This window comes from Streptomyces sp. NBC_01233 (assembly GCF_035989305.1).
Lineage (GTDB): Bacteria > Actinomycetota > Actinomycetes > Streptomycetales > Streptomycetaceae > Streptomyces.
This window is the reverse complement of record NZ_CP108514.1, coordinates 1,727,501-1,783,930: the sequence shown is the minus strand read 5'-3', so window position 1 is coordinate 1,783,930 and position 56,430 is coordinate 1,727,501. Positions and strand designations below refer to the sequence as shown.

Annotated in this window: 50 protein-coding genes and 1 rRNA gene (1 of these 51 running past the window's edge); 25 read left to right on the top strand and 26 right to left on the bottom strand. The window is 73.2% G+C overall.

All coding sequences use genetic code 11. The annotated features are described in order from the left end of the window. Nucleotides 1-126: 126 nt before the first annotated feature. Together OG332_RS08105 and OG332_RS08100 are read right to left on the bottom strand one after the other, a co-directional pair. Nucleotides 127-2,043, bottom strand: coding sequence for an AAA family ATPase (locus tag OG332_RS08105; RefSeq protein ID WP_327412808.1), 1,917 nt, complete (start codon nucleotides 2,041-2,043; stop codon nucleotides 127-129). A gap of 387 nt (nucleotides 2,044-2,430) precedes the next feature. Next, nucleotides 2,431-3,066 (bottom strand): uridine kinase family protein, encoded by a 636-nt coding sequence (locus OG332_RS08100; protein WP_327412807.1) that lies wholly within the window; start codon nucleotides 3,064-3,066, stop codon nucleotides 2,431-2,433. A gap of 109 nt (nucleotides 3,067-3,175) precedes the next feature. Here OG332_RS08100 and OG332_RS08095 point away from each other — a divergent pair, with 109 nt between their 5' ends. The 3 genes from OG332_RS08095 (at nucleotide 3,176) to OG332_RS08085 (ending at nucleotide 5,439) form a co-directional block, all read left to right on the top strand. After that, nucleotides 3,176-4,543 (top strand): peptidase C39 family protein, encoded by a 1,368-nt coding sequence (locus OG332_RS08095; protein ID WP_327412806.1) that lies wholly within the window; start codon nucleotides 3,176-3,178, stop codon nucleotides 4,541-4,543. 117 nt (nucleotides 4,544-4,660) lie between these two features. After that, nucleotides 4,661-5,095: an SPW repeat protein gene (locus OG332_RS08090; RefSeq protein ID WP_327412805.1), complete on the top strand. Its 435-nt coding sequence runs from the start codon at nucleotides 4,661-4,663 to the stop codon at nucleotides 5,093-5,095. A gap of 191 nt (nucleotides 5,096-5,286) precedes the next feature. Next, nucleotides 5,287-5,439 (top strand): SCO1431 family membrane protein, encoded by a 153-nt coding sequence (locus OG332_RS08085; RefSeq protein WP_327412804.1) that lies wholly within the window; start codon nucleotides 5,287-5,289, stop codon nucleotides 5,437-5,439. A gap of 18 nt (nucleotides 5,440-5,457) precedes the next feature. Here the strand turns inward: OG332_RS08085 and OG332_RS08080 are convergent, their stop codons facing one another. Next, the gene (locus OG332_RS08080) at nucleotides 5,458-5,676 is read right to left on the bottom strand and encodes a hypothetical protein (protein ID WP_327412803.1); all 219 of its coding nucleotides are present in this window, start codon (nucleotides 5,674-5,676) and stop codon (nucleotides 5,458-5,460) included. Between the two features lie 29 nt (nucleotides 5,677-5,705). Here OG332_RS08080 and OG332_RS08075 point away from each other — a divergent pair, with 29 nt between their 5' ends. Beyond that, complete coding sequence (locus tag OG332_RS08075) at nucleotides 5,706-6,404, top strand: TetR/AcrR family transcriptional regulator (RefSeq protein ID WP_327412802.1); 699 nt, start codon at nucleotides 5,706-5,708, stop codon at nucleotides 6,402-6,404. Nucleotides 6,405-6,551: 147 nt separating this feature from the next. After that, nucleotides 6,552-7,724 (top strand): acyl-CoA dehydrogenase family protein, encoded by a 1,173-nt coding sequence (locus tag OG332_RS08070; RefSeq protein WP_327412801.1) that lies wholly within the window; start codon nucleotides 6,552-6,554, stop codon nucleotides 7,722-7,724. A 46-nt stretch (nucleotides 7,725-7,770) separates the two neighbouring features. On the opposite strand, the gene OG332_RS08065 is transcribed toward OG332_RS08070, so the two are convergent. Beyond that, a complete protein-coding gene (locus OG332_RS08065; RefSeq protein ID WP_327412800.1) occupies nucleotides 7,771-7,986 on the bottom strand; it encodes a hypothetical protein in 216 nt (71 codons plus the stop codon). Between the two features lie 989 nt (nucleotides 7,987-8,975). On the opposite strand from OG332_RS08065, the gene OG332_RS08060 reads away from it, so the two are divergent. Together OG332_RS08060 and OG332_RS08055 are read left to right on the top strand one after the other, a co-directional pair. Continuing rightward, nucleotides 8,976-10,109: a hypothetical protein gene (locus OG332_RS08060; protein ID WP_327412799.1), complete on the top strand. Its 1,134-nt coding sequence runs from the start codon at nucleotides 8,976-8,978 to the stop codon at nucleotides 10,107-10,109. 17 nt (nucleotides 10,110-10,126) lie between these two features. After that, complete coding sequence (locus tag OG332_RS08055; protein WP_327412798.1) at nucleotides 10,127-11,218, top strand: phosphotransferase family protein; 1,092 nt, start codon at nucleotides 10,127-10,129, stop codon at nucleotides 11,216-11,218. 34 nt (nucleotides 11,219-11,252) lie between these two features. On the opposite strand, the gene OG332_RS08050 is transcribed toward OG332_RS08055, so the two are convergent. Continuing rightward, entirely contained in the window at nucleotides 11,253-11,732 is a 480-nt protein-coding gene (locus tag OG332_RS08050; protein WP_327412797.1) for a hypothetical protein, read from the bottom strand. 217 nt (nucleotides 11,733-11,949) lie between these two features. On the opposite strand from OG332_RS08050, the gene OG332_RS08045 reads away from it, so the two are divergent. The 4 genes from OG332_RS08045 (at nucleotide 11,950) to fxsA (ending at nucleotide 15,947) form a co-directional block, all read left to right on the top strand. After that, a complete protein-coding gene (locus OG332_RS08045; protein WP_030011705.1) occupies nucleotides 11,950-12,390 on the top strand; it encodes an Lrp/AsnC family transcriptional regulator in 441 nt (146 codons plus the stop codon). A 126-nt stretch (nucleotides 12,391-12,516) separates the two neighbouring features. Beyond that, nucleotides 12,517-14,136: an amidohydrolase gene (locus tag OG332_RS08040; protein ID WP_327412796.1), complete on the top strand. Its 1,620-nt coding sequence runs from the start codon at nucleotides 12,517-12,519 to the stop codon at nucleotides 14,134-14,136. A gap of 328 nt (nucleotides 14,137-14,464) precedes the next feature. Beyond that, a complete protein-coding gene (locus tag OG332_RS08035) occupies nucleotides 14,465-15,286 on the top strand; it encodes a polyprenol monophosphomannose synthase (RefSeq protein WP_327412795.1) in 822 nt (273 codons plus the stop codon). A gap of 67 nt (nucleotides 15,287-15,353) precedes the next feature. Beyond that, nucleotides 15,354-15,947: an FxsA family membrane protein gene (fxsA, locus tag OG332_RS08030; RefSeq protein ID WP_327412794.1), complete on the top strand. Its 594-nt coding sequence runs from the start codon at nucleotides 15,354-15,356 to the stop codon at nucleotides 15,945-15,947. Nucleotides 15,948-16,076: 129 nt separating this feature from the next. Here fxsA and OG332_RS08025 read toward each other — a convergent pair whose 3' ends face one another. The 3 genes from OG332_RS08025 to OG332_RS08015 form a co-directional block, all read right to left on the bottom strand. Next, on the bottom strand, nucleotides 16,077-16,451 hold the full coding sequence (locus OG332_RS08025; RefSeq protein ID WP_007262928.1) for an RNA polymerase-binding protein RbpA: 375 nt from the start codon (nucleotides 16,449-16,451) through the stop codon (nucleotides 16,077-16,079). A 314-nt stretch (nucleotides 16,452-16,765) separates the two neighbouring features. Next, nucleotides 16,766-18,160, bottom strand: a complete 1,395-nt coding sequence (locus OG332_RS08020; protein ID WP_327412793.1) for an MFS transporter — start codon at nucleotides 18,158-18,160, stop codon at nucleotides 16,766-16,768. 68 nt (nucleotides 18,161-18,228) lie between these two features. Next, entirely contained in the window at nucleotides 18,229-18,999 is a 771-nt protein-coding gene (locus tag OG332_RS08015; RefSeq protein WP_327412792.1) for a glycerophosphodiester phosphodiesterase family protein, read from the bottom strand. A gap of 292 nt (nucleotides 19,000-19,291) precedes the next feature. On the opposite strand from OG332_RS08015, the gene OG332_RS08010 reads away from it, so the two are divergent. Beyond that, nucleotides 19,292-20,794 (top strand): SCO1417 family MocR-like transcription factor, encoded by a 1,503-nt coding sequence (locus OG332_RS08010; protein ID WP_327412791.1) that lies wholly within the window; start codon nucleotides 19,292-19,294, stop codon nucleotides 20,792-20,794. Between the two features lie 76 nt (nucleotides 20,795-20,870). Here OG332_RS08010 and OG332_RS08005 read toward each other — a convergent pair whose 3' ends face one another. Together OG332_RS08005 and OG332_RS08000 are read right to left on the bottom strand one after the other, a co-directional pair. Beyond that, nucleotides 20,871-22,484 (bottom strand): ATP-binding protein, encoded by a 1,614-nt coding sequence (locus OG332_RS08005; protein WP_327412790.1) that lies wholly within the window; start codon nucleotides 22,482-22,484, stop codon nucleotides 20,871-20,873. A 70-nt stretch (nucleotides 22,485-22,554) separates the two neighbouring features. Beyond that, nucleotides 22,555-22,749 (bottom strand): hypothetical protein, encoded by a 195-nt coding sequence (locus OG332_RS08000; RefSeq protein ID WP_007262923.1) that lies wholly within the window; start codon nucleotides 22,747-22,749, stop codon nucleotides 22,555-22,557. 317 nt (nucleotides 22,750-23,066) lie between these two features. Between OG332_RS08000 and OG332_RS07995 the strand changes: the two genes are divergently transcribed. Both OG332_RS07995 and OG332_RS07990 read left to right on the top strand, forming a co-directional pair. Further along, entirely contained in the window at nucleotides 23,067-23,489 is a 423-nt protein-coding gene (locus tag OG332_RS07995; protein ID WP_327412789.1) for an ankyrin repeat domain-containing protein, read from the top strand. A gap of 332 nt (nucleotides 23,490-23,821) precedes the next feature. Then, nucleotides 23,822-25,219, top strand: a complete 1,398-nt coding sequence (locus OG332_RS07990) for a HEAT repeat domain-containing protein (protein ID WP_327412788.1) — start codon at nucleotides 23,822-23,824, stop codon at nucleotides 25,217-25,219. A gap of 285 nt (nucleotides 25,220-25,504) precedes the next feature. Here OG332_RS07990 and OG332_RS07985 read toward each other — a convergent pair whose 3' ends face one another. The 5 genes from OG332_RS07985 to OG332_RS07965 all read right to left on the bottom strand — a co-directional run bounded on the left by OG332_RS07985 (nucleotide 25,505) and on the right by OG332_RS07965 (nucleotide 29,401). Next, the gene (locus tag OG332_RS07985) at nucleotides 25,505-26,509 is read right to left on the bottom strand and encodes a hypothetical protein (RefSeq protein ID WP_327412787.1); all 1,005 of its coding nucleotides are present in this window, start codon (nucleotides 26,507-26,509) and stop codon (nucleotides 25,505-25,507) included. Next, nucleotides 26,506-27,084, bottom strand: coding sequence for an RNA polymerase sigma factor (locus OG332_RS07980; protein WP_327412786.1), 579 nt, complete (start codon nucleotides 27,082-27,084; stop codon nucleotides 26,506-26,508). Before OG332_RS07980 ends, OG332_RS07985 begins: the two co-directional genes overlap by 4 nt. Before the next feature lie 73 nt (nucleotides 27,085-27,157). Then, nucleotides 27,158-28,024, bottom strand: a complete 867-nt coding sequence (locus OG332_RS07975; RefSeq protein WP_327412785.1) for a biotin-dependent carboxyltransferase family protein — start codon at nucleotides 28,022-28,024, stop codon at nucleotides 27,158-27,160. Next, nucleotides 28,017-28,637: a 5-oxoprolinase subunit B family protein gene (locus tag OG332_RS07970; RefSeq protein WP_327412784.1), complete on the bottom strand. Its 621-nt coding sequence runs from the start codon at nucleotides 28,635-28,637 to the stop codon at nucleotides 28,017-28,019. Before OG332_RS07970 ends, OG332_RS07975 begins: the two co-directional genes overlap by 8 nt. Continuing rightward, nucleotides 28,634-29,401, bottom strand: coding sequence for a LamB/YcsF family protein (locus OG332_RS07965; RefSeq protein ID WP_327419142.1), 768 nt, complete (start codon nucleotides 29,399-29,401; stop codon nucleotides 28,634-28,636). The genes OG332_RS07970 and OG332_RS07965 overlap by 4 nt, the downstream gene beginning before the upstream one ends. A gap of 127 nt (nucleotides 29,402-29,528) precedes the next feature. Here OG332_RS07965 and OG332_RS07960 point away from each other — a divergent pair, with 127 nt between their 5' ends. The 3 genes from OG332_RS07960 to OG332_RS07950 all read left to right on the top strand — a co-directional run bounded on the left by OG332_RS07960 (nucleotide 29,529) and on the right by OG332_RS07950 (nucleotide 36,894). Next, complete coding sequence (locus OG332_RS07960; protein ID WP_327412783.1) at nucleotides 29,529-31,034, top strand: hypothetical protein; 1,506 nt, start codon at nucleotides 29,529-29,531, stop codon at nucleotides 31,032-31,034. A 229-nt stretch (nucleotides 31,035-31,263) separates the two neighbouring features. Further along, on the top strand, nucleotides 31,264-32,163 hold the full coding sequence (locus OG332_RS07955; RefSeq protein ID WP_327412782.1) for a hypothetical protein: 900 nt from the start codon (nucleotides 31,264-31,266) through the stop codon (nucleotides 32,161-32,163). 54 nt (nucleotides 32,164-32,217) lie between these two features. Beyond that, nucleotides 32,218-36,894 (top strand): hypothetical protein, encoded by a 4,677-nt coding sequence (locus tag OG332_RS07950; RefSeq protein ID WP_327412781.1) that lies wholly within the window; start codon nucleotides 32,218-32,220, stop codon nucleotides 36,892-36,894. Nucleotides 36,895-37,087: 193 nt separating this feature from the next. On the opposite strand, the gene OG332_RS07945 is transcribed toward OG332_RS07950, so the two are convergent. Then, the gene (locus tag OG332_RS07945) at nucleotides 37,088-37,537 is read right to left on the bottom strand and encodes a hypothetical protein (protein ID WP_327412780.1); all 450 of its coding nucleotides are present in this window, start codon (nucleotides 37,535-37,537) and stop codon (nucleotides 37,088-37,090) included. Nucleotides 37,538-37,923: 386 nt separating this feature from the next. Here OG332_RS07945 and OG332_RS07940 point away from each other — a divergent pair, with 386 nt between their 5' ends. From OG332_RS07940 to OG332_RS07925, 4 genes are all read left to right on the top strand, one after another. Beyond that, nucleotides 37,924-40,740: a sensor histidine kinase gene (locus OG332_RS07940; protein WP_327412779.1), complete on the top strand. Its 2,817-nt coding sequence runs from the start codon at nucleotides 37,924-37,926 to the stop codon at nucleotides 40,738-40,740. Further along, the gene (locus tag OG332_RS07935; protein ID WP_030016314.1) at nucleotides 40,737-41,174 is read left to right on the top strand and encodes a roadblock/LC7 domain-containing protein; all 438 of its coding nucleotides are present in this window, start codon (nucleotides 40,737-40,739) and stop codon (nucleotides 41,172-41,174) included. The genes OG332_RS07940 and OG332_RS07935 overlap by 4 nt, the downstream gene beginning before the upstream one ends. Nucleotides 41,175-41,253: 79 nt before the next feature. Further along, nucleotides 41,254-41,649: a DUF742 domain-containing protein gene (locus OG332_RS07930; protein WP_327419141.1), complete on the top strand. Its 396-nt coding sequence runs from the start codon at nucleotides 41,254-41,256 to the stop codon at nucleotides 41,647-41,649. Next, nucleotides 41,630-42,256, top strand: coding sequence for a GTP-binding protein (locus tag OG332_RS07925; RefSeq protein WP_327412778.1), 627 nt, complete (start codon nucleotides 41,630-41,632; stop codon nucleotides 42,254-42,256). Before OG332_RS07930 ends, OG332_RS07925 begins: the two co-directional genes overlap by 20 nt. Before the next feature lie 218 nt (nucleotides 42,257-42,474). On the opposite strand, the gene OG332_RS07920 is transcribed toward OG332_RS07925, so the two are convergent. From OG332_RS07920 to OG332_RS07905, 4 genes are read right to left on the bottom strand one after another with little or no spacing between them, the layout of a single operon-like run. Then, nucleotides 42,475-43,665: a lipid-transfer protein gene (locus OG332_RS07920; RefSeq protein ID WP_327412777.1), complete on the bottom strand. Its 1,191-nt coding sequence runs from the start codon at nucleotides 43,663-43,665 to the stop codon at nucleotides 42,475-42,477. After that, nucleotides 43,662-44,117 (bottom strand): Zn-ribbon domain-containing OB-fold protein, encoded by a 456-nt coding sequence (locus OG332_RS07915; protein ID WP_327412776.1) that lies wholly within the window; start codon nucleotides 44,115-44,117, stop codon nucleotides 43,662-43,664. The genes OG332_RS07920 and OG332_RS07915 overlap by 4 nt, the downstream gene beginning before the upstream one ends. Nucleotides 44,118-44,149: 32 nt before the next feature. Further along, the gene (locus OG332_RS07910) at nucleotides 44,150-44,518 is read right to left on the bottom strand and encodes a DUF962 domain-containing protein (protein WP_327412775.1); all 369 of its coding nucleotides are present in this window, start codon (nucleotides 44,516-44,518) and stop codon (nucleotides 44,150-44,152) included. 13 nt (nucleotides 44,519-44,531) lie between these two features. Then, nucleotides 44,532-45,224, bottom strand: a complete 693-nt coding sequence (locus OG332_RS07905) for a M15 family metallopeptidase (protein ID WP_327412774.1) — start codon at nucleotides 45,222-45,224, stop codon at nucleotides 44,532-44,534. 29 nt (nucleotides 45,225-45,253) lie between these two features. Here OG332_RS07905 and OG332_RS07900 point away from each other — a divergent pair, with 29 nt between their 5' ends. Beyond that, nucleotides 45,254-45,763 (top strand): NUDIX domain-containing protein, encoded by a 510-nt coding sequence (locus tag OG332_RS07900; RefSeq protein ID WP_327412773.1) that lies wholly within the window; start codon nucleotides 45,254-45,256, stop codon nucleotides 45,761-45,763. Nucleotides 45,764-45,855: 92 nt separating this feature from the next. Here OG332_RS07900 and OG332_RS07895 read toward each other — a convergent pair whose 3' ends face one another. The 4 genes from OG332_RS07895 to OG332_RS07880 form a co-directional block, all read right to left on the bottom strand. Continuing rightward, the gene (locus OG332_RS07895) at nucleotides 45,856-46,293 is read right to left on the bottom strand and encodes an SRPBCC family protein (protein WP_327412772.1); all 438 of its coding nucleotides are present in this window, start codon (nucleotides 46,291-46,293) and stop codon (nucleotides 45,856-45,858) included. 10 nt (nucleotides 46,294-46,303) lie between these two features. Next, nucleotides 46,304-46,648: an ArsR/SmtB family transcription factor gene (locus OG332_RS07890; RefSeq protein ID WP_327412771.1), complete on the bottom strand. Its 345-nt coding sequence runs from the start codon at nucleotides 46,646-46,648 to the stop codon at nucleotides 46,304-46,306. Next, complete coding sequence (locus OG332_RS07885) at nucleotides 46,645-47,121, bottom strand: SRPBCC domain-containing protein (RefSeq protein ID WP_327412770.1); 477 nt, start codon at nucleotides 47,119-47,121, stop codon at nucleotides 46,645-46,647. Before OG332_RS07885 ends, OG332_RS07890 begins: the two co-directional genes overlap by 4 nt. A 136-nt stretch (nucleotides 47,122-47,257) precedes the next feature. Then, entirely contained in the window at nucleotides 47,258-50,032 is a 2,775-nt protein-coding gene (locus OG332_RS07880; protein ID WP_327412769.1) for a glycoside hydrolase family 31 protein, read from the bottom strand. A 221-nt stretch (nucleotides 50,033-50,253) separates the two neighbouring features. Here OG332_RS07880 and OG332_RS07875 point away from each other — a divergent pair, with 221 nt between their 5' ends. Further along, a complete protein-coding gene (locus tag OG332_RS07875; protein ID WP_327412768.1) occupies nucleotides 50,254-52,230 on the top strand; it encodes an acetoacetate--CoA ligase in 1,977 nt (658 codons plus the stop codon). 69 nt (nucleotides 52,231-52,299) lie between these two features. Next, a complete protein-coding gene (locus OG332_RS07870; protein WP_327412767.1) occupies nucleotides 52,300-53,202 on the top strand; it encodes a hypothetical protein in 903 nt (300 codons plus the stop codon). 70 nt (nucleotides 53,203-53,272) lie between these two features. Here OG332_RS07870 and ptsP read toward each other — a convergent pair whose 3' ends face one another. Then, nucleotides 53,273-54,943, bottom strand: coding sequence for a phosphoenolpyruvate--protein phosphotransferase (gene ptsP, locus OG332_RS07865; protein WP_327412766.1), 1,671 nt, complete (start codon nucleotides 54,941-54,943; stop codon nucleotides 53,273-53,275). 79 nt (nucleotides 54,944-55,022) lie between these two features. Continuing rightward, nucleotides 55,023-55,472 carry a PTS sugar transporter subunit IIA gene (locus tag OG332_RS07860; RefSeq protein WP_327412765.1) on the bottom strand — a complete coding sequence of 150 codons (450 nt, stop codon included), beginning with the start codon at nucleotides 55,470-55,472 and terminating at the stop codon, nucleotides 55,023-55,025. A gap of 732 nt (nucleotides 55,473-56,204) precedes the next feature. On the opposite strand from OG332_RS07860, the gene OG332_RS07855 reads away from it, so the two are divergent. Continuing rightward, nucleotides 56,205-56,430 (top strand): 16S ribosomal RNA (locus OG332_RS07855); it runs 1,299 nt beyond the window's last position.

Below are 56,430 nucleotides of genomic sequence, written 5' to 3'. Positions count from 1 at the left end.
CCCGCCCGGCGTTTGAGGGCACGGGCGCGGAGCGCACGTACGGGTCCGGGGCGGAGCCCCGGGCAACGGTGAAAGGGCGGGGCGGGGAGACGGCTCCGCGCAGCGGCACCCGGCATTCCGCCGGGGTCACAACGGCGGCTCCGGCCGTTCCTGGGGCCCGCGGCCCGACAGGACCTCCCCGTACGCCTGCATCAGGTCCGGCAGCCGCAGCGTGGCCAGGTCGTCCCGCGACGGCTCACCCGCGAAGCCCGCCAGCCGCAGATCCCGGTACGCGCAGCTCTTCTCGTACAGCGTCCGCAGGAACCGCCCGTTGCCGAGCTCGTCGATCCAGCCCTGCTCCACCACGTGCCCGCTGATGCTGCGCAGCTCCTCCAGCGACTCCTCGTCCCAGTGGTCCCCGTTCGCGTCCGCCAGCACCCCGCCGATCGCGGTCAGCTCCAGCGGCCGGTAGCTGGGGAAGTCCACCCGGGTGGTGAACCGCGAGGACAGCCCGGGATTGGCGGCCAGCAGCCGGTCCATCCCCGCCGGATAGCCCGCCAGGATCACCACCAGGTGGTCCCGGTTGTCCTCGGCCCGCTTGAGCAGCACCTGCAGGGCCTCGTCGCCGTACGCGTCGCCCTTGCTGTAGCCCGAGTTCGACAGCGAGTACGCCTCGTCCACGAACAGCACCCCGCCGATCGCCGAATCGATCAGCTCGTTCGCCTTCACCGCGGTCTGGCCCAGGAACTCGCCCACCAGGTCCGCCCGCTGGGCCTCCACCAGATGGTCCCCGCCCAGCAGCCCCAGCGCGTAGAAGACCCGCCCCAGGATCCGGGCCACCGTCGTCTTCCCCGTCCCCGACGGCCCCGAGAAGACGAAGTGGCGCTTCGGCGGCTGTACCGGAAGCCCCTGCCCCGCTCTCAGCCGCGCCATGTGCAGCTGCGCCGAGAGCGCCTTCACCTGCCGTTTGACCGGTTCCAGGCCCACCATCCGCTCCAGCTCCGCCAGCGCCTCGGCGAGCGCCGCCGGGTCGGCCGGACCGGCCGGCAGCCCCTCGGGCGCGCCCTGCGGCGGGACGGGCACCTTGCGCCGGGCGCCCTCCACCCGGCCCGCCGGGGGAGTCGGCGGAGCCAGTGGGTCCGGCTCGGCCTGGTTGTCGGCCGCGATGTCCTGGACGGGCCCGCCGCCCAGCGCGACCGCCGCGAAGTCCCCGCCGGCGGGGGAGGGGCCGTGCCCGGCGTAGGCCCCGTAGCCGGCGTACCCCGCCAGACCCGCCAGATCCGCCATGCCGTCGGTGTCGTCGCCGTCCTCGATGGCCGTCAGCCGGGCCGCGGTGTCCATGAACGAGGGATCCACCCGGTGCACCGCCCGGTACAGTGGCAGCGCCGCCGCGCTGCGCCCGGTGCCCTCGTGCGCCCGCGCCAGCCAGTACCGCAGCTCCTTGCGCTGCGGCTGCTCGCTGCGACATCGCATCAGCGCCGCCGACAGCATCGGCTCCGCCTGCCCGTACATCTCCAGCCGGACCCGGGCCATCCCGCCGAACAGCCCCGCCTCGATCCCCAGCAGCGGATCGTTCACCAGCGGCTCGGTGTGCCGGACCAGTTGCTCCCAGTCCTTGACCAGATAGGCCCGGCAGGCGTGCAGGAACCGTACCTGGGAGTCGGTGTCCACCGGCGGCAGCGCCGCGAGGGCCTGGTCCAGCTCGGGCACGTGCCGGCCGTCCAGCCAGTGCGAGGCGTGGGCGAGCAGCAGGTCCCGCCGGCTCTCCAGCACCGGCTGTACCCACCAGCCCAGCCAGTACCAGGAGTTCAGCGTCCGCCGGTGCCGGGCCCGCTGCTCGCCGAAGCGGTCCCGGTGCGCGTACATCCGGAGTAACGCGTTGCCGGTGTCCACCCGGAGCGCGTGTAATCCCAGCCAGGCGTCGGCCATCGAGGGATCGAGTCGTACGGCCGCCCGGAACTCCTCCTCGGCCTGCGGATACGCGCCCATGGTGCAGGCGTCGACTCCGCGCAGCCAGGCTAGTTCGGCCGGGGCGTGCATGCTGCCCGGCGTGCCGAAATCCATCACGTCCCCCACAAGCCTGCCCCCGTGGTGCGCGGCAACCCCCGCTTCGAGCGCGCGAGTTGACCGGTGCCCCCGGCTGGCGTCGCTGAAATCAGGGCTGCATCGTACCTGCGGTTTCGCACCTTACGTAGGGCGCGACGGGCCGGGTTCGGGCGTGCGCCCCAGGGGCACCCGGTGACTCAGGGTGAAGATCCGGGGCGGATCCGCCTCGCGCGACACCCGTGGGAAGGGAGTTCGCGGGCAGAACGAAGCCCCCGATCACGGGGGAACAATCGGGGGCTTCGTTCTGCGGCAGCCGTGAGGCCGCGCATTGAGAACGTAAGGCCGGTGCGGGCCCCAGGTCAAGCAGGTCGGTGGAGGCCTGGCGGAGGGGATTTTCCGGGCTGCTCAGGCCCGGGGGAGTTCGTCACCCTCGGTGACGGAAGCGGCGGTTCCCGCCGTCGCACCGGTCCCGGAAGACCACTCGTATCCCGTACCGCACTGGCGCACCAGGGTGTCGGCGAAGGGGCGCGAAGGGTCATTGGAGAAGTGCGCGTGCTCCGCGCGCTCCCATCCGTCCCAGAAGTCGGAAAGTTCACGCCCGTCCCGGTTTCGCCCCCGCAGCCAGGACTGCGCACGAGGCGTCTCCATCCACAGCAGCCCCGCCAGATGCGGCCGCAGCGCCCGCCGGCCGGCCCCGACCCCCTCGATCAGCAGCACCGGCGCCGGCTCCAGCACCCGCTGCGGCCCGAAGCGGCGCTCCACCCAGTCGTACGGGGCCCAGTGCGCGGACCGTCCCTCGGTGAGCGGCTCCAGCACCTGCGCGCGCAGCCGCTCCTCCCAGCCGAACAGCTCCTCGTGGCTGGCCACGTCGTCCAGGTGCAGTACGGGCGCCCCGCCCAGCGCTTCGGCGAGCCGCCCCGCGAAGGTGCTCTTCCCGGATCCGGCGTGACCGTCGATCCCGATCAGACGCACCGGGCCGAGGGAGACCGGCAACGCGGCAAGCTCCCGGGCGAGTGACTCAAGTGACTGCTGTGGCTCCACCCGACCAGCGTAGACAAGCCCGACACGACCCGTGGCTTCGGCGTACGGCCGCCGGGAACTGGAAGGGTGAAGCCACCGAAGCGCCGACCCACCCCGGGGGAACCTCGCGATGACAGCATCCACGCCACGCAGGGCCGTACTCGTCGCCGCACTCGCGGTCGCCACCGCGGCGACCGCCGCCGGTGTCCCCGGCGGCAGCGCCTCGGCCGCCGCCCGGCCGACCCCACGGGCAGCGGGCCGCACCGTCGACAACCGCTTCTGGTACTCCTTCGCCCACTGGCTGGCCGGGACCCACAAGGGCACCACCGCCGTCGGCGGCGCCCGTCCCGGCCTGGAGATCAAGACCGCCGCCGGCCGTACCGAGTACGCCGATCCGCACACCGGGAGGAAGAGCGTATGGGAGTACTCCACCTGGACCTCCCCGGTGCACCGCTCCACCGTGCCCGCCACCGAGGCCATCGCCTCCTGGAACGCCCGCACCCCGGGCGGCACCTGGATCCAGATCGAACTGCGCGGCACCTACACCGACGGCACCGCGACCCCCTGGTACGTGATGGGGCGGTGGGCCTCCGGGGACCGGGACATCCGCCGCACGTCGGTGGACGGCCAGACCGACGGGAAGTCCACCGTCTGGACCGACACCCTGGCCGTCGACGCCCCGGCCGCGGCCGCCGGGCTGCGGATCACGGACTGGCAGCTGCGCCTGACCCTGCACCGCAAGCCGGGCGCGGACCGCGGCCCCACCGTGTGGCTGGCGGGCGCGATGGTCTCCGACGTCCCGGACCGGTTCACGGTCCCCGCCTCCGCCCCCTCCGGCCGCGCCCACGAGCTGACGGTCCCGCGCTACTCGCAGGAGACCCACGCCGGGCAGTACCCCGAGTACGACAACGGCGGCGAAGCCTGGTGCAGCCCCACCTCGTCGCAGATGATCATCGAGTACTGGGGCGGAAAGGCCAGTGCCACCGCCCTGACCTGGGTGAACCCGAGGTACGCCGACCCGCAGATCTGCCACGCGGCCCGCTCCACCTACGACGCCGCCTACAAGGGCTGCGGCAACTGGCCCTTCAACCCCGCGTACGCGGCCACCTACCGCGGGCTCGCCGGCGTCGTCACCCGCCTCACCGCACTGTCCGAGCTGGAGACCCTGGTCCGGGCCGGGATCCCGGCCATCACCTCGCAGTCCTTCCGCACGGAGGAGCTCACCGGCGCGGGCTACGGCACCGCCGGCCACCTGATGACCGTCATCGGCTTCACGGCCGCCGGGGACGTGATCGCCAACGACCCCAACTCGCCCGACAACCCCGCCGTCCGCCGCGTCTACAAGCGAGCCGAATGGGAGACCATCTGGCTGCGCACCAAGCGCCACGGCGCCTCCGGCAAGGTCGCCTCGGGTACCGGCGGCATCTGCTACCTCTACTTCCCGGCGGCCCTCGGCGCGGCGCACGCGGCCGCGCTGACGGCGGTCGGCGTGCTCTGAGGAAGCGCCGAGAGAGGTCTCGGAAAGCTTCGAGAAAGCTCCGCTGGTTTGGATGGCTTAACGGGCGAAATATGGGCATAAAGGGCATATAAGGCTCCTTGTAGGAGGCAGTCCGCCATGACCACTCATCCCAGCAGCATCGAGCACCACCCGGACCTTGCCGAGATGCGCACTCGGTTCGAGCGGGTGACCAGCACCCCTGCCGCGCAAGCCGTTGAAGCACTGGCCCTGGTCACGGGCCTGTACCTGGCGGCTTCGCCGTGGATAGCCGGGTTCAGCGTCCTGACCCCGTTGGCCATCAACAACCTGATCGCCGGCCTGGCGTTCTGCCTGTGCATGGGCGGTCTGGGGTCCGCTTACGAACGCACCCATGCGATGGCCTGGACCGCCGTCGCACTCGGCGCGTGGACGATCATCGCCCCGTGGGCCATCGCCGGAGAGATGGACACGACTCGTTCGGTGGTCAGCAACGTGATCACCGGAGCCGTCGCACTCTGCCTCGGCCTCGCGATGGCGGGCATGGCGGGGCGCAACCGCGATTCCCGCATCTGACGATCCCCGCGTCTGGCGAAGGCGGCCGACCAGCCGCCGGGCCCCTGCCGCACCCTTCGTTTTCGGGGGCGGCGGGGGCCCGGCGGTGTGATGTCCGATGTGATGCCGATGCGATGTCCGGTGTGATGCGTGCCACCAGGTGACCATCGTCATCTACCGCGAAGGCCGCGAACGCTGGCACATTGGACATCATGACTGCCGACAGCGCCGCCCCGACCGCCCCCGCCCTGGACCTCGTTCGCACCGGAGGCCCCAAGGACGACTCCTCCTGGCTGGAGCACGTCCTCGGCTGGACCCTCGTGGTCGTCGTCGCCATGTTCGTCACCCAGGTCGGCTGGCTGTAGCCGCGTCCGCCCTCGCTCTCACAGCCGCCTCCACGGCCGCCTCCACAGCGCCTGCTCGGCGCTGACCCGGGTCATGAAGACGAACGGTGGGATGCGGTAGTCGCGCAGCGAGGCCGCTTGCCGGCATCTCTGTTCCGGTTCCGGTTCCTGCCGCCGCCGTCCGGGCTCGTCCGGTACGGACCCTCCAGAGGTCGAGGCGTCCCGGCCGATCGGGAAGTGCTGCCATACTTCGGGCACGTTGTGGCGGTTCGAGGCTAGGGCTGAATTTGAATAATAGTCAACAGCGCGGCACGACCGAGCGTTCACAGGCTCGCAAGGCAGAACTCATAGCAACCGGGCGCAAGTTGTTCGCCGACACCTCGTACGACGCGCTCTCCATGGACGACATCGCCAGGCATGCGGGCGTCGCCAAGGGCTTGATCTACTACTACTTCAAGAGCAAGCGCGGCTACTACCTCGCCATCGTCGAGGACTCGGTCGCCGAGCTCGTCGCCCGCGCCGGCGGCGACGCGGACCTCCCCGACGCGGAGCGCGTCCGCCGCACCATCGACGGCTACCTCCACTACGCCGAGCACCACCGCGCCGCGTACCGCACCATCGTCACCGGCGGCGTCGGCTGCGACGCCGAGGTGCTCGCCGTCCGCGACGCCGTCCGCGAGGAGCTGGTCGCCACCATCGCCGAGGGCGCGTACGGGCACCGTGCACTTCCGCCGGTCGCCCGGCTCGCCCTCGTCGGCTGGCTCTCCTCGGTCGAGGGGATCACTCTGGAATGGATCGGTGGGCTGGGTGGGATCGAGGCGGTGGGGCAGCCCGATCGCGCCGAGCTCGGGGCCCTGCTCGTGCGCCAGCTGCGCGCGACACTGACGGTGATCGAGGAATTCGTCCCGGAGTGTCCGGCACCTCCCGCTACCGAAGGACCGTTCGGTCAGCGTGACGATCTTGCCCCGGTGACGGGAAGCCCGTGATCGGGCATACTCAAGCCGCCGCAGCCGCTGAACAGCCCATTCCGTGATCCGGGAGGGCACCATCGGCTGTGAGAGCACCGAGACCCGGCGGCGCGTCCCACACCTCACGCGTCGCCGCCGTGCCCGACCAGGGAGGAGAGCGCCGCCATGACAGACCGCGCCCCGCAGCCGGTGGACCGTCAGCTGCCCACCGAGGAGTCCCGCGACCTCCTCGCCCTCGTACGCGAGATCGCCCAGCGGGAGATCCGCCCGAAGGCCGCCGAGGAAGAGGACTCGGGGACGTTCCCCCGCGAGGTCTTCACGCTGCTCTCCGAGGCGGGGCTGCTCGGCCTCCCGTACCCCGGCGAGTACGGCGGTGGCGAGCAGCCGTACGAGGTCTACCTCCAGGTCCTGGAGGAGCTGGCCGCGGCCCGCCTGACCGTCGGCCTCGGCGTCAGCGTGCACTCCCTGGCCTGCCACGGCCTGGCCGGCTACGGCACCAAGGAGCAGCAGGGCGCGCACCTGCCCGCGATGCTCGGCGGCGGCCTGCTGGGCGCCTACTGCCTGTCCGAGCCGGCCGCCGGCTCCGACGCCGCCTCGCTCACCACCAAGGCGGTGCGCGACGGCGACGACTGGATCATCACCGGCACCAAGGCCTGGATCACCCACGGCGGAGTCGCCGACTTCTACACCGTCCTCGCCCGCACCGGTGCCGAGGGCCCGAAGGGCATCACGGCCTTCCTGGTCCCCGGGGATGCGGCGGGCCTGACCGCGGCCGTGCCCGAGAAGAAGATGGGCATGAAGGGCTCGCCCACGGCCCAGCTGCACTTCGACGGCGTACGGGTGCCGGACGCACGCCGGATCGGCGAGGAGGGGCAGGGCTTCACCATCGCCCTGGCCGCGCTGGACGCGGGGCGTCTGGGCATCGCCGCCTGCGCCATCGGCGTCGCCCAGGCGGCGCTGGACGAGGCGCTCGCGTACGCCCTGGACCGCAAGCAGTTCGGGCACCCGATCGCCGACTTCCAGGGGCTGCGCTTCATGCTGGCCGACATGGCCACCAAGATCGAGGCGGGGCGCGCGCTGTATCTCGCGGCGGCGCGGCTGCGGGACGCGGGCAAGCCGTTCTCCCGCCAGGCGGCCATGGCGAAGCTGTTCTGCACGGACGCGGCGATGGCCGTCACCACGGACGCGGTGCAGGTCCTCGGCGGCTACGGCTACACCGCGGACTTCCCCGTCGAGCGCCTGATGCGCGAGGCGAAGGTCCTCCAGATCGTGGAGGGCACCAATCAGATCCAGCGCATGGTCATCGCCCGCCACCTGGCGGGGCCGGAGACCCGCTGACCTTGGCCCGGGGCCGGGGCAGGGGCGGGGGCCGGGGCAGGGGGGGCTAGTACAGCCCGCTGCTGGTGGTGGGCCAGACCGGGGAGGACGTGAGCCGGGACCACTCCGGGTCGCGCCGACCGGGCAGGGTGCGGCCGGCATCGGCCCACCGGGCCAGCAGGTCGCGGTAGATCGGCGGATCGGGCGTCTGCTGTTGCTGTTGTTGCTCGCGCTGGTGTTGGTGCTGATGACGCTGAACCGATTCTTCGAAACCCGGCGGCATCGGCCGACGCCTTCGGCCGGTTGAAGACTGAAGCATGGTCATGCACGGCCAACGCGGGAGTGAAGGGCCGGGTAATCGCCCCCGGGGTACGGGTATCCGTTCGAGCCCTCCCCGGGGCGGGATCCGGTGGGGCGGGATGGAGGGGGTTCGGGGGTTTCCCGTCGGTCTCATGGTCTTCCGTGGCGGGCCGGTCCCTCAAGGGCGCTCCCTTCGGTCGCGTCGCTGCGCGATGGCCTGCGGCCCCCCTTGACCGACCGTCCCGCCACGGAAGATCGAAGACAGCCGGGAACCCCCAAAGGAACGGGCCGGGCGATCAAGGCAGGGACGGCCCCGTCGGTGGCCACCGGCCTGGCCGGGGGCGCATCAGATCGCTACGCGGTTCGCATGTCTCAGCGGCTGCCGGCCGTCTGGGGTCGGGCATAGGCCGCCACTGATCGGTGCGGGCTGCTGCATGACGGCGGCCGACCGCCGTCTGTGGCTGGATGCAAGCCGTCACCGATCGCTACGCGCTTCACGTGTCTCAGTCGCCGCCGGCAGTCCTGGATTGGACGTAGGGCGGCACCGGTGGCTGCGTGCTTTGCACCTCTCAGCTGCTGCCGGCCGTCTGTGGCTGGACTAGGTCGCCATCGATCCCGCATGACGACGGCCGCCGGCCGCCCGATGCCGGTAGGCCGCCTTCCACCTCTACGGGCTCCTCCGTGACTGCGGCCGGCGGCCGCCGGGGGTTGGACCCCAGCCACACCCCGGTCCAGTTCGGCCGAGTTGAGCTTCTGCCGCTCCTCCCCCTCGATCGGCCTTCATCGTCCCCACTGGGCCCTCCCGGCCCCGGCCTGGCCTCCCGGCCCCGGCGCGGCCCAGTGGCCCAGCGGCCTGGCGTGGTGTGTCGGGGTGTCAGAGCGTGCCAGAAGGGTGGCCGTGGGTGGTGTTTCTGACGTACCGTCATATTCGCCTGAGCCGCCCCCCGAAGCCGTCCGTCCAGGAGGTCCGCCATGTCCGTCGACCGGCCCGTCGCGCTCGACGAGTACCCCATCCACCAGGCCCCCCTGTCGATGAAGCACCTCGTCAGCGGCGACCGCAACGCCTACGACCGCTGCATCTTCCACGTCTTCGACCACGCCGGCCGCGCCGTCCTCATCCTCGGCCTCGGCGTCTACCCCAACGTCGGGGTCATCGACACCTACGCCACCCTCCGCCTCGGCGACGAGCTCCTCGCCGTCCGGGCCTCCGACGCCCTGACCGACGATCGGATGAATCTGTCCGTGGGGCCCCTGTCCATCACCGTCGACGTTCCGCTCAAGCGGCTCACGCTCCGCTGCGCGGCGGACCCGGCAGACCCGGACGGGCTCTCGTACGACGTCACCTGGACCGCCGAGTTCCCCGCCGTCTGGGAGCCCCACCACGTCCAGCGGCGCGGCGACCGGCTCATGCTGGAGGGACGCCGCTTCGTCCAGGCCGGTGGCGTGAGCGGCGTCATCCGGGCGAAGGGGGAGGAGTTCGTCCTCACGCCGGGGGAGTGGACCGGTACCCGCGACCGGAGTTGGGGGGTGCGGCCGATACCCGGTGAGGAAGGTGGCCGCGCCGCCGACGAGTACCGGCCCGAGGGGTTCCACTGGCTCTGGATCCCGGTCCGCTTCGAGGACCGCTTCGTCATGGTCATCGCCCAGGAGGACGCCGACGGGCACCGCACCCTCAACGAGGCCGTGCAGGTCTTCCCCGAGGGCAGCGGCCGCCACGACGTCCAGCTAGGCTGGCCGCACACCGAGATCCGCTACCGGCCGGGCGGCCGGCACCCCGAGCGGGCCGTCGTCCATCTCACCGACCCGTCCCGCAAGCCCCTCGAACTGGGCGTGGAGATCCTCAACAGCTCCCCGCTGGCCGTCGGCGCCGGCTACCCGCCCGCCGACGACTGGCAGCACGGCACCTGGCAGGGGCGCGGCTGGACCGACCGCCGCGTCTACGACCTGTCCGACCCCGCGGCCCACCCCCTGGCCGCCTTCGGGGTCACCGACCACTCGGCCCGCTTCACCCTCGACGGGCGGACCGGTCACGGGATCTTCGAGCACGGCAGCTTCGGCCGCCACGACCCGAGCGGCTTCGCCGACTACTCCTCCGTCGCCCAGTAGCAGGAAGGGGCTCACCCATGGTCATTGCACCACGCCCGCGCACCTCCACCCGGGAGCCCGAAGAGCTCGGCCGGCGCCTCGCCGCCTGGCTGGACACGCGGCTCCCCGGAGCGAAGGTCGCCAACGTCTCGGTCCCCGGATCCAACGGGATGTCCAGCGAGACCCTGCTCTTCGACATAGAGCACCCCGACACCCCGCTCCGCGCCTGCGCACTGCGGCTCGCCGCCGACCCGGCCGCCTACACCGTCTTCCCGACGTACGACATGCCGCGCCAGCACCGGGTGATGCGCCTGGTCGCCGAGCACACCGACCTGCCCGTGCCGCGGGTGCAGTGGCTGGAGGAGGATCCGGGGCCGCTGGGGGCGCCGTTCTTCGTGATGGCCCGTGCCGAGGGCCGGGTCCCGCCCGACGTCATGCCGTACACCTACGAGGGCAACTGGCTGCACGCCGCGACCGACGCCGAGCGCGCCGGGCTCCAGGAGGCGAGCATCTCGCTGCTCGCCCGCCTGCACGACCAATTCCCGGCCAAAGAGGCCGAGTTCCTCCTGCCGGACGGCAAGGGCACCCCGCTGCGCCGACACGTGGACGCCCAACGCGCCTACTACGCCTGGGTGGTGGGCGGACTCGCCCCGTCCCCGCTCATCGAGCGGGCCTTCGCCCGCCTGGAGGAGCTGTGGCCGGCGGACGAGGGCCCCGCGGTCCTCAACTGGGGCGACGCCCGCATCGGCAACGTCATCTACGACGGCTTCACGCCGGTGGCCGTCCTGGACTGGGAGATGGCGGCCTGCGCCCCGCGCGAGGTGGACCTCGGCTGGACCGTCTACCTCCACCGGTTCTTCCAGGACCTCACCGCCGGCTTCGGACAGCCCGGGCTACCGGACTTCCTGCGCCGCGAGGACCTGGAGCGCAGGTACGCCGAACTCACCGGGCACGTCCCGCGCGACATGGAGTTCCACACCCTCTACGCCGCCCTGCGGCACGCCATCGTGATGCTGCGCATCGCCTACCGGCAGGCGCACTTCGGCGAGGTGGAGATCCCCGCGGACCCGGACAGCCTGATCCTGCACCACGCCAGTCTGGCCGCCATGGTGCAGGGAACGTACTGGTAGGGGTCGGACAGGGGGCGGGACGCCCGGGCGGCGGTCAGGCCGCCTGGGCGTGCTGCTGCCGCGTCTGCGCCTGCGGCTGCGGGAGCACCGGGCTCACCACACGGACCGGAAGCGAGCCCGGGCCGCCCATGTGCGAGAAGGGCTGTGTCCGCCAGTCCAGGCCCTGGGGCAGGGTCGACAGGACGACGGGATCGAGCTCCGGGGCCTGCACCGGCTGGATCACGCCCACGGTGGGCAGCGCGTCCGTGGCCGGCCGCCCGGTGCCCGCGCACACCGTGAGTCCGAAGGGGTTCCACGGGGTCAGGCAGAGCGCGTGCTGCGGCAGGAACTCCTCGTCCGCGACAAGGGCGATCGACTGGCCGCAGTCGGGGCAGATCGCGTGGTGGATCTCGAATCCGTCGAGGTCGTCCGGGTATTCGGCGTACGAGCCGTCCTCGGGGTACGGGCCGTCCCCGGATACGAGCGGTTCCAGGGGCTCCGGTTCGGTGCGACCGGCGCGCTTGGTGTTCAGCATGGATGTACTCCCCCTTGGGTGGGCCGGGCGGGCAGGTTCTACGGCCTCGGCCACAGCAAGCAATTCCCGTCGAGCGTCACGAGTAACCACAACAGACCGGCCTGCGCCTGCATACCCCTGTGGCCTTGGTCACATGCCTGGCGCAGATGCCTCCAGTGGGCGGACACCACTGGGCTTGGAGTGCCCTTGGGCCTTAAGTTGAGCGGCTATGAGCGCAATGGAGGAGCTGGACCGCCAGATCGTGGATCTGCTCGTACGGGACGGGCGGATGAGCTACACGGATCTGGGCAAGGCCACGGGACTGTCCACGTCGGCAGTCCATCAGCGAGTACGCCGTCTGGAACAGCGCGGGGTGATCCGCGGGTACGCGGCCGTGGTCGACCCGGAGGCCGTCGGCCTGCCGCTGACGGCGTTCATCTCGGTCAAGCCCTTCGACCCGAGCGCCCCGGACGACATCGCCGACCGGCTGGCCGGCGTCCCCGAGATCGAGGCCTGCCACAGCGTCGCGGGCGACGAGAACTACATCCTCAAGGTGCGCGTCGCCACGCCCCTGGAGCTGGAGGACCTCCTGGGCCGGCTGCGCGCCCTCGCCCACGTCTCGACGCGCACGACGGTGGTCCTGTCCACCCCCTACGAGGCCCGCCCGCCCCGCGTCTGATGCTTCACGCGGCCCTCGCGTGACCCGGCCCCGCCCGGTGGAGGGGCGGGCCGGGGAAGGCCGCCCGCAGGGCCCGCCCCGCACCCACGTCCACGCGCGCCCGGCGAACACGCGAAACTTGTCCCCATGACCGAGCGCGCGACACCCGCCCCCACCGACCCCACCCGCACCGTCCTCCTGCGCGGGGGCGAGGTCCACAGCCCCGCCGACCCCTTCGCCACCGCGATGGTCGTCGAGCGCGGCCACATCGCCTGGGTCGGCTCCGAGGGCGCGGCCGACGCCTTCGCGCAGGGCGTGGACGAGGTCGTCGATCTCGGCGGGGCGCTCGTCACGCCCGCGTTCACCGACGCCCACGTCCACACCACCTCCGCGGGCCTGGCCCTCACCGGGCTGGACCTCAGCGGAGCGCGCTCGCTGACGGCCGCGCTGGACCTCGTACGCGGGTACGCCGCGAGCCGTCCGGCCGACCGGGTGCTCCTCGGGCACGGCTGGGACGCCGCCCGCTGGCCGGAGCGCCGGGCGCCGCGCCGCGCCGAGCTGGACGAGGCCGCCGGCGGTCGCCCGCTCTACCTCAGCCGCATCGACGTCCACTCGGCGGTGGTCACCACGGCCCTGCTCGACCTCGTCCCGGCCGTGCGGCCCGAAGGGGACCAGCCGCTGACCGCCGACGACCACCACGCCGTGCGGCGGGCCGCCCTGGCCGCCGTCACCCCGGCCCAGCGCGCCGAGGCCCAGCGGGCCGCCCTCGACCGGGCCGCCTCCCTCGGCATCGGCTCCCTGCACGAGTGCGGCGGGCCCGACATCTCCTCCGCCGAGGACTTCACCGGCCTGCTCGCGCTGGCCGCCGAGCGGCCCGGGCCGCGCGTCTTCGGGTACTGGGCCGACCGGGACCTGGGACTGGCCAAGGCGCTCGGGGCCGTCGGGGCGGCCGGTGACCTCTTCGTCGACGGCGCCCTCGGCTCGCACACCGCCTGCCTGCACGCCCCCTACGCCGACGCCTCGCACACCGGCACCGGCTACCTCGACCAGCAGGCCGTCACCGAGCACGTGGCCGCCTGCACCGAGGAGGGCCTCCAGGCCGGATTCCACGCCATCGGCGACGCCGCGATCACCGCCGTCGTCGAGGGCGTCCGGGCGGCCGCCGAGAAGGTCGGCCTGGCCCGGGTCCGTGCCGCCCGGCACCGGGTCGAGCACGCCGAGATGATGACGCCCGCCGCCATCGCCGCCTTCGCGGAGCTGGGGCTCACCGCCTCCGTGCAGCCCGCCTTCGACGCGGCCTGGGGCGGCGAGGACGGCATGTACGTCGACCGGCTGGGAGCCGAGCGCGCCCGCACCCTCAACCCGTACGCGGCCATGCTCAAGGCGGGCGTGCCGCTGGCCTTCGGCTCGGACGCACCGGTCACCCCGCTCGACCCCTGGGGCACGGTCCGGGCGGCCGCCTTCCACCGGACCCCCGAGCACCGCATCTCCGTACGGGCCGCCTTCACCGCCCACACCCGGGGCGGCTGGCGGGCCCTGGGCCGCGACGACGCGGGGATCCTCGTACCCGGCGCCCCGGCCGACTACGCGGTCTGGCAGACCGGCGAACTGGTGGTCCAGGCCCCCGACGACCGGGTCGCCCGCTGGTCCACCGACCCCCGCTCGGGCACCCCCGGACTGCCCGACCTGACCCCCGGATCCGAACTCCCGGTGTGCCTCGCCACGGTCGTCGGCGGGCGGGAGGTATTCGTACGCCCACAGGGGTGATCCGGTGTGCCTCGGTTCGGTACGGGCGGTCGGACCCGGATAAGTTCGGCCGGGTCCACCACAGGACGTCCGTGCCGGACGGATCCGTCTGCTCAGCGCGCCCGCGCCTCGGGGGCGAGGGAAGGTTTCGCCGGTGGGGGCACCTCCAGTGGGAGCTGGGGGAGGGTGGCCCCGGTCGGGGCTCGGCGGTCCAGTAGACAACGGTCACGGCGGCCCGCAGCCAGCGGGCGTCTGACCGGCCCGAAGGACCGCGGGCCCCGATCACTGTTCTAAAGTCATCCTCTGCGACCAGACGTACAGGACGTGCAAGCGCACAAAAGGGGACTCAGTGAGCGACGGCGGACAGCGGACCTACGGGCCGCTCGGTACGGCCTTGGTGATCATTCCGACCTACAACGAGGCGGAGAACATCGGGCTGATCGTCGGCCGCGTCCGCGCGGCGGTGCCCGAGGCCCACATCCTGGTCGCCGACGACAACAGCCCCGACGGCACCGGCAAGCTCGCCGACGAGCTCGCGGTCGGCGACGACCACGTGCACGTGCTGCACCGCAAGGGCAAGGAGGGGCTCGGCGCGGCCTATCTGGCGGGCTTCCTCTGGGCCCTGGACGCCGGCTACGGAGTGATCGTCGAGATGGACGCCGACGGTTCCCACCAGCCGGAGGAGCTGCCCCGCCTGCTCACCGCACTGGCAGGCGCCGACCTGGTCCTGGGCTCCCGCTGGGTGCCGGGCGGCCGCGTCGTCAACTGGCCCAAGAGCCGGGAGATCCTCTCGCGCGGCGGTTCGACGTACTCGCGGCTCATGCTCAACGTCCCGATCCGTGACGTGACCGGCGGCTACCGGGCCTTCCGCCGCGAGACCCTGGAGGGCCTGGGCCTGGACGAGGTGGCCTCCGCGGGCTACTGCTTCCAGGTCGACCTGGCCCGCAGGGCGGTGCAGAAGGGTTTCCGCGTGGTGGAGGTGCCCATCACGTTCGTCGAGCGCGAGTTCGGCGACAGCAAGATGAGCAAGGACATCGTGGTCGAGGCCCTGTGGCGGGTCACCCAGTGGGGCCTCAAGGCCCAGGCGGCCAAGCTGCTGGGCAAGGACGGTGGCAAGGACGGCGGCAAGGACGGCGGCAAGGGCCCGGCCGGGCCCGACCCGAAGCGCTGACCCCTAGGGGCCGTCCGGTACCCCCGGCTGAGGACACTTTTATGCGGCCCCAGGCACACTGGTTGGTATGACGACCGGCACTGGATCCCTGCGGCCGGGGACTTCGACGGCCCCCCGGCGGCGTTCGCCCGCCCGAACCTTCCTCCCCCTGGCGATCGCCGCCTGGCTGATCCTGGAGGTCTGGCTGCTCACCGTGGTCGCGGACGTGGCCGGCGGGCTGGCCGTCGCCGCGCTGCTCGCGGGCGCCATGGTGCTGGGCGCCGTGGTCATCAAGCGGGCCGGGCGGCGTGCCTTCAAGAACCTTGCGGACACCTTCCAGCAGGCCCAGCAGGGGCAGCAGCCCGCCCCGCAGCAGCCCGGCCGGGGCAACGGCCTCACGATGCTGGCGGGCCTGCTCCTGATGATGCCGGGTCTGCTCTCCGACGTGGCGGGTCTGCTCCTCCTGCTGCCGCCGGTCCGGGCCTGGATCGGCCGCCGCGCGACCCGCTCGCTGGAGCGGAAGATGGCCTCGGCCCCGGCCGGGAGCTTCGGCGACGCCTTCCAGCAGGCCCGTATCCACTACCCCGACGGCAAGGTCGTCCAGGGCGAGGTCATCCGAGAGGACCGGCCCGGCGGCCCGGGCGGCCCGGAGACGGGCCACCGCCCGCCCCTGACCCCGTAGAACACCGGCCCTGCCGGCCCCGGCCGCCATGGCCGGCCCGGCCGGCACCGGGCAAGAGCGCAGGAGAAAGCCGAGGGGCCCCGCCACACAGTGTGGCGGGGCCCCTCGGCTTGTGTATCCGTCCGGCTGTCAGGCGGACTTGCGGCTGTCCCGCGGATGCACGGCAATGTTCATGGCGCCGGAGCGCAGGACCGCAAGCCTTTCGGCCAGCACTTCCTCCAGCTCCTCGCGGGTGCGTCGCTCCATGAGCATGTCCCAGTGCGTTCGCGCAGGCTTGCCCTTCTTCTCTTCGGGCCCGTCCCCGTCCACCAGGAGTGCCATGGCGCCGCACGCCTTGCACTCCCACTCCGGCGGAATTTCTGCCTCAACCGAGAACGGCATCTCAAATCGATGTCCGTTCTGGCATGCGTACTCCACCGCCTGGCGCGGGGCCAGATCGATGCCGCGGTCCGTCTCGTAGCTGGTAACCACGAGGCGCGTACCGCGGAGAGCTCGCTCACTCATGAATCGTGCCTCCCGGGCTTTGTCGCCCACAGGACAGGTGTCGCTGTCGTCGTCATCCGGTCAACGTCCGGTCGGCGGTATAGATTCCCGCTCCGGGTCGTGCGTCGCCCGTCGTGCCGCCCCTTGTTGTACCCACCAATGCCCGTTTTGTCACATCTGGCAGCAGATGTCACCCAACGTCCACGCTGCTTGAGCGCGCAGTAACGGTCCGCCTGGCAGGCCAAAGGCGTACACTACCGGCCCTTTGCTTCAACGTCTAAATTCGTTCGGAATTCGTTCGTGGATCCGGGCCGTGCGCACTCGCGGACCCGCTCTCAGATCCGCTCCGGTACAGGATTGCCTGCCGCTTCCACCGCGCGCCGCACCGGCACTCGCGCCAGGAGCACGAATCCCAGTGCGAAGAAGGCCACCAGCGAGATGATCGCGTCCCGGTAGCTCCCCGTGAGCTGGTAGGTCAGGCCGAAGACGAGCGGCCCCACCCAGCTCAGCCCGCGGTCGCTCATCTCGTACGCCGAGAAGTACTCGGCCTCCTTGCCCGCAGGCACCAGGTGCGAGAAGAGCGAGCGCGACAGCGCCTGGCTGCCGCCCAGCACCAGCCCGATCATCGCGGCGAGCGCGAAGAACCACACCGGGGTCCGGGCGGGCAGGAAGTACCCGACCGCGAGCGTCACGCCCCACGCGGCCAGCGAGCCCAGGATCGTCCGCTTGGCGCCGTAGATCCGCGCGAGGCGGCCCATCCCCAGCGCCCCGGCCACCGCCAGGACCTGCACCAGCAGCACCGCCCCGATGAGGGTGGACTGGTCCAGCTCCAGCTCCTCCGAGCCGTAGATGGAGGCCTGGGAGATCACCGTCTGCACGCCGTCGTTGTAGATCAGGTACGCCAGCAGGAACGACAGCGTCAGCGGGTAGCGGCGCATGTCCTTCAGGGTGGCGACGAGCTGCTTCCAGCCGCTGACCGCCGGCCCGGCCCCCGGCTCCCGGACCACGGCCCGGTCCCGCAGCCGGCGCAGCGGGATCAGGGCGAAGGCGCCCCACCACAGGCCCGCCGACGCCAGGCAGATCCGTACCGCCATGCCCTCGGTGAGGCCGAAGGAGTCGTGGCCCATGTAGAGCACCAGGTTCATCACGAGCATCACGGAGCCCGCGGTGTAACCGAAGGCCCAGCCCCGCGAGGAGACGGTGTCCCGCTCGTCCGGCGTGGAGATCTGCGGCAGGTAGGCGTTGTAGAGCACCATCGAGACGGACAGCGAGGCGTTCGCCACGATGAGCAGCAGCCCGCCCAGCAGGTAGCGCTCACGGCCGAGGAAGAACATCCCGGCCGTCGCCGCGGCGCCGATGTAGGCGGCCACCGCCAGCAGCGGCTTCTTGCGCCCGGTCCGGTCCGCCGCGGCGCCCACGAGCGGCATGAGCAGCACGGCCAGGATCACCGAGGCCGACACCGAGTAGGCGAAGAAGGACCCGGCCCGCACCGGGATGCCCAGCGGGTGGACGAAGCCCTCGGCGTCCGCGGCGGCCTTGGCCACCGAGGTCAGGTACGGCCCGAGGAACACGGTGAGCACGCTCGCCGAGTACACCGACACGGCGAAGTCGTAGAAGTACCAGCCCCGCTGCTCGCGCTTGCGCGCGGCCGTCGCGGCCGATCTGCCGTCCTCGGCTCCCGGTTCCGCCGGTTCCGCTTCCTCGGCCGTCCTGCTGTCTTCCGCGCTCACCTGGTGTCCCCCTCGCTGGTCCCCGTACCGCAGCGGCCCCCGTGCCCGCGCGGCGGCCGAAGAGCGTGTCAGGCCCAGGCCCCGCGCCGGTCCAGCACCGTGCGCAAGATGTCGATCCGGTCGGTCATGATGCCATCGACACCCAGGTCGAGGAGAGCCTCCATACGTTCCGGTTCGTTCACGGTCCACACGTGGACTTGCAGGCCCCGCTCGTGCGCGGTCCGCACGAAGCGCCGGTCGACCACACGGATGCCCGCATGGGTCTCCGGCACCTGCGCCGCCACGGCGCCCACGCGCAGCGCCGCCGGGATCGCGTACGAGCGCAGCCGCAGGCCGAGCACCCCGCGTACGCCGTACGAGGTCGCCAGCCGGGGGCCGGCGATCTTCTGGGCGCGGGCCACCCGGCTCTCCGAGAAGGAGCCCACGCAGACCCGGTCCCAGATCCCGGTCCGCGCGATCAGGTTGACCAGCGGGTGCAGCGCGGACTCGGCCTTGATGTCGATGTTCCAGCGGGCGTCCGGGAACTCCTCCAGCAGCTCCTCGAAGAGCGGCAGCGGCTCGGTGCCCGCCACGCGCGCCTCGCGGACCTGCTTCCAGGACAGCTCGGCGATCCGGCCCCGGCCGTCGGTGACCCGGTCCAGCGTGGAGTCGTGGAAGGCGACGAGTTTCCCGTCGGCCGTGGCGTGCACATCGGTCTCGAAGTACCGGTAGCCCGCTTCGGCGGCCCGGCGGAAGGCGGCGGCGGTGTTCTCCAGCCCGTCCGCGGCACCTCCCCGGTGCGCGAAGGGGATCGGAGCCGGGTGGTCCAGATACGGATGGCGAAGGCGTACGTGCGTCACGGCGGCAGTATCCCCCGGGACGTGAGTGGACGGCGGTACGCGAGGTGAACGGGTGACGAGACGGCGTCCGAACCGGCGTCCGAACCGGCGTCCGAACCGGTGTCCGCCGATGCCCTCCGGTGCGGCTCCGGTGCCCCACCCGGCACCCCACCGGTGCCCGGCGGCGCCCCGGTGCGACACCCCCTGGTGCAGGTGGACTGGCACGTGACAGGCTGTGCCCGCAGACATCAATCCAATCCCGGCTCCCGGCGCCCACCGTCGAGGCCAATCCGACGAAGGTGGACCGGACGCAATGGCCGAATGGACCTCGGCGGTCGGCGCCGCGCAGCTCGCCCGTCTCATCACCTCGCAGCAGGAGCGCCCCCCGGTCCCCGGCGCCCGCAAACTGCCCGCGTACCGCACCCTCGCCGACGGGATCCGCCTCCTCGTCCTCGAAGGCCGCGTCCCGGTCGCCGCCCGGCTCCCCGCCGAGCGGGAGCTGGCCGTCGCCCTCTCGCTCAGCCGCACCACCGTCGCCGCGGCGTACGAGGCCCTGCGCGGGGAGGGGTTCCTGGAATCCCGCCGGGGCGCCGGCAGCTGGACTTCCGTACCGGCCGGAAACCCGCTGCCCGCGCGCGGCCTGGAGCCGCTGCCGCCCGAGTCCCTCGGCTCGATGATCGACCTCGGCTGCGCCGCCCTCCCCGCCCCCGAGCCCTGGCTCACCAAGGCCGTCCAGGGTGCCCTGGAGGAGCTGCCCCCCTACGCGCACACCCACGGCGACTACCCGGCCGGCCTGCCCGCGCTGCGCCGGATGCTCGCCGACCGGTACACCGAGCAGGGCATCCCCACCATGCCCGAGCAGATCATGGTCACCACCGGCGCGATGGGCGCGATCGACGCCATCTGCAGCCTCTTCGCCGGGCGCGGCGAGCGGATCGCCGTCGAGTCGCCGTCCTACGCCAACATCCTCCAGCTCATGCGCGCCGCCGGGGTCCGCCTCGTGCCCGTCGCCATGGCGGACGGGCTGGCCGGCTGGGACATGGACGTCTGGCGGCAGGTGCTGCGCGACTCGGCCCCCCGCCTCGCCTACGTCGTGGCCGACTTCCACAACCCGACCGGGGCCCTGGCCTCCGACGAGCAGCGCCGCGCCATGGTGGCGGCCGCCCGTTCGGCCGGCACCGTCCTGGTCGCCGACGAGACCATGCTGGAACTCCGGCTGGACCCGGAGCTGGAGATGCCCCGCCCGGTCTGCTCGTTCGACCCGTCCGGCAGCACGGTCATCACGGTGGGCTCCGCCAGCAAGGCCTTCTGGGCGGGCATGCGGATCGGCTGGGTCCGCGCCGCCCCCGACGTGATCCGCAGCCTGGTCGCCGCCCGCGCCTACGCCGACCTGGGCACGCCCGTGCTGGAACAGCTCGCGGTGAACTGGCTGATGCGCACCGGGGGTTGGCGGGAGGCCGTCGACATCCGCCGCGACCAGGCCCGGGAGAACCGCGACGCGCTGGTCGCGGCGGTCCGCCGGGAGCTGCCGGACTGGGAGTTCGAGGTGCCGCAGGGCGGGCTGACCCTGTGGGCCCGCGCGGGCGGCCTGTCGGGCTCCCGGCTGGCCGAGGTGGGGGAGCGGGTCGGCGTACGGGTCCCCTCGGGGCCGAGGTTCGGCGTGGACGGGGCCTTCGAGGGCTACGTCCGGCTGCCGTTCACCGTGGGCGGGCCGGTGGCCGACGAGGCCGCCTCCCGGCTGGCGGCGGCGGCACGGCTGGTCGGCACGGGCGCCGGCGGCAGCGGCGCGGAGCCGCCGCGCACGTTCGTGGCGTAACGGTTCGTGGCGTGACACCTGGCTCCCGGCCCCTGGAAGCCCCCGGCAGCGGGAGAGCGCCGAGCCTCCGTCGGGGTCACGGCGCCTCGGCCGGGACCTCCGGGATCTGCGAGGCGTCGACGGCCGAGCCCTGCGCCGGCGGCAGGGCGTGGAGGGGCTTGCCCGGGCTGCGGCCCGGGCCCTGCTGCCGGTCCGGCAGGAGCTCCAGCACGGCCTGGCGGTACACCGCGTTCGTGGCCTCGTCGTACGGGTCCGGGGTGGCGGGCACCTGCAGCCGGTGCACGGGACCCGCGCCGAGCCGGGCGTACCCGCGGCCGGGCGGCATCTGGGCGGTCGGGGTGGTGTGCGGCGGCAGCCCCAGCACGTCGGCGATCTGCTGGATCCCGGCGGGCCCGAGGACGATCCGGGCGCGGGTGTGCTGCCAGACGGCGTCGTTCAGCAGTTCCAGGTGGTCGAAGTGCTCGGCCACCACCACCGTGACGTGCGCGGGTCGGCCGTGCCGCAGCGGCACCTGCAGCTGGGCGAGCGGGTCGGGACCCCCTTCGGCGACCGAGAGGTGGGCCAGCACGCTCGGCTGGTCCAGCAGGATCCACAGCGGACGCCGGGTGTCCTCGGGCGCCGGCCGGCCGGACTCCCGGGCCCGGTGGGTGGCGATGAGCCGCCGCTCGGTCTCCTGCGCGGCCCACTCCAGGGTGGCCTGCGCCCCGGTCGGCCCGCATTCCACGGCGAGGACGCCGGCGCGGCCCGACAGGCAGGAGTAGTCGCCGCTGCCGCCGCCGTCGACGATCAGCACGTCGCCGCCGTGCCGCAGGGCCTGCAGGGCGACGGAGCGGAGCAGGGTGGAGGTGCCGGTGCCGGGCTGGCCGACGGCCAGCAGGTGGGGCTCGGTGGAGCGGGGCCCGGTGCGCCAGATCACCGGCGGCACGTCGCGGGGCTCGTCGCCCTCCAGGACGGGCAGGGTGCGCTGCACACCGCCCGCGTCGGTGAAGCCGAGCACGGTCTCGCCGGGCGAGGTGACGAACGGCTGCGCGGCGATGCCCGTCGGCAGCGCCGCCAGCACACTCAGGTCGAGCTGGTTGCCCTCCTCGTCCCAGTCGAAGAGATACTCCCGTCCGCGCCCGGACTTGGCGTGCAGCAGTGCCTCGATCCGGGCCCGTGAGGCGGTCTCGCCATCGGTGAAGTAGGCCGGGTAGCGGATGTGGAGCCGGGTGATGCGGCCCGCCTCGTCGAACTCGTAGCCGCTGAAGGCCTTGTCCCAGTCCCCGCCGTGGGCGAAGAGGGGGTTCGGGTCCTCGGGGATGGAGAAGTACGGCACGAGGGCTTCGTAGAGGGAGCCGAGCCGTTCGGTCTCGGCATCGCTGGGCCCGGTCTTCACCGGGGTGCGGTCGCGTCCCTGCCAGGCCGCGGCCGCCATGAGGGTGATCAGGGCGAGGAGCGGACCGTAGGGGACGAGTGCGACCACGAGGACGCAGGCGGCTCCCAGGAACAGCGCGGGACCACGCTTGTCCTTGGGGGTCCCGGACCATCTGCGCCGCCCGGCCGAGGCCAGGATGCGCAGCCCGCGTCCGATGGTGAGGAGCGGATGGAGGACGTCCGTGGCGGTGTCGGCGGCCGTGCGAGCGAGGTCGCGGCCCCGGGACAGCGACGTGGTGCCGCTGCTGAGGACGCGGGGAAGTGGGCGCCGGGCCACGGGCGTCTCCTGGAGTTGTGGGTGTGACGGGTGCTTCGGGTGTTGCTGGTGGCGCTGCGCGATGGCCGGGCTAGAGCTTGATCCCGCCGAGCAGGCTCGCGAGGCTCGCCGTGCTCGCCGTGATGCTCGGGGCGATGGCGGAGCCGGCGAGGAAGAAGCCGAAGAGCGCGCAGACGAACGCGTGCGTCAGCTTCATCCCGTCTTTCTTGAAGAAGAGGAAGCAGATGATGCCGAGCAGGACCACGCCTGAGATGGACAGGACCATGAGGAGTTCTCCTGGTTGGTGGGGACAGTCACCATCAGTTCTTCCAGGCTCACAGGAAGTATCAATGCGACAAAAGGTGCATACGGGTGAATTCCTGGGTTTTTCACTTGACCGGCTCACCCCGGCTGGCGCGTCCGGCGCACAGGGGGTCGAGGGTGATCCTTGCCTCGGCCCGGCCCGGACATGTGCAGGCCAGGGCGCTACTCTGGCGATTCACCCGTACGGACGCAGTGCCGTGCACCCCCCCTGCCCGCCCGTCCTGGGGACGGGGCTGCGGGGCGGACCATGTCAGCAACGAGTGAAAGGCGGTACGAACGATGAGCGAGCAGGCTGCAGAAGGCGCCGGTTCCCAGGGCGTCCCCGACGAGGACGTCATCGAACTGGCCACCAAGATCTTCGACCTCGCCCGTCAGGGTGAGACCGAGACGCTCACCGCCTACCTCGACGCCGGGGTCCCGGCGAACCTCACCAACGACCGCGGCGACACCCTCGTCATGCTCGCCGCCTACCACGGCCACGCCGAGGCGGTCTCGGCCCTGCTGGCCCGCGGCGCCGAGGCCGACCGCGCCAACGACCGCGGCCAGACCCCGCTCGCCGGGGCGGTCTTCAAGGGCGAGGAGGCCGTCATTCGCGCCCTGCTCGCCGGCGGGGCCGATCCGAACGCCGGAACCCCCTCCGCCGTGGACACGGCGCGCATGTTCGCCAAGGCCGACCTGCTGGAACTTTTCGGAGCCAAGTAGTCCGTTTTTGCCGGGGATCTGGCCGTGCCCGGCCGGTTCCCGACCTCACAGGTTGGTCACGGCGGCCGTAAATGTGGTCGCGGTGCACAAACCGGCTGGGCCATCATGGCGTCGGATTCGATTCGCGAGCACGGGGGGCGGGCCGGAGCGGGTAGGACACGAAGGGTGTCCCGGCCCGGCCCGGCCACCATGGTCACGAAGAACTGACGAGAGTGAGAAGGCAATGGTCTACATCGAGCGGAACATGACGGCGGACGTCCTCACATGCTGTTACGCGGCCCTGTGAATCCCGATTCCCGGTTGCGTCCCCAGCTTGATTTGAGGCCATTCCCATGTTCGAACCAGTCATAGCACCGAGCGGTACCCTGCTCGGGCTCCTCCAGCGCGGCCGCGGCGACGGCACGCTGCACGCACTCGCGGCACCCAGGGGCGAGGCCCTCGAGGCCCTCAACCACTGCGTGCTCCGCGACCCGCGCCAGGACTGGCAGGTCGAGAACCGCTCCTTGTACTACGCCCGGCTCTACCTGGACCTCAACGGTCCCCTGGGCGAGATCGAGAACCACCTCTTCAGCGCCGACGACCTCGTCGACGAAGAGGACCACCGGACCGGCCTCGCCCTGTCCGTCCTGGGCCACCTGGCCTCCTACGGCCGCGACGACGCGCTCATGCTCCTGCGCCGGTACGCCGCCTCCGGGGCGAACTGGGCCTGGGCCCTCGACGAGCTCGCCCTGCGCGACGACGACGAGGGCCTGCGGTCCCTGGCCGCGCCCGTCCTCGCCGGATTCCCCGCCACGGCGGAGGGCGAGGCGCGGCTGGCCGCCGCCGTACGCGACGCCTACGAGCCCCGGCCGTGGTGCCTGTGGGAGGAGACTCCGCAGCACGGCGAGCGCCTGCGCGCCGCCCGCCAGCAGGGCTCCTTCGACCGCTGGCAGCGCCAGCTGAACCCGAGCGGCCCCCGGCCCGGCTGGGGAGTCCAGGCCGTCTTCGACTGGGCCGCCGACGGGCTGCGCCGCGGCACGCCGCTGCACGTGCCCGCCGCACGCTGCCTGGCCGCCGTGGCGGCGCCCGAGGACCGCTCCGCGATTCTCGCGGCAGCCGCCGGCGCCTCCGGCGAGGCCGCCCGCGCCACGGCCCTGCACCACCTGGTCCTCGCCGAGCCGGAGAACCCGGCCGTGCTGGACCTCATCGAAGCCGCCGCCGACGAACCCGCCGTCGCCGCCTACGAGCGCATGTGCGGCCCCGGGGCCGTCGAACGGGCCCGGCGCTGGATCCACCGCCCCGACGCCCTGGGCGCGGCCGCCGCGGCCACCCTCGCCGCCCGGGGCGGAGCCGAGGACGCGGAACTGGTCCTCGGCGCCCTGCGCTCCACGGTCCGCGGCTCGGGCCCCGACACCCGGCGGCTCTACGCCCTCGTGGACGGAGCCGGCCGCCTCGCCATCGGCTGCGCGGCCCCCGTCCTGCGCCACATCTACCGCGAGACGGCCTCGTCCCACCTGCGCGGCCGGGCTGCGCGGGCCCTCGCCAGCACGGACCCCTCCTTCGCGGCGGGCTTCGCCGTCGAATGTCTCTGGGACTGCGAGGAGACCACCCGCGAGGTGGCGGCCCACCACGCCGAGACCGCCGACGCCCGGGTCGCGCCCCGACTGCGCCGCCTGGCGACGGACCCGGCCGAGGAAGAGGAAGTCCAGTCGGCCGTACGCAGCCGGATCGCCCCGGAGTCGGCCGTGTAGGGGCGCGCGACGGGCGGTTCGCGAGCGGGCGGTACCCGTGGTCGAGGCGGCACGGGCGAGCCCCGGGTCCTTCGGCCACGTGGACGCCGCACCGGTCGAACCGCGCCCGCGACCACCTGATCGTGTCGTGCCTCGTCGCGGGCGCGCGGACGCCCCGGCCCTGAGGGGCCGGGGCGGGGGCTCATCGCGACGAGCCGGCCGGCGGTGGCGCAGCCGGCCGGGAACCGCGCCGTGGTCCCTGTGGTCCCTCGCGGTCGGCCTGCTGCTCGCAGTCCACCCTGCCCGTCACCCTTCGCCCAACGAGAAGTCGATCTCGCAGGGCGTGACCCTCGACGTCTCCTTCACGCCGTACCCGACCGTGGCGTTGGGGCCCGACGGCCTGGCCGGCTTCGAGAACACGAGCGTGTACCCCGGAGGGACCGTCTTCGAGTTGATCTTCAACGTGGACCTCTCCGGCCCCCGGGACAGCTCGGCCTCGGGGTCGGCCTGCGGTCCCCGGTAGCCGCCACCCACATGCGTGCACTCCGACGCGGGCTTCTTCTCGGTCACCGCGACGCCGACCCCCTGCTCCTGCAGGCTCCGCACCGCTTCGGCCAGTTCGCCGGGCTCGGGCACGGGGATCTCGATGGTCTTGCCGGGGTCCTTCGGGGGCTCGGAGCGTGCTTTCAGTGCTTCGTCCAGGCCCTCGGAGTAGTCGATCGTGCAGGACGGGACTTTGGAGGTCTCGATCACGCCGAAGCCGATCCCCTGTTCGCCCAGTGGGTGGTAGTCCGCCCAGGAAAACGTGAGCGTGTAGCCCGGCGGGACCGTCTTCGCGTTGACCTTGAAGCGGAAGTCGTCATCGCTGTGCTGCATGATTTCGGCCGCGGGGTCGGCCTGTGGACCGCGGTACCCACCGCCGGGCTCGGAACACTGGGACCGGGGCCGCTTCGGGACCAGTGAGACCTGGACCCCCAGCTCCTTCAGCCGGTCCACCAGGGCCGGGATCTGATCGTGCTCGGGCAGCTTGAACCGGAGCGATCCGTCCGGATCCTTCCTGATCTCGGGCGCGTCCGTGGCCGAAGGGCTCGGCGAGCCGGTCGGACCGCCGGCGGGCAGCGAGCCGTTGCGGGTGCTGCCGGGCACGACCATCACGGCGACGACGACGGCCGTGACGACTCCCACCGCGAGCGGGATGCCGTAGCGGCGGGCGAAGGAGCGGGCGGGAGCCGGGGCCGGCGCCTCCTCCGGGAGGCGGGCCAGCAGCGCCGCCTTCAGCCGCTCCTCGAACGCGCGGGGCCTGCTGCTCATCGGGCTGCCTCCAGCTTGGGCTCGGTGACGGCGGCGGGCTCGGTCCCGCGCAGCGCGCGCCGTGCGCGGTGCAGGCGGACGCGGACCGTCGCCTGGGTGACCCCGAGGGCCTGCGCGGCCTCGGCCGGGGTGAGTTGGTCGATGACCACGAGGTCGAGGGCGGCGCGCAGCGGCTCGGAGAGCGCGGCGTGGCGCTCGGCGAGGGATCTGAAGGCCCGCTGGGCGTCGATCCGTTCCTCCAGGGCGGCGACGTCCTCGTCCTCGAGGAGGCGGCGGCCGCTCAGCCGCGCCAGCGCGCCGCTCTCGCGGACGAGTCCGCGGGCGTGGCCCGACAGCACGTTGCGGGCTATCCCGAACAACCAGGCGATCGGCGCCCCCCTGTTGGGCCGATAACCGGTGGCCGAGCCCATTGCCGCGAGGAAGATGTCCGCCGTCAGGTCCGCCGCCAGGTGCGGGTCGGCGACCCGGCGGGTGACGAAGCCGAGCACGGCGTCGATGTGCTCCTCGTAGAACGCGCCGAACCCGTCGTGCGTGGTGAGCTCCGGTGGCCCGGTCTTCTGTCCTGGGCTTCGCACCCTGGTTCCTCCCCTGCGTCGGGACCCGGTCGGCCCCCTCACTCCGTACTTGGCCGGAGCGCCCGCAAACGTTTCATCGGGACCGCAGGAACCTCACCGGAGTCCCCGGCCGGGCCTGCGCCGCCGCGTCCAGGGCCGGGCCCGGCGGGACCACGCCCACCACCGGGTAGCCGCCCGTCACCGGGTGGTCGGCCAGGAACACCACCGGCAGGCCGTCCGGCGGGACCTGGACCGCGCCCAGCACCATGCCCTCGCTCGGCAGCTCCCCGGGCCGGGCGCGGACCAGCGGCGGGCCCGCCTCCGTGCGCAGGCCGATGCGGTTGGACCTCGCCGACACCCGGAACCCCGCACGCCACAGCCCGGCCAGCGAAGCCGGCGCGAACCAGTCCGCGCGCGGCCCCGGGCGGAGCGGGAGCAGCAGTTCCGCAGGCGGGCCGGGCAGGGCGCAGAGGTCCGCCCCGGGCGCCGGATCCGGCCCGGCGGGGCCCACCGGCAGCCGCATCCCGGCCGACAGGACGGCCGGCCCCAGGCCCGACAGCAGGTCCGTCGAGCGACTGCCGAGGACCGGCGGGACGGCCAGGCCTCCCCGTACCGCGACGTAGCTGCGCAGCCCCGATTCCGCCGGGCCGACCTCCAGCTCCGCCCCGGCCGGCAGCCGGACCGCCGCTCCCCAGGCCGCCGGGCGACCGGAGATCCGTACGGAACAGGGGGCGCCCGTGACCGCCACGACCGTCGGGGCGAGCGCCCGCAGCCCGGTCCCGTCCAGGGTCGTCTCCAGCGCAGCCGCGTCCGGCGGGTTGCCGAGCAGCCGGTTGGCCAGCGCGTACGCCGCCGCGTCCAGCGCTCCCGAGCGGGGGACGCCCAGGTGCGCGTATCCCGGGCGCCCCCGGTCCTGGACCGTCGTCAGCGCGCCCGACCGCACCACCAGCAGCTCAGTCACGGCCCGCCTCCGCGAACCGCACCCGGACGCCCGGCGCGAACAGCGCCGCCGGTTCCCGCTCCGGGTCCCAGAGCACCGCGTCCGTGGAGCCGATCAGCTGCCAGCCGCCGGGGGAGGAGCGCGGGTACACCCCCGCGTACGCGCCGGCGAGCGCCAGCGAGCCCGCCGGGACGGCCGTACGGGGCGTTTCACGGCGGGGCAGGTGGAAGCGTTCCGGGAGCCCCGTCAGGTAGCCGAAGCCGGGGGCGAAACCGCAGAAGGCCACCCGGAAGCCGGTGCCGCCGACGATCCCCGGCACCTCCCGCGGCGACACCCCCCACCGCCGGGCCACCTCCGCCAGGTCCGGCCCGTCGTACCGCACCGGCACGGTCACCAGCAGCCCCTGCGCCTCCGCGAGCGCGGGCACCTCCCAGCGGGCGATCCGGGCCCCCAGCGCGGCCGGGTCCCGCACCCCGGCCAGCAGTACGGTCCGCGCCGCCGGCACCAGGTCCCGTACGGGGCCCAGCTCGCCCGCGTCCCGGCGGCGCAGCAGCTCGGCGTGGAGCGCGGCCACCTCCGCGGCCGAGTCCAGCTCGATCAGCAGCGCCTCGCCGCCCACCACGAGGGGCCTCACGCGAAGGCCTCCACGCGGACCCCGGCCGTGCCCAGCGCCTCCCGGACCCGTCGCGCGAGCACGGCCGCGCCCGGGGTGTCCCCGTGCAGGCACAGCGAGCGCGCGGCCACCGGGACCGGCGACCCGTCGGCAGCCGCCACCGTCCCCTCGGCGGCCATCCGTACCGCCCGCGCCACCACCGCGTCCGGGTCGTGCAGCACCGCTCCCGGCTCGGTGCGCGGCACGAGCGCCCCGGCCGGCGTGTAGGCGCGGTCGGCGAAGGCCTCCGGTACGGCGGCCAGCCCGGCCCCCTCGGCGGCGGCGAGCAGGAGCGATCCGGGCAGCCCGAGGACGGGCAGGCCCCCGGTGGCACCGGATCCGGTGGCCAGCCGGACGCCCGCGACCACGGCGGCCGCCTGGTCGCCGTCGTGCACGGTCCGGTTGTACAGCGCGCCGTGCGGTTTCACGTACGACACCCGGGAGCCGGCCGCCCGCGCGAACACCTCCAGCGCGCCGATCTGGTAGGCCACCTCGTCCGCCAGCTCGCCGGCCGGCACGTCCATCGCGCGCCGTCCGAAGCCGGCCAGATCGCGGTAGGAGACCTGCGCCCCGATCCGTACGCCCCGCTCCGCGGCCAGTGTGCAGACCCGGCGCATGATGGACGGGTCCCCGGCGTGGAAACCGCAGGCCACGTTGGCGCTCGTGACGGCGGAGAGCAGGGCCTCGTCGTCGGTGAGCGTCCAGCGCCCGAAGCCCTCGCCGAGGTCGGCGTTGAGGTCGACCACGGGAGAGGATGCGATCATGGAATCCATGCGCTGAGCGTAGAGCAGGCGTCCCGCGGTTCGGCCGGGGACGATCCGGCCGAACCGTGCCGTTTGGGATGTTGTCAGCAACAGCGCCTAGTCTTTGTCCGTGACTCTCCCAGCCCCGGCGAAGACCCTCCCGTCCCCGGCGCCGGGCCCGGCCGCCGACGAGGGCCTGGCCCGGCGGCTGCGCGCCCTCGCCTGCACCGCCCCGCTGCACGACCTCGACGTACGCAAGGCCAATCTGGCGGGCGAGTACGGGGTCTACGCGATGGCGGAGGTCGCGCTGGCCGCGATCGACCTGATCACGCTCAACATGGACTTCGACACGGGCGCCGACCACGAGCAGATAGTGGCCAGACTGCTGCCGCGCATCGCGGCCCAGGCCCCGCAGCGCCCGGCGGCCGAGCACGAGCGGGTGGCCCGCTGGGTGCTGGAGAACCTGATCAACGTCGGCAGCGTCGACCGCGGCTTCCGCGCGATCTACGGCACTTTCGGCCCGGACGGGGTCTACGTCCGCCGGGACTACGACTTCAAGCTGATCGAGGAGGTCCCGGGCTACGGCGGAGCCGTCTACCTGCGCACCACCGACGAGGCCGTCAACGTCCTGGTCGGCGCCCTCGACACCGACGTCACCAGCGCCCAGATCGCCGCCGAGGTCAAACTGGAGGTGCTGATCAGCCGCGGGCGGCTGGCGGACGCCCAGCTGGCCGCCGAGCAGGCCCGCTACCGGACCGTCCAGTACGCCGAGACCCTGCGCCGCACGCTGGACGCGACCCGGCGCAACGTCCGGGCGGTGGACTGGCTGCAGGCCGTGCCCGACATGATCGCCGAGGCCCTCGACCACGTCGCGGACCGCTACCGCCACGAGAACGCGATCCTGACCAACATCCGCAAGGCGCGCGACGAGGCCGAGGAGCCGGAGAGCAAGCGCCGTGCCGCCGAGCTCGTCGACATCGTCAAGGACTGCATCCGCCGCCACACCCAGCTCCAGTCCCGGCTGCTGGACGCGGGCCCGCTGTTCCGCGCCGAGCAGGACCGCCAGGCCTTCGCCGCTCCGGCGCCGCGCTCCGGCATCGACCTGTACGGCCAGCTCGTGGCCCCGCTCCTGCCGCTGCCCCTGGAGCAGGCGAGCCGGGTGACCGACGCCTTCTTCGCGTCCGGGGCGGGGCTGCGCACGCCGGTCTCGGTGCGCGTGGCCGACCTGGTCGAGATCCTGCTCACCCCGCCCGTGGAGCGCGAGCACCTCGGCGCGGAGATGCCCGAACCGGACCTCATCGCCACCCCGGACGACAGCCGCTTCAGCGAGGAGCAGCTCGCCGCCGCGATGCAGCTCCTGGACCTCCCGCACGACGCACCGCGGCGGCTGTCGGGGCTCCTCGCGGAGGCCCGGCGCAGCGATGCGGACCTGCCGTACCTGGTGGCCCTGCTGGCCGTCCACGCGGCGAGCCCGGCGGTGGGCACGGCGTACCGGCAGGGGGAGGAGCGCCTGCTCTTCGCGGTGGACGACGGCACGCAGCTCGACGACCCCCAGTTCGGCGGCGCCGACCTCATCGTCGGCACCGCCCTCCTCGACGCCGCCGGCATGGCCGCCGACCGCGCGGAGGCGTCATGACAGCCGTCGCACATTCAGCCCCGGCGAGACTGAACATGTCGGGTCGCCCCGCGCCCACGTGGGCGTCGGGCCGGGCCCGACCCGGGGCGCGGGGGCCTGTCCCCGCCGGACAGGACCCGACCGCCGCCGAAGCCGCCGCACCGGCGTGCACCCGTACCTGCACGACCGCCCGCGCGGCCCGCAGCACCCGTACCGCCCGAACGACCCGCACCGCCGAGGAGACGTACCCGTGAGCGACCACCACGCCGAGCACCCCGCGTGGAGCGAGCCCGCGGCTCCCGCCACCCCCGTCGCGGCCGCGAACCCGGCGGTGACCCCTGCCGACGCCGCCGACGCGGCCCGGCTCGTCGCCTTCGGGCTGCAGCCCAAGCTGCTCCCCGCCCGTGACGCCGAGTACGCGGAGCTGCTCCGCCGCTACCGCGAGGACCCCGGCTTCGGCCGCCTCGCCGACGCCGTCGCCACCGGCCTCGGCCTCGTCGTCCTGGAGGTGTCCCCGCGCGCGGGCATGGCCGTTGCCGCCGGGGAGGACTCCGTCTTCGCCGTCCGGATGGGCGACTACGCCCGCCGCACCGCCGCCGACTCCGCCGACCGGTTCCTGCACGGCCTGGCCCACCTCGCCGTCGCCGCCCTCGCCTTCCCCCGCCCCGAGGACCTCGCCGACGACGGCTACATCGGCCGCATCACCGTCAACGGCGTCGACTCCTTCGTCCGGCAGACCTGCCGGCGTCTGGAGGAGCGCGCCGAGGAGACCGGTGAGAACACCGACCCGGCCTCCGACGCCCCCGGCCTGGAGGCCGCCTGGCGCGTCTACGCCCGCCGCAGCGCGACCGGCGCCACCAAGGACGCCCGCCGCCTGGCCGGCTCCACCACCGGCATCGTCGGCAAGGCCGCCGCCTTCCTCACCGATTCCGGTTTCCTGCAGCGCACCGGCGACGAGTCCGGTGGCACGTACCGCACCACCCCCCGCTACCAGCTCCAGGTCCGCGACATGGCGGGCAGTGCGGCCATGGCCGAACTCCTGGAACTCGGCGTGGTCCCCGTCTCCGACGGCTCCCCCACCCTGCTGCCGCCGCCCGAGGGCGACGACCTGGACCTGGCCGCCGACGCCGGGCTCCCGTTCCACGCCTGAGCCACCCGTCCTCCGTACGCCCTGCGTCACCAGACACCACGAGAGTCCGCCGCCATGTACGAGCTGTCCCGGATCCGCCTCTACTCCATCGGGCCCGCCGGCGCGCGCTACGCCGACACCGTGCTCGACCTGCGCGGAGTCGGCGAGCCGGTGCCCCACCCGGCGCCGGCCCAGGCGGAGTTCTTCGAGGACGAGCCCACCGGCCCGCCGCGCCGACCCGCGCCCGCCGGCGTGCTCTTCCTGGAGAACGGCGGCGGCAAGTCCGTCCTCCTCAAGCTGATCTTCTCCGTGATGCTGCCCGGCCACCGCAACACCCTCGGCGGCGCGAGCTCCGGCGTCCTGCGCAAGTTCCTGCTCGCCGACGACTGCGGCCACGTGGCCCTGGAGTGGCAGCACACCCAGACCGGCGAGTGCGTGGTCGTCGGCAAGGTCAGCGAGTGGCGCGGCCGCCAGGTCTCCAACGACCCCCGCAAGTTCGCCGAGGCCTGGTACTCCTTCCGTCCCGGCCCGGGCCTCGGCCTGGACAACCTGCCCGTCGCCGAGGCCACCGCCGTGCGCGCGCCCGTCGAAGGCGCCTCCGGCGCCCAGGGCCGCCGCCGCACCATGAAGGGCTTCCGCGACGCCCTCACCGAGGCCGGCAAGGCCTACCCGCACCTCGAGGTGTACTTCGAGGAGATCCATGACCGCTGGAACGAGCACCTCACCGAACTCGGCCTCGACCCCGAACTCTTCCGCTACCAGCGCGAGATGAACGCCGACGAGGGCGAGGCGGCCGGCCTGTTCGCGGTGAAGAAGGACTCCGACTTCACCGACCTCCTGCTGCGCGCCGTCACCGACACCCGCGACACCGACGGCCTCGCCGACCTCGTCCACGGCTTCGGCAACAAGCTCGGCCGCCGCGCCGAGCTCATGGCCGAACGCGACTTCACCGCCGGCTCGGTGGACCTGCTCACCAAGATCGTCGAGGCCGCCGGGACCCGCTCCCGCCTGCGCGACGTCCACGCGGGCGCGGAACGCCGTACGCGCACCCTCGCCCGGCGGCTGTCCGCCCGCGCCGCCGAGGAACGCGGCCGCGCCGCCGACCTCGCCCAGCAGGTCACCGGCGCCGCCCACCAGGTCACCGCCGCCGACTCCGCCCGCGCCCGCAGCGCCGCCGTCTCCGCCGAACTCGCCTACCGGCACGCCTCGCTGGCCCTGACCGTCGCCGACAAGGCCGCTGCCGCCCAGCGCCGCGAACTCCTCGAAGCCCGCACGCTGCACTCCGCGTGGCAGGCCGCCGAGATCGTGCTCCGCCACCGCGCAGCCGCCGACCGTTCCGCCCGCGTCGCCGCCGCGATCCGCGAGGCCGAGCGGGACGCCGCCCCCGCGCTCGCCGCACGTGCCACGGCCGCCGGCGAGCTCGTACGGGCCCTGCACACCGCCGCCGAGCACGGCGAACGGCTCGCCAACGAGGAGGAGGAGCGCTCCGCCGCCCTCCAGGCCACCGGCGAGGACTCCCACCGCGACGCCACCGCCGCCGCCACGGCCGCCCAGCGGGCCCGCAGCGAGGCCGAGCACCTCCGCTCGCGCCTCGCCGAGGTCCAGCAGGAGACCGCCGAGGCCGTCCGCGCCGGCTGGCTCGACGACTCCGCCCCCGACGCCGACCCGGCGCGCGCGGCCCTCGCCGCCACCGACGCCGAGAAGACCGCCGTGGCCGCCTGGGACGAGGCCCGGGAGGCCGCCCGCGCGGCCGCCGAAGCCGCCCGCGAGGCAGCCGCCGCGGAATCCCGCGCCGAGCTCACCGCCGCCCGTGCGGCGGACGCCGCCGACGCCGCCGAGGCCGCCCACGACGCCGAGCACCGGGCGGCGGCCTCCCTCGCCGCCGCGCCCCGTCTCGCCGAGCTCCTCGGCCTGCCCTCCGCCCACGCCCCGGCCTTCCCGCGCCCGCGCAGCGGTACGCCGACCGGCGCAGGCACCGGCTCCGACACCCCGGAGCCGGGCCACACCGCAACCGCCGCCGGCGAGGGACTCACGGTCGCGGACCTCGACCGGAACGCCGACGACCTCCGGCACCTGCTCACCGACGGGGTCGCCTCGGCCGAACGCCAACTGTTCGAGCTCCGCACCGCCGCCGCCGACGACTCCCGCATCCTCGGCGCGCTCGGCGACGGCGGCCTCCTGCCGCCCGGCCCCGACGTCCTCGCCACCGTCGAGTACCTCGGCGAGCACGGCATCCCCGCCCTGCCCGGTTGGCGCTACCTCGCCCAGTCCGTGGACCCCGCCGACCACGCCGCCGTCCTCGCCGCCCGTCCCGAACTCGTCGACGGCGTCGTCATCACCGACCCCGACACGCACGGCCGGGCCCGCGAGGTCCTCTCCGGCGCCGCCCTGCTGCCCCGGTCCACCGTCGCCGTCGGTACGGCCGCCGCGCTGCTGGCCCCGCTGCCGCCGGCCGGCGACGCGGCCGACTCCGGGGTGTTCCTCGTACCGCCGAACCCGGCCATGCACGACGAGCACGCCGCCGACGAGGAGCGCCAGGCGCTGCGCACCCGCGCCGGAGCCCGTGACACCGAGATCCGCGAACTCGCCGCCCGCCTCTCCGGTGACCGCGAACTCGCCGCCCGCCTCGCCTCCTGGCGCACCGGCTGCCCGCCCGGCCGCCTCGCCGAACTCGCCGAACAGGCCGCGGCTGCCCGGGCGTTCGCCGAGGAGACCGACGCCGAGCTCGCGGAGGCCCGTACCGTACGCGCCGAGGCCGCCGAGGCCGCCGCCGACGCCGCCCGCGTCCGTGAAGAGCGCCAGGACACCGCCCAGCGCGCCCGCCGCGTCGCCGACGCCCTCGCCGGCCTCGCCTTCCGCCTGCGCGAGCGGGCCGGCTGGCAGGCCAGGCTCCGCGAACTCGCCGACGAGGCCGCCGAGTCCGAGGCCCGCGCCGAGGTCTGCCTGGACCGGGCCCGCGCCGCCGACGAGGACCGCCGCGCCGCCCAGCGCGCGGCCGACGACGCCCGCCGCACCGCCCGCGCCCTGCGCGCCGAGCGCGCCGAGATCGCCGGCGCCCCCGACCGGCTGCCCGACGGGGACGGGGACGGCCCGCGGGTGCCCCTCCCGGACCTCCGCGAGGCCTACCGCGCGGCCTCCCAGCTCTACGAGAAGGTGGGCGTCGGCGCCGACCTGCGCGCCGAACAGGCCCGCGCCGAGAGCGACGAGAGCGCCGCCCTCGCCGCACTCGACCGCCTCACCAACAAGGTCCGTACCCGCGCCGCCCAGCTCCTCGAAGGCACCGACGGCGCCGACGGCCCCTCCCGGCAGGCCGCCGCCGCCCGCGCCGAGTCCCTCGTCCAGATGCTGGAGACCCGCGCGTCCACCGCCAGCGAGCAGCTCGGCCGGCTGCGCGGCGAGGCCGAGCGGCACGCCCCCGCCGAGGGCGAGGCGCACACCGAACTGCCCGAGGAGCTCGTCCCCGGGGACGTCGAGCAGGCCCAGGCCCTGCTCCGTACGGCCACCGCCCAGCTCGCCGCCCACACCGCGGCCGTGGAGAGCGCCCGCGCCGCCCACGCGGACCTGCTGCGGGCCCACCGCACGGCCGAGGACGGCGCCGGCGGCTTCGACGAGACCGCGGCCCTGCTCCGCGACCTCCTGCGCGATCACGCGCACGCCGAGGACGAGCAGGAGCCGGTGCCCCACCCGGGCACCCTGGAGGAGGCCCGCCAGTCGGCCACCGAGGCCCGACGCTCCCTGCGCGGCTGCGCGGCCGACCTGTCGGCCGCCGAGTCCGCGGTGCGCGAGGCGAGCGACATCCTGGTCCGGCACGCCAACGCCACCCGCTACGAGCAGGTACGCACCCCCGCGCGCCAACAGATCCGGGAACTGCCCGCCGCGGCCCTGCCCGAGCACGCGGCAGCCTGGGCGGCGGCCTTCGCCCCCCGGCTGCGCGTCCTCACCGATGAACTGGCGCAGCTGGAGCGCAACCGCGACAGCATCGTCGACCGCCTGCGCGGCCTCGTCGAATCGGCCCTGGCCACGCTCCGCTCCGCGCAGCGCCTCTCCCAGCTGCCGGAGGGCCTGGGCGAATGGTCGGGCCAGGAGTTCCTGCGGATCCGCTTCGAGGAGCCGGACCAGGCCACGCTCACGGAACGGCTCGGCGAGGTCATCGACGAGGCCACCCGCGCGGCCGTGAAGAAGAACAGCACCGCCTCCTTCGGCGAGGGCCGCCGCGACGGCATGTCCCTGCTGCTGAGGGGCGTCCAGGCGGCCCTCGAACCCAAGGGCATCTCCGTGGAGATCCTCAAGCCGGACGCGGTGCTGCGCGCCGAACGCGTCCCCGTCGGCCAGATGGGGGACGTCTTCTCCGGCGGGCAGCTGCTCACCGCCGCGATCGCCCTCTACTGCACGATGGCGGCGCTGCGCAGCAACGACCGCGGCCGCGACAAGCACCGCCACGCGGGCACGCTGTTCCTCGACAACCCGATCGGCCGCGCGAACGCCACGTACCTGCTGGAGCTCCAGCGGGCCGTCTCCGACGCGCTCGGCGTCCAGCTGCTGTACACGACGGGCCTGTTCGACACCACGGCCCTCGCCGAGTTCCCGCTGGTGATCCGGCTGCGCAACGACGCGGACCTGCGGGCGGGCCTGAAGTACATCAGCGTCGAGGAACACCTGCGCCCGGGCCTGCCGCAGCAGTCCCCGGAGGAGGAGACCATCCACGGCGAGATCACCGCCACCCGCATGTTCCGCCGCAGCGGTGTCTCCTGACGCACGCCACACTTCCTGACGCCCGCCAGCCGTCCTGACGCCCGCCTCGCGCCGCTCGGCGCGCGGGCGCCTCACGGGCTTCGGCCGCTGCGCCGGACCCCGTCCGTCGGGCCGCGTGCGGCAGCCGCGCCCGGCAGGTGACGTCGGCCGGCCCCGCCGTGCCCGCCGCAGGCGAGCAGGGACCGGTCCGCCGTCAGGGGGAGGCGGAGCGGCCGAAGGCCGTGAGGGGGCCGTCGTCCCGGGGTATTCGGCCCGGGGCGGCCTCGCGGGCGGCCCGGGCGGCCCTGCGGGCCTCACGGCGGCGGCTGCGCGCCGTGCTGCTCGGCTCCGAGAGGACCCCGTAGCGCTGGTTCCACGTCTGCCGGGTGATCCACACGTCCAGCACGCCCCACGTGGCCACGATCGTCCCCGCCATCGCGCCGAGCGACATCGGCAGGGCCAGCCAGGAGCCGGTCAGGGTCAGGAAGAACGTGATCGCCGCCTGGGTCAGGGTCACGGCCACGATCAACACCGCCCGCACCGCGGAAGTCCGCACCGGATCGGGCATCCGGCGCCGGCGGGCCGGCTCCTCCACCCACAGCCCCCGCCCCGCCGCTCCGGCGTACGCGTCCGAAACCGCCCCGCCGCGCTCGTCACTGCTCATGGTCCGCTCACTCCCCACGCCGCGGTCCGCCATGCCTACCCACCACATCTACCCCCGACGTGGCCCTCGAACAGACAGACGTCCGGCGGCACCGAGAGATTCCCGAATCGCGGATGCCTCCACGCGCCCCGATGATCGCGGAACGAACAATTCCAGCCATCCATCAGGTTGCAGGAACTGACGCCCCACCAAGTGTCATCTGCCGCATATCGGGCTGCTCTTGACCGGAAATGTCGGACAACTGGTGATCTTCGTCCGGGGGTCCGGCCGAAAACGTCCGGACACGCCTTCGAACCTACTCCAGAGCAGTAGTAGGCTCACGCCGTTTAAATGACTGAACACCGACCCCCGGTAACGGGGTTGACCTGGGGGAGGCTGGGGAGGCCATGCGCTTTCGCGGGAAGTCCATCCGCCGGAAGATCGTGGCGTTGCTCCTTGTGCCGCTCGTCTCCCTGACGGCCCTCTGGGGCTTCGCCACGGTCATCACCGGCCGTCAGGCGATCCAACTCTTCGACGTGGCCTACGTGATCGACAAGGTCGGCTACCCCGTCGAGGACGTCGTCCGCGTCATCCAGAAGGAACGGCGCCAGACCCTCGTCGTCCTCGGCGACCCGCGGGCCGCCACGGCCACCGCCGAACTCACCAAGCGCCGCGCCGAAACCGACGAGGCCGTCGAGCAGATCAGCGTCAGCGCACGCGACGCCAAGGTCATCGACGAGCTGAGCTCGCAGAGCGCCCAGCGCCTGCGCTCCATCGTCGGCGCCTTCCAGGGCATCGGTGCCATGCGCCGCTCCGTCGACCAGAACGCCCTGGACCCCACCCAGGCCCTGGAGCTCTACAACCGGCTGGTCGACCCCTGCTACGACTTCCTCATGAACCTCCACGGCCTGGACAACGTGGAGGTCGACAAGGAGGGCCGCGCCCTCATCGGCATCAGCCGCGCCCGTGAGCTGCTCTCCCGCGAGGACGCCGTCATCGCCTCCGCCCTCGCCGCGCGCAACGTCACCGCACCCGACGTGCGCCACGTCTCCGACTTCGCCGCCAACCGCACGCTGCTCTACGACTTCAACCTCGTGACCCTCCCCGCCGACGACCGGGAACGCTTCGAGAGTTACTGGAAGGACGTTCAGACCAAGCCCCTGCGCGATGCCGAGGAACGGTTCATCGCAGGCGGCGCCGTCAACAAGCCGCGCAGCGTCACCCCCGCCCAGTGGGACGAGGCCGCGGCCAAGGTCCTCGAAGACCTGGCGGCCATGAACACGGCCGCGGGCGACCGCTACCAGCAGCGCATCGAACCCGTCGCCATGGACGTCATGATCCAGGCCGCCGCCGCCGGTGTGCTCGGCTTCATCGCCCTCATCGTGTCCCTGGTCCTCTCCGTCCGCATCGGCCGCGACCTCGTCCGCGACCTGTCCCGGCTGCGCAAGGAGGCCCACGAGGCCTCCGGCGTCCGGCTGCCCAGCGTGATGCGCCGCCTCGCCGCCGGCGAGCCGGTTGACGTGGAGACCGAGGCGCCCCACCTCGAATACGAGAAGGACGAGGTCGGCCAGGTCGGCCAGGCCCTCAACACCCTCCAGCGCGCCGCCGTCGAGGCCGCCGTCAAGCAGGCGGACCTGCGGCGCGGTGTCTCCGAGGTGTTCGTCAACCTGGCCCGCCGCAACCAGGTGCTCCTGCACCGCCAGCTGACGCTCCTCGACACCATGGAACGCCGTACCGAGGACACCGAGGAACTCGCCGACCTCTTCCGCCTCGACCACATGACCACCCGCATGCGCCGCCACGCCGAGGGCCTCGTGATCCTCTCCGGCGCCGCGCCCTCCCGCCAGTGGCGCAAGCCCGTCCAGCTGATGGACGTCGTACGGGCCGCCGTCGCCGAGGTCGAGGACTACGAGCGCATAGAGGTGCGCCGCCTCACGCGCCTGGGCATCGTCGGCCCCGCCGTCGCCGACATCACCCACCTCATCGCCGAACTCCTCGAGAACGCCACGGTGTTCTCCCCGCCGCACACCGCGGTACAGGTGCACGGCGAGCGCGTGGCCAACGGCTTCACCCTGGAGATCCACGACCGCGGCCTCGGCATGACCCCGGAAGCCCTGCTCGACGCGAACCTCCGGCTCGCCGAGACCCCCGAGTTCGAACTCTCCGACACCGACCGCCTCGGCCTGTTCGTCGTCAGCCGCCTCGCGCAGCGCCACAGCGTCAAGGTCGTCCTCCAGCCCAGCCCGTACGGGGGCACCACCGCGGTGGTCTTCCTCCCCGTGGCCCTGCTCACCGAGGCCCCCGAGACCAACGGCAACGGCATGCGCCTCGAAGGCGCCCGGGCGGCCGCCAAGTCCGTACGGGCCGCCTCGCCCGCCCATGCCGGCCACACCGGCCGGACGACGTCCGAGCGGCCCGCGCCCGTCGCCGTGGAGCGCGCCCCGTCCGGCCGCCCGCTGCCCGCCGCCGAACTGCGCGGCCCGGTCGAGCTGGAGGCCCCGCTCGTCGACCGCGGCCTGGACCCGCTCGACGACCCCGCCGTCCTGGACGGCGCCACCGCCGGGATCGCGGGTCGCACCGGCGCCGCCGGCCGCCCCGTCATGGCCACCCTCGACGACGAGACCCCGCCGAACGGCACCCCGCGCAGCGCCCTGCTGGGCCTGCGCCCGGCGGACCGGCCGCACACCGACCGGCACACCGAGCGCAACGGCGCCCGCAAGAACGACCGCGACCGCGAATCGCTCGCCCCCACCGGCCCCGTCCGGTTGGAGACCCAGCGCGCGGAGGCCTCGCGACCCGACGCCCCCCGCACCCCGGGAGCCGTACCGCTGCCGCGCCGCCGCCCCGCCCCGACCCTGGTCGCCGATCACGGCCGCCGGGTGGAGCGCCCGGTGTCGGCGGTCCCGCAGCCCACCGCCGCCCCCACGGCCGGATCCGGTGACAAGGACCCCGCACCCGGCCCGGGCACCGGCGGGCTGCCCCGCCGGGTCCGCCAGGCCAGCCTGGCACCCCAGCTCAAGAAGGCCCAGTCCGCCGCACCCGCCGAAGCCGCCACTGGCCAGGTGGCCGACCGCGACGCGGAAGACGTACGTACGCGCATGTCCGCACTCCAGCGTGGCTGGACGGCGGGCCGCAACCAGCACGCACCGCATCAGTCCGAGACCGAGGCAGGCACATCCGCCGCCGGCGGTCCCGGATACGAGAACGAAGGGGACGGTCGATGACCGCACCGCAGACCGGCAACGACACCAGGGGCCGCGGCTCCGGCCCGCTCAACTGGCTCCTCGACGAGCTCGTCGACAGGGTCGGCTCCATCCGCAAGGCGGTGGTCCTCTCCGGCGACGGCCTGCCCACCGGCAGCTCCAAGGACCTGACCCGCGAGGACAGCGAGCACCTGGCGGCCGTGGCCTCCGGTTTCCACAGCCTGGCCAAGGGCGTCGGCCGGCACTTCGACTCCGGCCGGGTCCGCCAGACCGTGGTCGAACTCGACGAGGCCTTCCTCTTCGTCATGGCCGCGGGCGACGGCAGCTGCCTGGCCGTGCTGGCCGACGCGGACTCCGACGTCGGGCAGGTCGCGTACGAGATGACGCTGATGGTCAAGCGAGTGGGCGACCACCTGGCGACCGCCCCGCGCACCGGGCTGCCAGCCGGAGGGTGAGTCGTACGGCATGAGCGATTCAGGCCAGGACCACTCCACCGACACCGACATCGCCGCCGGTATCGGCTTTCCCGTCGACCTGTCGGCCGACGGCCCCGACCACGCGCACTGGTTCGACGACGACGCGGGTCCCGTCGTACGCCCGTACGCCATGACCCGCGGCCGGACCAGCCACGCGGGTCAGCACCGCCTCGACCTGATCGCGCTCGTCGTCGCCGAAGCGGCGGCCGACGATCCGGTCTGGGACATGACCCTCTCCCCGGAACACGCCCACATCCTCGGGCTGTGCCGGGGCCGGCCGCAGTCGGTCGCCGAACTCGCGGCCGACCTCGACCTCGCGGTCGGGGTCGTACGCGTCCTCATCGGCGACCTGGTCGACGAGGAACTGGTCCATGTGACCCGGCCGGTACCACCGGCCGAACTGCCCGATGAATCCATTCTGCGTGAGGTGATCGATGGCCTTCGGGCGCTTTAGCCGCACCGGTGCCATGCACGCGGTGTCGCCGGTCGAGCCGCTGACCTTGAAGATCCTGGTCGCGGGCGGCTTCGGGGTGGGCAAGACCACCCTGGTCAGTGCAGTGAGCGAGATCAGACCGCTGCGGACCGAGGAACGGCTCTCCGAGCCGGGCGTCGGTGTCGACGACACCGGGGGAGTGGAGGGCAAGAACACCACGACCGTGGCCATGGACTTCGGGCGCATCACGCTCCGCGAGGACCTGGTGCTGTACCTGTTCGGCACGCCCGGGCAGGACCGCTTCTGGTTCCTGTGGGACGAGCTGGCCCAGGGCGCGCTCGGCGCCGTGGTCCTCGCCGACACCCGCCGCCTCGCCGACTGCTTCGCTGCCGTCGACTACTTCGAGCGGCGCGGGATCCCGTTCGTGGTCGTCGTCAACTGCTTCGACGGCGCCGACCGGCACCCGGTGGTGACCGTACGGACGGCACTCGACCTCGACCCCGGGGTACCGGTGCTGCTGTGCGATGCACGGGACCGGGAATCCGTGAAGGACGTGCTGGTGGGGGTCGTGGAACACGCGATGTCCCTGGCGCGCGAGCGGCGCCGGAGCCTGTCCGCGGGGGCCTGACGGGCGGCCCGCACAGGGGTCGCACGGCGCCCGCACGAGGGGCCCGGGACCGGCGCCCGCACGACGGGCCCGACATGGAGGCGACCCGTACCCCCGCCGACTGGGGTACGGGCCGCAGCTCTCACGGGGGGTTCGGGGTCCCGGTCGCGGCGCGGGACTGTGGAGCGAGTGTGAACCTGCCGCAGGGGGCCGTCAAGCGTTCGGACAGCACGAGCTGTTCAGCGCACGGCGACGACGGCCGATCCGTGCCCGAACAGCCCCTGATTGGCCGTGATCCCGGCCCTCGCCCCCGGCACCTGCCGGCCCCCGGCCGTCCCGCGCAGCTGCCACGTCAGTTCGCACACCTGCGCGATGGCCTGCGCCGGCACCGCCTCCCCGAAGGAGGCCAGCCCGCCACTGGTGTTGACCGGGATCCGGCCGCCCAGCGAGGTCGCGCCCTCCCGGACGAGCTTCGCCCCCTCGCCCTCCCCGCACAGCCCGATGTCCTCGTACCACTCCAGTTCGAGGGCGGTGGACAGGTCGTACACCTCGGCGAGCGAGAGCTCGTCCGGGCCCAGCCCCGCCTCCTCGTACGCGGCGCGCGCGATCGACGACCGGAAGGATCCGGCCGCCGGATCCACGGCCACCGCAGAGTCGGTCGCGATGTCCGGCAGGTCCAGCACCGTCCGCGGATACGTGGGCGTCACCGTGGACACCGCGCGGATCCTCACCGGATCGGCCACCCCGCGCGAACGCGCGAAGTCCATGCTGCCCAGCACCAGCGCGGCGCCCCCGTCGGAGGTGGCGCAGATGTCGAGCAGCCGGAGCGGATCGGCGACGACCGCCGAGGCCGCGACCTCCTCGGCGCTCACTCCCTTGCGGTAGCGGGCGTGCGGGTTGAGCACCCCTGCAGCCGCGTTCTTCACCTTGACCTGGGCGAAGTCCTCCGGGGTGTCCCCGTAGACGGCCATCCGGCGCCGGGCGTACAGCGCGAAGTACGCCGGGTTGGTGGCGCCCAGCACGCGGAACCGCAGCCAGTCCGGATCGTCCGGCCGGTCGCCGCCCGCCGGGGCGAAGAACCCCTTGGGAGCCGCATCCGCACCCACCACGAGGACCACGTCGGCCAGGCCCGCCAGGATCTGCGCGCGGGCCGCTCCGATCGCCTGTGCCCCGGAGGCGCAGGCCGCGTACACGCTGGTCACCCGTGCGCCCTGCCAGCCGAGGGCCTGCGCGAAGGTGGCGCCGGCCACGTAGCCCGGGTAGCCCGAGCGCACGGTGTCGGCGCCGACGATCGACTGCACGTCCGTCCAGTCCAGTCCGGCGTCCGCGAGCGCCGCCCGCGCGGCGGCCCGGCCGTACTCGACGAAGCTGCGGCCCCATTTGCCCCAGGGGTGCATTCCGGCTCCGAGGACGGCGATGTCGGTGCTCATGAGGCCCCTCCCACCGGCTTGAACCGCCAGGTGGTCCAGACGGTTTCGGCGTCCTCGTTCAGTACGCCGCCCACCACCTCGACCTCCGTCCCGACCGCCAGATCGGCGACCCCCACCCCGGGCACCGCCTGCCCCAGCACGACCATCCCCTCGGCTTCCAGTTCCACCGCGACCAGCGTGTACGGCTCCCAGGGCACGCCGGGGTCGGACACGTACGGCGCGGGCGGCCGGTAGCGCCCGTCGGTGCAGGACCAGACCCGGCCCCGCGGGGACAGCGGCACCTCGGTGAGCTCGCCGTCCCCCGGGCAGTGCGGATTGCGGCAGTACGCGTCCTCGCGCGGGAAGAACACCGCGGTGCAGGCCGAGCAGCGGGTGCCGAGCAGCCGGAAGCCGCCGTCCGGACCGTCCTCGGTGAACCACCCCTTCACGACGGGTGTGCGTGTGCGTGCCATGACCCCTCCCTAGCCAGACGTCTGACGGTTCGTCAGAAGTCTGTCACGGGAGGGCACCCCTGGCACGGGTTCTCGGCGAGCCACTTCCGGGCGATCTCGCCCAGCTCCGCGTCCCGCCCGGCCAGCATCATCCGGATCATCCGCGCGTCCCCGCGCAGCGACCATCCGGGATGGCCGAAGCTGGCCGGATTGTTCCCCTCGATGAGGAAGTGCGCCGGCCAGGCGGTCCCGTAACCGATCAGCGGGAGCGCGGCGAGGTAGCGCTTGCGGCCCCGCGCCACCCCGTAGACGCTCAGTGCGAGCCCGGTGAGCGTGCCGGTGAGATGGATCCAGCGGGTGGCGGCCCGGGAGTGCATCGCGACGTAGTACGGCCAGAATTCCTCGTACGAGCTGAAAGTCATGCGGGCACGGTACTCACGGGCGGACGGAGGCGACAGCGACGGGGAAATCGAAATACGTGTCCGGATACGCCTCCGGCTTGTACGTGAAGTGCCACCACTCCTCGGGAAGATTCACGAACCCCTGCTCGGCCAGCGCCCCCTTCAGCAACTGCCGATGGGCGCGTGCGGCACCCGTGACCCGCGGATCACCGGTGTGCGAGAGCGGATCGAAGAAGTCGAAGGGCGTCGCCATGTCCACCTGCCGGCCCGACAGTTCCTCCAGGGTCACATCGAGCGTGCTCCCGCGGCTGTGCCCGGACTTCTCCGCGATGTACCCCTCCGGAATGAGCCGGTTCCGTTCCACGTGCGGATAGAATTCCGCCTTCGCCGCCCGGTCGTCCGGGCCGTCCGCCTCCCGCGCCCACCGCACGAACCGGTCGACCGCCCGCTGCGGCCGGTAGCAGTCGTACACCCGCAGCGCGTACCCGCGCCGCAGCAACCCCCGCTGCGCCCGCCGCAGCGCCTCGGCGGCGGGCCGGGCCAGCAGGCACACCGGCTCCTCGTACCCGTCCACCACCCCACCGGTGAAATTCCGCGCACCGGCGTACCGCATGTCCTGCCGGACGCTCGGATCCACCTCGCGCAGCGCCACGAACCCGGGCCCGGACCCGGAGGGCGCCGCCGCCCCGCCGGCCAGCACCGCGAGCGCACCCACAACAGCCGTCATCCGCATACCCCTTGGCATACCATCGCCGGATGCCGGCACAGCTGAAGGACTCGCACTGCTCCACCTGCGGAGCGCCCTACTCCACCCACGCGTGGCCCCGCTCCTGCACCGCCTGCGGGGCGACCGCCTACCGCAACCCGCTCCCGGTGGCCGTCACCCTCCTCCCCGTCGAGGACGTTGACGGCACCGGCCTCGTGGTCATCACCCGCACCATCGAACCGGCACTCGGCGGGGTCGCCCTCCCCGGCGGCTTCATCGACTTCGGCGAGGACTGGCGCGACGCGGTCGTCCGCGAGCTCCGCGAGGAGACCGGCATCACGGCCCCGGCGTCAGAGGTCACCCTGGCCGACGCCCTGAGCTCCCCGGCGGGCCACCTCCTCCTCTTCGGACTCCTCCCGCCCCGCCGCGCCGCAGACCTCCCCGCCTCGAAGCCGACGGACGAGACCACGGGCTGGCACGTCCTGCACACCCCGTCCCCCCTGGCCTTCCCCCTCCACACCCAGGCGGCCGACGCCTGGTTCGCCGGGAAGTACGCCTGAGTCCGAGGGCCGCCGGCCCCCTCGCCGCGTCGCTGCGGCCCGGGTCGGCCGCAGCCGGCCCGGGCCGCAGGGGCCGGGTCCCACAGGAGGCGTCAGTGCCAGTTGCTGATCTGCACGTCGCGCGGATGCGGAGCGCCGGTGCCCGTCTCCACCAGGGACTTCAGGCTCATCAGGAAGATCGCCCACTTGGTGCTGCAGTGGTTCATGAACTCGACCGGTTCGCGCCACCCCGCGTGCGTGAACATGAGGATCGTCCACTCGCCTTCCCGGGCCAGCTCGAAGCTCACCGTGGTCCCGACCCACTCGGCCGGACCGTCGACGACCTCCCACAGGACCCGCGCGTTCGGCTGCAGGTCGAGAACCTTCATGTCGAAGCCGCCGACGTCGCCGAACCGGAACTGCAGGGAGCCGTCGCCGTTCCCGCTCGTGTCGGTCGTCCACCACGCGGCCAGACCCTCGACCGTGGTGAGTGCCTCGTAGACCTTCTCCGGGGTGGCCGTGATTCCCACCCGGTGCAGGATGTCCACCATCTCGTTCTCCCTACTTCTCCGTGTTCTTGGCTCGTTGGATCGCCTCGGCGAGGCTCTTGATGCGCCGCAGGCGGGCATCCCACATCTCGCCGACGGAGTTCAGCTGTGCCACGGCACGGGCCAGCTGTGCCTCGTCCACCTGATAGCGCTTCTCCCGTCCCGAGGGCGCGTACCGGACGAGCCCGACCCGGTCGAGCACGGCCAGGTGTTTGGTCACGGCCTGCCTGGTCACCGGCAGGTGCGCACTGAGCGTCGTCGCGGTCCCCTGGCCCTCGGCCAGGAGCAGGTCGATCATGCGGCGCCGGGTCGGGTCCCCTATCGCGGACCAGAGGTCGTCGTCGATCGCGGTGCTCATCGCGCGGCCGCCAGCGACTCGGCGGTCGCGACCAGGCGCGGCAGGTAGAAGTCCCAGCCCTGCCGGTGGTCGTTGTAGTGGGCTTCGAGAACGGCGGCCTCCCAACCCCGCTCGCGGTAGCCGGTCTCGCGGAAGCGGACCGTGGTTCCCCCTCCCGTGGGGACGAGCTCGAAGGTCACCAGCAGCGAGTTGCCCGGACCCGCTGTCCCTCTCCCCAGCTCTGCCTCGTCGTACGTCCAGCGGAACGAGAACATCCGTGGCGGGTCGGCCGCCACGACCGTGAACGGTGCGGACTTGTGCCGGCCCGTGTCCCCGTCCGACCAGGTGAGGCTGGCCGTCGCGCCGGCGGTCGGCTCGAACGCGGTCTCGGCGCTCCACCAGTCCCGGATGTGCTCGGGGCTGCTGAGCACCTCGAACACCACCTCGGGCGAGGCGTCGATGTGCAGCTCGCGTTCGATGCTCCCGTACTCCATGACCGCCTCCATCTTTCGCAACCTTCGGTTGCATGTAACCGTAGCCCGCCTCCGGCCGATATGCAACCAATGGTTGCGCACTGCTCCGGGCGGGGTGGCACGGCAGGCCATGAAGACGCGTACGGCTTCAGGCCCTCTACGGCTTCAGGCCCCGCACGGTCACCCCCTCCACCGCGACCCCCGCCTCGTCCTCCACCAGCACCGCATCCCCGGCCCACCGCACCGTGTACCGCTCGACCGTGCCCGTCTCGAACCCGGGCCCCGGGTCCCGGATCACCACCCCGCCCCCCGTACGCCCCCGCGCCGGCGCCCAGACCTCCAGCTCCACCCCGCCGCCGGAGGCGGCCCGCACCGGCAGCAGGGCCCCCGCCCGGGCCAGCACCGGGATCCGCCCCTGCGGGGCGTCCAGCAGGATCTGGCCCGGGCCCTCGTACGCCGCCCCGGTCGCGGTGTCGTACCACCGGCCCCGTGGCAGCCGTACCGCCCGCCGGTCCGCCCCGCACTCCAGCACCGGGGCGACCAGCAGCGCGTCGCCCAGCAGGAACGCGTCCTCGCAGTCCCGCAGCCGCCGCTCCTCCGGCGTCCCCCACCACACCGGCCGCACGTACGGGGCACCCGTCCGCCGCGCCAGGTGCGCCAGCGTCACGAAGTACGGCCGCAGCCGCTCCCGCTCCGCCATCACCGCCGCCGCCTGCTCCGCCACCTCGGGCCCGAACTCCCACGGCTCCCGCCGTCCCGCCCAGATCGCCGAGTGGGTCCGGAACAGCGGCAGGTACGCCCCCAGTTGCAGCCACCGCACGTACAACTCCGGCGACGGAGAACCGCCGAAGCCGCCCACGTCCGGGCCCGAATACGGCACCCCGCACAGCCCGAGCCCCAACACCAGTGCCAGTGAGGCCCGCAGCCCCTCCCAGCTGGTCTCCACATCACCCGACCACGTGCCCCCGTACCGCTGCATGCCCGCCCACCCCGACCGGGAGAACAGGAACGGCCGCTCGGCGGGCCGTAGCCGCACCAGCCCCTCCCACCCCGCCCGCGCCATCCCCAGCGCGTACACGTTGTGCCCCTCGCGGTGGTCCCCGCCGGCCCCGTCCATCGCGTGCCGCGCCGACCGCGGCAACGTGGCGTCCCCGAACGGGGCGAAGGACACCGGCTCGTTCATGTCGTGCCAGAAACCGGCGAAGCCCTGGGCGAGCCTCTCCTCGTACAGCCCGCCCCACCACTCCCGCACCGCCGGATCCGTGAAGTCCGGGTACGCGCACTCGCCCGGCCACACCTCGCCGCGCACCTCCTCGCCCCGCGCGTCCCGCACGAAGGCGCCCGCCGCCCCCACCGCACGCCCGGACACGTGCACCGCGTCCCCCGCCTTCACCGCCGGATCCACGATCGAGACCAGCCGCACCCCCCGCTCCTGCAACTCCCGTGCCAGCCCCGGCAGATCGGGGAAGGTCCGGTCGTCCACCGTGAACACCCGGTGCCCGTCGTAGTGGTCGATGTCCAGGTGTACGGCCGACAGCGCGAGCCCGCGCGACGCGTACCCCTCGACCACCCGCCGCACCTCCGCCGCGCTCCCGAACCCCCACCGCGCGTGCTGGTACCCCAGCGCCCACTCCGGCGGCACCGCGGCCGCGCCCGTCAGGGCCGACCAGCCCTGGAGCACCCGCGTCGGCGTACCCACCAGCACCCAGCACCGCAGCGGCCCGCCCTCCATGCGCAGTTCGCTCGCCCCGGGGCGGTCCGCCCCCGAGCCCGCGCCCTCCTCGCCCTCCCGCAGCACCACCCGCCCGTCCCAGGTGTTGTCGTGGAACACCAGATGCGTCCCCGCGTCCGCGACCACCATCTGCACCGGCATCGTCAGGTACAGCGGATCGACACCCGGCCCGAAGCCCCCCTTCGGGTCCGTGTTCCACAGCCGGTACGACCCGTCACGCAGCCGCGGCCCCGCGGCCCGCCCGCCCAGCCCGAAGAACCGGGCGTCGGCCGCCACCTCACTGCGCTGCACCCACCGCCCCCCGTGGCCCGGGCCCGCCCCGCGCCCACCCGACCCGTCCGCGACCGCGGCGCCCCCGGAGACCCCGCCTCCGCCCGCCCCGCCCCCACCGTTCCCGACCCCGGCCGTCCCGTGCCCGCTGTTCCCGGCCCCGGCCGTCCCGTCTCCGCCGTTTCCGGCCCAGGCCGTGCCGTCCGCGGCCGTTCCGTGCCCGAAGGCTCCGCGCGCTCCGGTCCCGTTTGTGCCGGTTCCCTGCCCCACCGCTCCCTGCCCACCGCTCCCGGCCCCGGCCGCCCGGTCCGCGGCCGTTCCGTGCCCGACCGCTCCGGTCCCGTTTGTGCCCGTTCCCTGCCCCACCGCCCCGTCCCCGGAGGCCCCGTCCCCGGCCGTCCCGTGCCCGCCGCTCCCGGCCCCGGCCGCCCCGCCCCCACCCGTCGCCTCCCCGGCGAGGGGCGCCGGCACCGGCTCCCACCACCGCGGCGGCGCCTCCCGCCGCAGCACCGTCCCGCCCGGGGTGCGCACCTCCACCGCCCCGTGCCGGGACACCGCCACCGTCACCCGCTCCGACACCACCCGCCAGCCGCCCCCGGTGTCCGGCTCCAGCACGGCCCGCGGATCCGGCTCCGGGCCGTCGCCCACCACCGCGTACGAGGGCGTCGGCCCGGCCCCGTCCCAGCCCCAGAACACCGCGCCGCCCACCGTGACCCGTACCAGCAGCTCAGAGCGCGCGAACCGCAGTACACCCCCGCCCGGGCGGGGCTCCGTACCGGTCAGCAGCCCCGGCACGCGCGCCCGCTCCGCGCCCCGGCGTGGGAGCCCCACCGTGTCCGCGCGCCGGTGACGCCAGGCCGAAAGCCAGGCGCGCCGTCCGCGCTCCGTACCGATGTCCTTCACCGCACGCACCAGATCACGACCGTTCATGTCGCTCACCCTGCCACCGGCCCCCGGCCGAGGGGACTGCGTTCAACTGCCGTTCACCCGGCAGCGGCACCCTCCGCAGGTCACCCGACCGGCCAGGACAGCCCTGGTGCAGCGCTCGATCACATGGCATCGTCCCTGTGAGCCGCCGCGCGTACACCCCCCGCGCGATGGCACCGTACGCACACGAAGCGCGAGCCGCAGACTTGACCGGGAGCCGACCCATGACCTCAGCCACGCAGCCGGAACCCCTCTGGGCGCCGGGCCCCGACCGGATCGCGGCGGCCCGCGTCACCGCCTTCCAGGCCTGGGCCGCGACCCGCTTCGGAGCCCCCGCCGACGGGGGGTACCCCGCCCTGCACCGCTGGTCCGTCGACGAGCTCGACACCTTCTGGCAGGCCGTCGCCGAATGGTTCGACGTCCGCTTCACCACCCCGTACGAGTCCGTCCTCACCGACCGCTCCATGCCGGGCGCACGGTGGTTCACCGGAGCCACCCTCAACTACGCCGAGCACGCCCTGCGCGCCGCCGAGGACCCGGCCCGCGTCGGCGATGCCGCCCTGCTGTACGTGGACGAGACCCACGAGGTCACCCCGGTGAGCTGGGCCGAGCTCCGCCGCCAGGTCGGCTCGCTCGCCGCCGAACTGCGCGCCCTCGGCGTACGCCCCGGCGACCGGGTCAGCGGCTACCTCCCCAACATCCCCGAGGCCACCGTCGCCCTCCTCGCCACCGCCGCCGTCGGCGGCGTCTGGACCTCCTGCGCCCCCGACTTCGGCGCCCGCAGCGTCCTCGACCGCTTCCAGCAGGTCGAGCCCGTCGTCCTGTTCACCGTGGACGGCTACCGCTACGGCGGCAAGCAGCACGACCGCCGCGACGCCGTCGCCGAGCTCCGTGCCGAGCTCCCCTCCCTGCGCGCGGTCGTCCACATCCCGCTCCTCGGCACGCCCGCTCCCGAGGGCGCCCTCGACTGGTCCGCCCTGACCTCGGGCGACACCAAGCCCGTCTTCGAGCCGGTCCCCTTCGACCACCCCCTCTGGGTGCTCTACTCCTCCGGTACGACGGGCCTGCCCAAGGCCATCGTCCAGTCGCAGGGCGGCATCCTCCTCGAACACCTCAAGCAGCTCGGCCTGCACTGCGACCTCGGGCCGGAGGACCGGTTCTTCTGGTACACCTCCACCGGCTGGATGATGTGGAACTTCCTCGTCTCCGGGCTGCTCACCGGTACGACGGTCGTCCTCTACGACGGCAGTCCCGGCTACCCCGACACGGGCGCCCAGTGGCGCATCGCCGAGCGGACGAAAGCCACCCTCTACGGCACGTCCGCCGCGTACGTCATGGCCTGCCGCAAGGCCGAGGTCCACCCGGCACGCGACTTCGACCTCTCCGCCGTGAAGTGCGTGGCCACCACCGGCTCCCCGCTCCCGCCCGACGGCTTCCGCTGGCTCCACGACGAGGTGGCCGAGGACCTCTGGATCGCCTCCGTCAGCGGCGGCACCGACGTGTGCAGCTGCTTCGCGGGCGCGGTCCCCACGCTCCCCGTCCACATCGGCGAGCTCCAGGCCGCGTGCCTCGGCACCGACCTGCAGGCCTGGGACCCGTCCGGCAAGCCCGTCATCGGCGAGGTCGGCGAGCTCGTCGTCACCAACCCCATGCCGTCCATGCCGATCCACTTCTGGAACGACCCCGACGGCAGCCGCTACCGCGACAGCTACTTCGAGATGTTCCCGGGGGTCTGGCGTCACGGGGACTGGATCACGATCACCGACCACGGCTCGGTGATCATCCACGGCCGCTCCGACTCCACCCTCAACCGCCAGGGCGTCCGGATGGGCTCCGCCGACATCTACGAGGCCGTCGAGCGGCTCCCCGAGATCAAGGAGTCCCTGGTCATCGGGCTGGAGGAGCCGAACGGCGGCTACTGGATGCCGCTCTTCGTGCACCTCACCCCCGGTGCCACCCTCGACGAGGACCTGCGCGCCCGGATCAAGGCGACGATCCGCGAGGAACTCTCCCCGCGCCACGTCCCCGACGAGATCATCGAGGTCCCCGGCATTCCGCACACCCTCACCGGCAAGCGCATCGAGGTCCCGGTCAAGCGCCTCCTCCAGGGCGCGCCCCTGGCCAAGGCGGTCAACCCGGGCTCCGTGGACAACCTGGACCTCCTCCACTTCTACGTGGAGCTGGCCCGCACCCGCACCTGAAGGAGCCGTCACTGTCAGTGGCGACGATTACTCTGAGTGAGCAGGAGATCGCATCACTCAGGGGGAGCCATGCCACGCAGGAACGACCACGACACGAACAGGCGCCGCACGCTGCGCCGCGAAGTTCCCAGCACCCTCGGCCTGCTGGCCGACGCCGGGGACTTCGCGGCCATGTGCGGCTACCGCAGCTTCACGTTCGACCACCCCGCCGACTACGCCGAGTACCTCCGCCACGTCGACGGCCTGCTCCGGTCCCTCGCGGCCCGGGGCATCCACACCACCGTCGCCCTCTTCGACCCCGACGAGTACGCCGAGTACTGCGGGGAACACGACCTCGACCCCGACACGGCCGAGACCCGCACCCGCTTCACCTCGGAGCTCGGCGGCAGCAGCGCCGTCCTGCCCTACACCGGCCAGCCCGTCGAAGAGATCGTCCCGCTCCTCATCGACGAGGCGGTCCGCCAGGCCACCTGGGAGTACGCCACCACCCTCCTCGCCGGAATCGGCCGCTGCGCGGACTGCGGCGAGGACATCGGCCACGCCTCCTTCGACCGCGCCTCCGACGCGCTCAAACGCCTCGTCGCCGGAGCCGGACCCGGCCACCACCACTTCGTCTGCAGCATCCCGTCCGAAGCGGAACAGCTCGTCGCCGTCCTCCACGCCGAGACCACCGAGGACCCGGACGCGCCGCCCCGCATCGAGGGCCGCGAAGGCCTCGACTTCGTGACCGTCCTGGCCGCCGGGCTCGCCCAGGGCGGACCCGGGGGACTAGTGGTGCGGAGCACCACCGAGGGCCACCGCGACCGGGTCCACGGCTGGCGCCTGGACCGCGGCCGCCTCGTCGCACTCTCGGCCGCGTCCGTCTTCAACGCCTACTGCACGGACGCCGACACGGGGGAGCCCGTCGCCCCCGAACCCGGCGTCGAATACTGCCCGGGCTACGACGTGGACACCCCGGGCCCCCACCACTAGCCCGGCCGGAGACGCCCGAGGGGCCCCCGCCCACGGCGAGAGCCCCTCGGGGAGTGACGACCCGTCCGGCCTATTCGCCGGAGAGCACCGCCTGCGCGGCCACGCGGGCCTCCTCGGCGCTGTCCGCCGCACGGGCGGCCGCCGCAGCACGCTCGCACTGGGCGAGCGTGTACTTCGCGAGCGTCGCCCGCACATAAGGAATCGACGCGGCGCCCATCGACAGGGAGGTGACACCCAGACCCGTCAGCACACAGGCCAGCAGCGGGTCCGAAGCGGCCTCACCACAGACACCGCAGCTCTTGCCCTCGGCCCTGGCCGCGTCGGCCGACATGGCGATGAGGTCGAGCAGCGCCGGCTGCCACGGGTCCTGCAGCCGCGACACCGCACCCACCTGCCGGTCCGCGGCGAAGGCGTACTGCGCGAGGTCGTTCGTTCCCAGCGACAGGAACTCGACCTCCTGCAGGATCGAGCGCGCCCGGAGCGCGGCGGAGGGGATCTCCACCATCGCGCCGAACTTCGCCTTGAGCCCCGCCTCGCGGCAGGCGTCCGCGAAGGCCTTGGCATCGATGCGGTCCGCGACCATCGGGGCCATGACCTCGAGGTAGACCGGCAGCCCCTCGGCCGCCTTGGCCAGCGCGGTGAGCTGCGTACGCAGCACGTCCGGGTGGTCCAGCAGCGAGCGCAGCCCGCGGACGCCGAGCGCCGGGTTCGGCTCGTCGGCCGGAGTCAGGAAGTCCAGCGGCTTGTCGGCGCCGGCGTCCAGCACCCGCACGACGACACGGCCCTCGGGAAACGCCTCGAGCACCTTGCGGTAGGACTCGATCTGCTTCTCCTCGGACGGGGCCTTCTTGCTGTCGTCCAGGAACAGGAACTCGGTGCGGAACAGACCCACACCCTCCGCCCCCGCCTCGACGGCCGCCGGCACGTCGGCGGGACCGCCGACATTGGCCAGCAGCGGCACCTTGTGACCGTCGGAGGTCGCACCCGGACCCGACGAGGCGGCGAGGGCAGCCCTGCGCTCGGCGGCCGCCGCCTCCAGCTCGGCACGCTTCTCGGCGGTGGGCTCGACGAACAGATCACCGGTGCTGCCGTCGACGGCGATGAGCGTACCTTCGGCGATCTCACCGGCACCCGGCAGCGCCACGATCGCCGGCACACCCAGCGCCCGCGCCAGGATCGCGCTGTGACTGGTCGGCCCGCCCTCCTCGGTCACGAAACCGAGGACGAGCGTCGGGTCCAGCAGCGCCGTGTCGGCAGGAGCCAGGTCCCGCGCGATCAGCACGTACGGCTCGTCGCTGTCGGGCACACCCGGCATCGGCACACCGAGCAGCCGCGCCACGATGCGGTTGCGCACGTCGTCCAGGTCGGCCACCCGGCCGGCCATGTACTCGCCGGCCCCCGCGAGCAGATCGCGGTAGGCGGCGAACGCGTCGTACACGCCCCGCTCGGCCGTGCTGCCGACGGCGATCCGCCGGTCGACGTCCGCCATCAGCTCAGGGTCCTCGGCGATCATCGCCTGGGCCTCGAGCACGTGCTGGGCCTCTCCACCGGCCAGCTGGCCACGCGCGATCAGATCGGCCGCCACAGCACTCACCGCCTGACGGGCGCGCCCCTGCTCGCGCTCCGCCTCGTCCGCGGTGATCTGCTTGGCCGGCGGCTCCAGGACCGCCGTGCCCATGTGCCGGACCTCGCCGATCGCCACACCGTGGCTCACGCCGACGCCTCGCAGCGTTGTCTCCATTTCACCCGTCTCCGATTGAGCGGCGGTCCGAGCCGCCGCGGTGGATGTCCGACTCACTCGCCCATGACGGGCGGAAACGTCACTGCCAGCTGAAGAGTGCGTCGTCAGCCTTCACGTCGCCGGAGTCGACGACGTCGGAGAGGGAATCGGCCGTCGCCTCGAGCGCCACGACGGGGCAGATGGGCGATTTGCCGGCGGCCTCGACCGCAGCGGGGTTCCAGCGGATGACGGCCTGGCCGCGGGTCACGGTGTCACCCTTGTTCACGAGCAGCTCGAAGCCCTCGCCGTTGAGCTGGACCGTGTCGATCCCGAGGTGCGTGAGTACGCCGTGGCCCTCGCTGTCGACTACTACGTACGCGTGCGGGTGCAGGGAGACCACCACACCGTCGACGGGGGACACCGCCTCCGAGGGCTCGCGCACGGGATCAATAGCGGTGCCCGGTCCCACCATCGCGCCGGAGAACACCGGATCGGGCACTGCCGCGAGTCCGATGGCGGTCCCGGCAAGTGGGGACGTCACGCTGGTCATGGGGGCCTCCCAGGGGTGGGGCTCATCGTGTCGCCGTCACTGCCTGTCGCGAACGGCGTACTCTTCTGAAGGATATGTCACTTGATGTTCGGGTTCGCCCGATGTATGTCCCGGTCCGGGCTGACCCTTCGGCACGGAGACTAGTGGACTAGACCATACGCCTGAATCGATTTGCTTGGGCATCACGGGGCCTGTACTGTCGTGACTCCCGCCAGGACGCCTCGTGTGAACTTTTCGCGAACGGCAGATGGACGGGACTCCTCCTCTTCATCAGCGATCTTGATCTCCTTCCGTCTTTTCGTATGCCTTTTCGGTAATGCGGCGAGTGGTCGGGGGGCCGGGAAATCGCTGATAGAGTCGGAATCGCCGGAAAGGGAAAGCGCGAAAGCGCAGGAACTGGAAAGCACCGAGGAAGTCGGGCCCGAGAGAGTCTGATAGAGTCGGAAACGCAAGAACACAGAACGAAAAGCCCGGAGGAAAGCCCCAGCGAATGTAGCTGCGGGTGAGTACAAAGGAAGCGTCCGTTCCTTGAGAACTCAACAGCGTGCCAAAAATCAACGCCAGAAGTTGATGCCCCGTCCACTTCGGTGGATGAGGTTCCTTTGAAAAAGACCTGTCGGGCCTTCGGGTGCTGGCAGGCAATTACACAGCGAGGACGTTGTGGCGCGTCGGTCTTATTCCGACATGACGTGCCCGCTCTAAGTGATGTGTGCACCCGATTACGGGTAAACATTCATGGAGAGTTTGATCCTGGCTCAGGACGAACGCTGGCGGCGTGCTTAACACATGCAAGTCGAACGATGAAGCCCTTCGGGGTGGATTAGTGGCGAACGGGTGAGTAACACGTGGGCAATCTGCCCTTCACTCTGGGACAAGCCCTGGAAACGGGGTCTAATACCGGATACCACTCCTGCCTGCATGGGCGGGGGTTGAAAGCTCCGGCGGTGAAGGATGAGCC

Coding starts and splice junctions, on each gene's coding strand:
- OG332_RS08105 (WP_327412808.1), bottom strand. CDS start 2,043: ATGGATTTCGGCACGCCGGGCAGCATGCACGCCCCGGCCGAACTAGCC.
- OG332_RS08095 (WP_327412806.1), top strand. CDS start 3,176: ATGACAGCATCCACGCCACGCAGGGCCGTACTCGTCGCCGCACTCGCG.
- OG332_RS08090 (WP_327412805.1), top strand. CDS start 4,661: ATGACCACTCATCCCAGCAGCATCGAGCACCACCCGGACCTTGCCGAG.
- OG332_RS08085 (WP_327412804.1), top strand. CDS start 5,287: ATGACTGCCGACAGCGCCGCCCCGACCGCCCCCGCCCTGGACCTCGTT.
- OG332_RS08070 (WP_327412801.1), top strand. CDS start 6,552: ATGACAGACCGCGCCCCGCAGCCGGTGGACCGTCAGCTGCCCACCGAG.
- OG332_RS08065 (WP_327412800.1), bottom strand. CDS start 7,986: ATGCCGCCGGGTTTCGAAGAATCGGTTCAGCGTCATCAGCACCAACAC.
- OG332_RS08060 (WP_327412799.1), top strand. CDS start 8,976: ATGTCCGTCGACCGGCCCGTCGCGCTCGACGAGTACCCCATCCACCAG.
- OG332_RS08055 (WP_327412798.1), top strand. CDS start 10,127: ATGGTCATTGCACCACGCCCGCGCACCTCCACCCGGGAGCCCGAAGAG.
- OG332_RS08050 (WP_327412797.1), bottom strand. CDS start 11,732: ATGCTGAACACCAAGCGCGCCGGTCGCACCGAACCGGAGCCCCTGGAA.
- OG332_RS08045 (WP_030011705.1), top strand. CDS start 11,950: ATGGAGGAGCTGGACCGCCAGATCGTGGATCTGCTCGTACGGGACGGG.
- OG332_RS08040 (WP_327412796.1), top strand. CDS start 12,517: ATGACCGAGCGCGCGACACCCGCCCCCACCGACCCCACCCGCACCGTC.
- fxsA (WP_327412794.1), top strand. CDS start 15,354: ATGACGACCGGCACTGGATCCCTGCGGCCGGGGACTTCGACGGCCCCC.
- OG332_RS08025 (WP_007262928.1), bottom strand. CDS start 16,451: ATGAGTGAGCGAGCTCTCCGCGGTACGCGCCTCGTGGTTACCAGCTAC.
- OG332_RS08010 (WP_327412791.1), top strand. CDS start 19,292: ATGGCCGAATGGACCTCGGCGGTCGGCGCCGCGCAGCTCGCCCGTCTC.
- OG332_RS08000 (WP_007262923.1), bottom strand. CDS start 22,749: ATGGTCCTGTCCATCTCAGGCGTGGTCCTGCTCGGCATCATCTGCTTC.
- OG332_RS07995 (WP_327412789.1), top strand. CDS start 23,067: ATGAGCGAGCAGGCTGCAGAAGGCGCCGGTTCCCAGGGCGTCCCCGAC.
- OG332_RS07990 (WP_327412788.1), top strand. CDS start 23,822: ATGTTCGAACCAGTCATAGCACCGAGCGGTACCCTGCTCGGGCTCCTC.
- OG332_RS07985 (WP_327412787.1), bottom strand. CDS start 26,509: ATGAGCAGCAGGCCCCGCGCGTTCGAGGAGCGGCTGAAGGCGGCGCTG.
- OG332_RS07950 (WP_327412781.1), top strand. CDS start 32,218: ATGTACGAGCTGTCCCGGATCCGCCTCTACTCCATCGGGCCCGCCGGC.
- OG332_RS07945 (WP_327412780.1), bottom strand. CDS start 37,537: ATGAGCAGTGACGAGCGCGGCGGGGCGGTTTCGGACGCGTACGCCGGA.
- OG332_RS07940 (WP_327412779.1), top strand. CDS start 37,924: ATGCGCTTTCGCGGGAAGTCCATCCGCCGGAAGATCGTGGCGTTGCTC.
- OG332_RS07935 (WP_030016314.1), top strand. CDS start 40,737: ATGACCGCACCGCAGACCGGCAACGACACCAGGGGCCGCGGCTCCGGC.
- OG332_RS07925 (WP_327412778.1), top strand. CDS start 41,630: ATGGCCTTCGGGCGCTTTAGCCGCACCGGTGCCATGCACGCGGTGTCG.
- OG332_RS07920 (WP_327412777.1), bottom strand. CDS start 43,665: ATGAGCACCGACATCGCCGTCCTCGGAGCCGGAATGCACCCCTGGGGC.
- OG332_RS07915 (WP_327412776.1), bottom strand. CDS start 44,117: ATGGCACGCACACGCACACCCGTCGTGAAGGGGTGGTTCACCGAGGAC.
- OG332_RS07910 (WP_327412775.1), bottom strand. CDS start 44,518: ATGACTTTCAGCTCGTACGAGGAATTCTGGCCGTACTACGTCGCGATG.
- OG332_RS07905 (WP_327412774.1), bottom strand. CDS start 45,224: ATGACGGCTGTTGTGGGTGCGCTCGCGGTGCTGGCCGGCGGGGCGGCG.
- OG332_RS07900 (WP_327412773.1), top strand. CDS start 45,254: ATGCCGGCACAGCTGAAGGACTCGCACTGCTCCACCTGCGGAGCGCCC.
- OG332_RS07895 (WP_327412772.1), bottom strand. CDS start 46,293: ATGGTGGACATCCTGCACCGGGTGGGAATCACGGCCACCCCGGAGAAG.
- OG332_RS07890 (WP_327412771.1), bottom strand. CDS start 46,648: ATGAGCACCGCGATCGACGACGACCTCTGGTCCGCGATAGGGGACCCG.
- OG332_RS07885 (WP_327412770.1), bottom strand. CDS start 47,121: ATGGAGTACGGGAGCATCGAACGCGAGCTGCACATCGACGCCTCGCCC.
- OG332_RS07880 (WP_327412769.1), bottom strand. CDS start 50,032: ATGAACGGTCGTGATCTGGTGCGTGCGGTGAAGGACATCGGTACGGAG.
- OG332_RS07875 (WP_327412768.1), top strand. CDS start 50,254: ATGACCTCAGCCACGCAGCCGGAACCCCTCTGGGCGCCGGGCCCCGAC.
- OG332_RS07870 (WP_327412767.1), top strand. CDS start 52,300: ATGCCACGCAGGAACGACCACGACACGAACAGGCGCCGCACGCTGCGC.
- ptsP (WP_327412766.1), bottom strand. CDS start 54,943: ATGGAGACAACGCTGCGAGGCGTCGGCGTGAGCCACGGTGTGGCGATC.
- OG332_RS07860 (WP_327412765.1), bottom strand. CDS start 55,472: ATGACCAGCGTGACGTCCCCACTTGCCGGGACCGCCATCGGACTCGCG.